Source organism: Acinetobacter nosocomialis NIPH 2119 (genome assembly GCF_000368085.1).
GTDB lineage: Bacteria > Pseudomonadota > Gammaproteobacteria > Pseudomonadales > Moraxellaceae > Acinetobacter > Acinetobacter nosocomialis.
This window is the reverse complement of sequence record NZ_KB849239.1, coordinates 784,926-842,596: the sequence shown is the minus strand read 5'-3', so window position 1 is coordinate 842,596 and position 57,671 is coordinate 784,926. Positions and strand designations below refer to the sequence as shown.

58 protein-coding genes and 1 riboswitch (2 of these 59 cut by a window edge) are annotated in these 57,671 nt (G+C 37.8%); of the genes, 25 read left to right on the top strand and 33 right to left on the bottom strand.

Features of this window, described 5'->3' with window-relative positions; genetic code table 11:
- The 3 genes from adeN to F984_RS08010 form a co-directional block, all read left to right on the top strand.
- A protein-coding gene (gene adeN / locus F984_RS08020; RefSeq protein ID WP_004708396.1) for a multidrug efflux transcriptional repressor AdeN crosses the window boundary here: on the top strand, positions 1–305 show its final stretch. Its footprint begins 349 nt before the window's first position; the window shows 305 of its 654 coding nt (coding positions 350–654); its start codon lies beyond the left edge, outside the window; the stop codon is at positions 303–305.
- A gap of 113 nt (positions 306–418) precedes the next feature.
- Positions 419–1,339, top strand: a complete 921-nt coding sequence (argF, locus tag F984_RS08015) for an ornithine carbamoyltransferase (RefSeq protein ID WP_004708394.1) — start codon at positions 419–421, stop codon at positions 1,337–1,339.
- Positions 1,340–1,532: 193 nt separating this feature from the next.
- On the top strand, positions 1,533–2,057 hold the full coding sequence (locus tag F984_RS08010; protein ID WP_004708393.1) for a protein tyrosine phosphatase family protein: 525 nt from the start codon (positions 1,533–1,535) through the stop codon (positions 2,055–2,057).
- On the opposite strand, the gene ispF is transcribed toward F984_RS08010, so the two are convergent.
- Positions 2,054–2,536, bottom strand: a complete 483-nt coding sequence (gene ispF, locus F984_RS08005; RefSeq protein ID WP_002049661.1) for a 2-C-methyl-D-erythritol 2,4-cyclodiphosphate synthase — start codon at positions 2,534–2,536, stop codon at positions 2,054–2,056. The two genes, F984_RS08010 and ispF, sit on opposite strands and share 4 nt — an antisense overlap.
- Before the next feature lie 103 nt (positions 2,537–2,639).
- On the opposite strand from ispF, the gene F984_RS08000 reads away from it, so the two are divergent.
- The gene (locus F984_RS08000) at positions 2,640–3,284 is read left to right on the top strand and encodes an A1S_1983 family putative colistin resistance protein (protein WP_004708391.1); all 645 of its coding nucleotides are present in this window, start codon (positions 2,640–2,642) and stop codon (positions 3,282–3,284) included.
- Positions 3,285–3,329: 45 nt separating this feature from the next.
- Here F984_RS08000 and F984_RS07995 read toward each other — a convergent pair whose 3' ends face one another.
- Positions 3,330–4,574, bottom strand: coding sequence for a D-amino acid dehydrogenase (locus tag F984_RS07995; RefSeq protein ID WP_002049660.1), 1,245 nt, complete (start codon positions 4,572–4,574; stop codon positions 3,330–3,332).
- A gap of 177 nt (positions 4,575–4,751) precedes the next feature.
- Positions 4,752–4,839, bottom strand: a riboswitch (glycine riboswitch).
- Between the two features lie 144 nt (positions 4,840–4,983).
- The gene (locus tag F984_RS07990) at positions 4,984–5,475 is read right to left on the bottom strand and encodes a hypothetical protein (RefSeq protein ID WP_004708388.1); all 492 of its coding nucleotides are present in this window, start codon (positions 5,473–5,475) and stop codon (positions 4,984–4,986) included.
- A gap of 311 nt (positions 5,476–5,786) precedes the next feature.
- Between F984_RS07990 and F984_RS07985 the strand changes: the two genes are divergently transcribed.
- On the top strand, positions 5,787–6,248 hold the full coding sequence (locus F984_RS07985; RefSeq protein WP_004708387.1) for a hypothetical protein: 462 nt from the start codon (positions 5,787–5,789) through the stop codon (positions 6,246–6,248).
- 182 nt (positions 6,249–6,430) lie between these two features.
- Positions 6,431–6,727: a hypothetical protein gene (locus tag F984_RS07980; protein WP_004708384.1), complete on the top strand. Its 297-nt coding sequence runs from the start codon at positions 6,431–6,433 to the stop codon at positions 6,725–6,727.
- 117 nt (positions 6,728–6,844) lie between these two features.
- On the opposite strand, the gene fumC is transcribed toward F984_RS07980, so the two are convergent.
- Positions 6,845–8,239, bottom strand: coding sequence for a class II fumarate hydratase (gene fumC / locus F984_RS07975; RefSeq protein WP_004708382.1), 1,395 nt, complete (start codon positions 8,237–8,239; stop codon positions 6,845–6,847).
- 114 nt (positions 8,240–8,353) lie between these two features.
- Positions 8,354–9,361: a UDP-glucose 4-epimerase GalE gene (galE, locus tag F984_RS07970; protein ID WP_004708380.1), complete on the bottom strand. Its 1,008-nt coding sequence runs from the start codon at positions 9,359–9,361 to the stop codon at positions 8,354–8,356.
- A gap of 65 nt (positions 9,362–9,426) precedes the next feature.
- Here galE and tusD point away from each other — a divergent pair, with 65 nt between their 5' ends.
- Genes tusD through F984_RS07950 form a run of 4 tightly spaced genes read left to right on the top strand, consistent with a single transcriptional unit; the run spans position 9,427 to position 10,823 of the window.
- The gene (tusD, locus tag F984_RS07965) at positions 9,427–9,795 is read left to right on the top strand and encodes a sulfurtransferase complex subunit TusD (RefSeq protein ID WP_000105718.1); all 369 of its coding nucleotides are present in this window, start codon (positions 9,427–9,429) and stop codon (positions 9,793–9,795) included.
- Positions 9,796–9,839: 44 nt separating this feature from the next.
- Positions 9,840–10,190, top strand: coding sequence for a hypothetical protein (locus F984_RS07960; protein WP_002049601.1), 351 nt, complete (start codon positions 9,840–9,842; stop codon positions 10,188–10,190).
- A gap of 17 nt (positions 10,191–10,207) precedes the next feature.
- Positions 10,208–10,492, top strand: coding sequence for a hypothetical protein (locus tag F984_RS07955; protein WP_004708378.1), 285 nt, complete (start codon positions 10,208–10,210; stop codon positions 10,490–10,492).
- A 19-nt stretch (positions 10,493–10,511) separates the two neighbouring features.
- On the top strand, positions 10,512–10,823 hold the full coding sequence (locus F984_RS07950) for a TusE/DsrC/DsvC family sulfur relay protein (protein ID WP_001047539.1): 312 nt from the start codon (positions 10,512–10,514) through the stop codon (positions 10,821–10,823).
- 4 nt (positions 10,824–10,827) lie between these two features.
- Here F984_RS07950 and F984_RS07945 read toward each other — a convergent pair whose 3' ends face one another.
- Positions 10,828–11,691: a DMT family transporter gene (locus tag F984_RS07945; protein ID WP_004708376.1), complete on the bottom strand. Its 864-nt coding sequence runs from the start codon at positions 11,689–11,691 to the stop codon at positions 10,828–10,830.
- A 121-nt stretch (positions 11,692–11,812) separates the two neighbouring features.
- On the opposite strand from F984_RS07945, the gene F984_RS07940 reads away from it, so the two are divergent.
- Entirely contained in the window at positions 11,813–13,216 is a 1,404-nt protein-coding gene (locus F984_RS07940; RefSeq protein ID WP_025469298.1) for an aminotransferase-like domain-containing protein, read from the top strand.
- Here the strand turns inward: F984_RS07940 and F984_RS07935 are convergent.
- The 12 genes from F984_RS07935 to F984_RS0103780 all read right to left on the bottom strand — a co-directional run bounded on the left by F984_RS07935 (position 13,213) and on the right by F984_RS0103780 (position 28,487).
- Complete coding sequence (locus F984_RS07935) at positions 13,213–13,695, bottom strand: winged helix-turn-helix transcriptional regulator (protein ID WP_002049640.1); 483 nt, start codon at positions 13,693–13,695, stop codon at positions 13,213–13,215. The two genes, F984_RS07940 and F984_RS07935, sit on opposite strands and share 4 nt — an antisense overlap.
- A 209-nt stretch (positions 13,696–13,904) precedes the next feature.
- Positions 13,905–15,140, bottom strand: a complete 1,236-nt coding sequence (locus F984_RS07930; RefSeq protein WP_004708370.1) for a molybdopterin molybdotransferase MoeA — start codon at positions 15,138–15,140, stop codon at positions 13,905–13,907.
- Positions 15,140–16,063 carry a bifunctional molybdenum cofactor biosynthesis protein MoaC/MoaB gene (moaCB, locus tag F984_RS07925; protein ID WP_004708369.1) on the bottom strand — a complete coding sequence of 308 codons (924 nt, stop codon included), beginning with the start codon at positions 16,061–16,063 and terminating at the stop codon, positions 15,140–15,142. Before moaCB ends, F984_RS07930 begins: the two co-directional genes overlap by 1 nt.
- 23 nt (positions 16,064–16,086) lie before the next feature.
- Entirely contained in the window at positions 16,087–16,575 is a 489-nt protein-coding gene (locus F984_RS07920) for a molybdenum cofactor biosynthesis protein MoaE (protein WP_000657202.1), read from the bottom strand.
- A 3-nt stretch (positions 16,576–16,578) separates the two neighbouring features.
- Positions 16,579–16,833, bottom strand: coding sequence for a MoaD/ThiS family protein (locus tag F984_RS07915; protein ID WP_004708367.1), 255 nt, complete (start codon positions 16,831–16,833; stop codon positions 16,579–16,581).
- Positions 16,834–17,874: a GTP 3',8-cyclase MoaA gene (gene moaA / locus F984_RS07910; protein WP_080631537.1), complete on the bottom strand. Its 1,041-nt coding sequence runs from the start codon at positions 17,872–17,874 to the stop codon at positions 16,834–16,836.
- A 229-nt stretch (positions 17,875–18,103) separates the two neighbouring features.
- Positions 18,104–20,377 carry a molybdopterin-dependent oxidoreductase gene (locus F984_RS07905; protein WP_004708362.1) on the bottom strand — a complete coding sequence of 758 codons (2,274 nt, stop codon included), beginning with the start codon at positions 20,375–20,377 and terminating at the stop codon, positions 18,104–18,106.
- 150 nt (positions 20,378–20,527) lie between these two features.
- Positions 20,528–21,157, bottom strand: a complete 630-nt coding sequence (mobA, locus tag F984_RS07900) for a molybdenum cofactor guanylyltransferase (RefSeq protein WP_004708359.1) — start codon at positions 21,155–21,157, stop codon at positions 20,528–20,530.
- Positions 21,154–23,934 carry a nitrate reductase gene (locus F984_RS07895; RefSeq protein ID WP_004708358.1) on the bottom strand — a complete coding sequence of 927 codons (2,781 nt, stop codon included), beginning with the start codon at positions 23,932–23,934 and terminating at the stop codon, positions 21,154–21,156. Before F984_RS07895 ends, mobA begins: the two co-directional genes overlap by 4 nt.
- Positions 23,935–23,952: 18 nt before the next feature.
- Positions 23,953–25,575 carry a nitrite reductase small subunit NirD gene (gene nirD / locus F984_RS07890; RefSeq protein ID WP_004708356.1) on the bottom strand — a complete coding sequence of 541 codons (1,623 nt, stop codon included), beginning with the start codon at positions 25,573–25,575 and terminating at the stop codon, positions 23,953–23,955.
- A gap of 12 nt (positions 25,576–25,587) precedes the next feature.
- Complete coding sequence (nirB, locus tag F984_RS07885) at positions 25,588–28,134, bottom strand: nitrite reductase large subunit NirB (RefSeq protein ID WP_004708354.1); 2,547 nt, start codon at positions 28,132–28,134, stop codon at positions 25,588–25,590.
- A gap of 11 nt (positions 28,135–28,145) precedes the next feature.
- Positions 28,146–28,487, bottom strand: coding sequence for a hypothetical protein (locus F984_RS0103780; protein WP_002049585.1), 342 nt, complete (start codon positions 28,485–28,487; stop codon positions 28,146–28,148).
- Between the two features lie 384 nt (positions 28,488–28,871).
- On the opposite strand from F984_RS0103780, the gene F984_RS07880 reads away from it, so the two are divergent.
- The 6 genes from F984_RS07880 to accC all read left to right on the top strand — a co-directional run bounded on the left by F984_RS07880 (position 28,872) and on the right by accC (position 34,650).
- The gene (locus F984_RS07880; protein ID WP_004708349.1) at positions 28,872–29,462 is read left to right on the top strand and encodes an ANTAR domain-containing response regulator; all 591 of its coding nucleotides are present in this window, start codon (positions 28,872–28,874) and stop codon (positions 29,460–29,462) included.
- Entirely contained in the window at positions 29,463–30,482 is a 1,020-nt protein-coding gene (locus tag F984_RS07875; protein ID WP_004708348.1) for an ABC transporter substrate-binding protein, read from the top strand.
- Between the two features lie 324 nt (positions 30,483–30,806).
- Positions 30,807–32,135 carry a Y-family DNA polymerase gene (locus F984_RS07870; protein WP_025467782.1) on the top strand — a complete coding sequence of 443 codons (1,329 nt, stop codon included), beginning with the start codon at positions 30,807–30,809 and terminating at the stop codon, positions 32,133–32,135.
- 235 nt (positions 32,136–32,370) lie between these two features.
- The gene (gene aroQ / locus F984_RS07865) at positions 32,371–32,826 is read left to right on the top strand and encodes a type II 3-dehydroquinate dehydratase (RefSeq protein WP_000099412.1); all 456 of its coding nucleotides are present in this window, start codon (positions 32,371–32,373) and stop codon (positions 32,824–32,826) included.
- A gap of 17 nt (positions 32,827–32,843) precedes the next feature.
- A complete protein-coding gene (gene accB, locus F984_RS07860; RefSeq protein WP_000354611.1) occupies positions 32,844–33,263 on the top strand; it encodes an acetyl-CoA carboxylase biotin carboxyl carrier protein in 420 nt (139 codons plus the stop codon).
- 16 nt (positions 33,264–33,279) lie between these two features.
- Positions 33,280–34,650 (top strand): acetyl-CoA carboxylase biotin carboxylase subunit, encoded by a 1,371-nt coding sequence (gene accC / locus F984_RS07855; RefSeq protein ID WP_002049609.1) that lies wholly within the window; start codon positions 33,280–33,282, stop codon positions 34,648–34,650.
- Between the two features lie 53 nt (positions 34,651–34,703).
- On the opposite strand, the gene F984_RS07850 is transcribed toward accC, so the two are convergent.
- Together F984_RS07850 and F984_RS07845 are read right to left on the bottom strand one after the other, a co-directional pair.
- A complete protein-coding gene (locus tag F984_RS07850; protein WP_002049607.1) occupies positions 34,704–35,207 on the bottom strand; it encodes a hypothetical protein in 504 nt (167 codons plus the stop codon).
- A 147-nt stretch (positions 35,208–35,354) separates the two neighbouring features.
- A complete protein-coding gene (locus F984_RS07845; protein WP_080631536.1) occupies positions 35,355–36,518 on the bottom strand; it encodes an MFS transporter in 1,164 nt (387 codons plus the stop codon).
- Positions 36,519–37,028: 510 nt separating this feature from the next.
- Here F984_RS07845 and F984_RS07840 point away from each other — a divergent pair.
- From F984_RS07840 to F984_RS07810, 7 genes are all read left to right on the top strand, one after another.
- Complete coding sequence (locus F984_RS07840; RefSeq protein WP_000698499.1) at positions 37,029–37,877, top strand: hypothetical protein; 849 nt, start codon at positions 37,029–37,031, stop codon at positions 37,875–37,877.
- Positions 37,878–37,893: 16 nt separating this feature from the next.
- Positions 37,894–38,529: an SOS response-associated peptidase family protein gene (locus F984_RS07835; RefSeq protein ID WP_000332602.1), complete on the top strand. Its 636-nt coding sequence runs from the start codon at positions 37,894–37,896 to the stop codon at positions 38,527–38,529.
- Positions 38,530–38,670: 141 nt separating this feature from the next.
- The gene (locus tag F984_RS07830; RefSeq protein WP_000022553.1) at positions 38,671–39,171 is read left to right on the top strand and encodes a LexA family protein; all 501 of its coding nucleotides are present in this window, start codon (positions 38,671–38,673) and stop codon (positions 39,169–39,171) included.
- A complete protein-coding gene (locus tag F984_RS07825) occupies positions 39,168–40,466 on the top strand; it encodes a Y-family DNA polymerase (RefSeq protein WP_001216087.1) in 1,299 nt (432 codons plus the stop codon). The genes F984_RS07830 and F984_RS07825 overlap by 4 nt, the downstream gene beginning before the upstream one ends.
- Positions 40,467–40,619: 153 nt before the next feature.
- Positions 40,620–41,318 (top strand): hypothetical protein, encoded by a 699-nt coding sequence (locus F984_RS07820; protein ID WP_001085100.1) that lies wholly within the window; start codon positions 40,620–40,622, stop codon positions 41,316–41,318.
- Between the two features lie 189 nt (positions 41,319–41,507).
- Complete coding sequence (locus F984_RS07815) at positions 41,508–42,350, top strand: PAAR domain-containing protein (protein ID WP_000235276.1); 843 nt, start codon at positions 41,508–41,510, stop codon at positions 42,348–42,350.
- Positions 42,347–42,988, top strand: a complete 642-nt coding sequence (locus F984_RS07810; RefSeq protein WP_001232738.1) for a hypothetical protein — start codon at positions 42,347–42,349, stop codon at positions 42,986–42,988. The genes F984_RS07815 and F984_RS07810 overlap by 4 nt, the downstream gene beginning before the upstream one ends.
- Before the next feature lie 127 nt (positions 42,989–43,115).
- Here F984_RS07810 and F984_RS07805 read toward each other — a convergent pair whose 3' ends face one another.
- The 11 genes from F984_RS07805 to F984_RS07760 form a co-directional block, all read right to left on the bottom strand.
- A complete protein-coding gene (locus F984_RS07805; protein WP_000766538.1) occupies positions 43,116–43,886 on the bottom strand; it encodes an NlpC/P60 family protein in 771 nt (256 codons plus the stop codon).
- Entirely contained in the window at positions 43,883–44,161 is a 279-nt protein-coding gene (locus F984_RS07800; RefSeq protein ID WP_001279706.1) for a phage holin family protein, read from the bottom strand. The genes F984_RS07805 and F984_RS07800 overlap by 4 nt, the downstream gene beginning before the upstream one ends.
- A gap of 122 nt (positions 44,162–44,283) precedes the next feature.
- A complete protein-coding gene (locus tag F984_RS0103775) occupies positions 44,284–44,502 on the bottom strand; it encodes a hypothetical protein (protein WP_000887468.1) in 219 nt (72 codons plus the stop codon).
- Positions 44,495–45,190 carry a hypothetical protein gene (locus F984_RS07795; protein ID WP_000627462.1) on the bottom strand — a complete coding sequence of 232 codons (696 nt, stop codon included), beginning with the start codon at positions 45,188–45,190 and terminating at the stop codon, positions 44,495–44,497. Before F984_RS07795 ends, F984_RS0103775 begins: the two co-directional genes overlap by 8 nt.
- Entirely contained in the window at positions 45,190–46,002 is an 813-nt protein-coding gene (locus F984_RS07790) for a hypothetical protein (RefSeq protein ID WP_000030333.1), read from the bottom strand. Before F984_RS07790 ends, F984_RS07795 begins: the two co-directional genes overlap by 1 nt.
- Positions 46,003–46,098: 96 nt before the next feature.
- Positions 46,099–46,536 (bottom strand): hypothetical protein, encoded by a 438-nt coding sequence (locus F984_RS07785; protein ID WP_004708341.1) that lies wholly within the window; start codon positions 46,534–46,536, stop codon positions 46,099–46,101.
- 123 nt (positions 46,537–46,659) lie between these two features.
- Positions 46,660–50,490 (bottom strand): DEAD/DEAH box helicase family protein, encoded by a 3,831-nt coding sequence (locus F984_RS07780; RefSeq protein ID WP_000025568.1) that lies wholly within the window; start codon positions 50,488–50,490, stop codon positions 46,660–46,662.
- A 75-nt stretch (positions 50,491–50,565) separates the two neighbouring features.
- A complete protein-coding gene (locus F984_RS07775) occupies positions 50,566–52,077 on the bottom strand; it encodes a hypothetical protein (RefSeq protein ID WP_000209679.1) in 1,512 nt (503 codons plus the stop codon).
- The gene (locus tag F984_RS07770; protein WP_002080875.1) at positions 52,077–54,029 is read right to left on the bottom strand and encodes a defense against restriction DarA-related protein; all 1,953 of its coding nucleotides are present in this window, start codon (positions 54,027–54,029) and stop codon (positions 52,077–52,079) included. The genes F984_RS07775 and F984_RS07770 overlap by 1 nt, the downstream gene beginning before the upstream one ends.
- Positions 54,030–54,102: 73 nt before the next feature.
- Complete coding sequence (locus tag F984_RS07765; RefSeq protein WP_004708335.1) at positions 54,103–54,756, bottom strand: hypothetical protein; 654 nt, start codon at positions 54,754–54,756, stop codon at positions 54,103–54,105.
- Positions 54,756–56,291 (bottom strand): hypothetical protein, encoded by a 1,536-nt coding sequence (locus F984_RS07760; protein WP_000098521.1) that lies wholly within the window; start codon positions 56,289–56,291, stop codon positions 54,756–54,758. Before F984_RS07760 ends, F984_RS07765 begins: the two co-directional genes overlap by 1 nt.
- A gap of 159 nt (positions 56,292–56,450) precedes the next feature.
- Between F984_RS07760 and F984_RS07755 the strand changes: the two genes are divergently transcribed.
- Entirely contained in the window at positions 56,451–56,645 is a 195-nt protein-coding gene (locus F984_RS07755) for a hypothetical protein (protein WP_000786041.1), read from the top strand.
- Between the two features lie 54 nt (positions 56,646–56,699).
- Here F984_RS07755 and F984_RS07750 read toward each other — a convergent pair whose 3' ends face one another.
- The gene (locus tag F984_RS07750; RefSeq protein WP_004708334.1) at positions 56,700–57,362 is read right to left on the bottom strand and encodes a hypothetical protein; all 663 of its coding nucleotides are present in this window, start codon (positions 57,360–57,362) and stop codon (positions 56,700–56,702) included.
- Positions 57,362–57,671: the 3' portion of a hypothetical protein gene (locus tag F984_RS07745; RefSeq protein WP_004708333.1), read on the bottom strand. Its footprint extends 11 nt past the window's final position; the window shows 310 of its 321 coding nt (coding positions 12–321); its start codon lies beyond the right edge, outside the window — the gene reads right to left on this strand; its stop codon occupies positions 57,362–57,364. The genes F984_RS07750 and F984_RS07745 overlap by 1 nt, the downstream gene beginning before the upstream one ends.

Here is a 57,671-nt window from a genome sequence, read left to right as displayed (position 1 = left end):
ATATTGCTTTTTTACGTTTGGTTATTGAACAAACCCAGTGTAATGCAACTTTGAGCCAATATTTATACGAAAAATGTGCTCAAGACGTACAAAATACCATTGCTCAAGCACTACTTATTTCTCATCAAGCAGGTGAAATTACTTGTACCTCTCCCGATCACTCATCTCTCATGTATTTTGGAATTTTACGTGATATTGAGTGGCGTATGATTATGGGCATGCCACTACCAACCAATGAATATGAAGTAATTGATTATATTCATTATTGTGTAGAAATTTTCTTAAAAGGCCACCATAAAGTCTAATTCTTTTGCATTTTGAAATGCTTATAGTATAGTAGACTTCTTTTTTCCCACATCCACCCAGCCAACAACAGATAATTGTTGTATTTCAAAGACAATTATTATGGAGTAGCTACATGGCTTTAAGACATTTCCTGACTTTACGTGATCTATCTACATTAGAACTCCATCGCGTTTTACAGCGCGCAAGCGAACTAAAAAAAATGCAACAAAGCAATAAGGTGTATCAACCTTTTGTTGGTAAAGTATTGGGAATGATTTTTGAAAAATCGAGTACACGTACGCGTATTTCTTTTGAAGCCGGTATTAATCAATTTGGTGGTAGCGCTATCTTTTTATCACCTCGCGATACACAGCTAGGTCGCGGTGAACCTATCGAAGATTCAGCACGCGTTATTTCAAGTATGCTTGATATTGTGATGATTCGTACGTTTGGCCATGACATTGTTGAACGTTTTGCATCTTATTCAAAGGTTCCTGTGATTAATGGCCTAACTGATGACCACCACCCTTGTCAGCTACTCGCAGATTTACAAACTTACATTGAACATCGCGGTAGTATCGAAGGTAAAACCGTAGCGTGGATTGGTGATGGTAATAATATGTGTAACTCATATATTGAAGCTGCACATTTAATGGGTTTTAAATTAAAAATTGCTTCACCCAAAGGTTTTGAACCTAAACCTGAATTTTTAGCAGAATTTGGTCATTGCGTTGAGCTTTTTGATAATGCTGAAGATGCAGCTGTAAATGCTGACCTTATCGTTACAGATGTTTGGGCAAGCATGGGGCAAGAAGAAGAACAAAAATTACGTAAGAACGCATTTGCGGCTTTTCAGGTAAATGAAAAACTGATGAGTCTTGCACACCCAGATTGTTTATTTATGCATTGTTTACCAGCCCATCGCGGTGAAGAAATTTCAGAAACAATGCTTGATCATAAAAACTCTGTTGTATGGGATGAAGCTGAAAATCGTCTACATGCACAAAAAGCTTTAATGGAATTTTTATTGAATGAAAATTTGAAAAAAGCTTAATCTTGATATAAAAACAGCACCTTTAAGGTGCTGTTTTTTTTTATTTCTATAAAATACTTATTTTTCTAGTTTATTTTTTTAAAATTTTTCATGATGTTGCTGAATATATAAACAGACTATATTTCAACTACACTCTAGAATCGTGTATAACATTCTACACAATAAGCCAAGCCTACTCTTGTAGAGTGCGATTATGACAACCCTTGAAGAATCACTATCTCAAATCCCTGCATTTTCAATTATTCATGAACATTTGTTTAGTTCAGCACAACCTTCTATTGAACAGCTTAAACTTATTAAAGAGTATGGTTGTAGTACCGTTATCAATTTAGCTTTGACAAACTCACCAGATTGTATAGAAAACGAAGATCGGGTTTGTCTTGAGCATGGTTTAAATTACATTCATATTCCAATTGACTGGGAAACACCATCTTCTGACCAATGCTTATTGGTTTTAGATTTAATTGATCATTTGGTTCAAAATGAAATTGTTTGGTTACATTGTGCCAAAAATAAACGCGTAAGTTGTCTTATGTATGTCTACAGACAATTTTATATGAATATGGACATGCCTACTTCCCAAGATTTACTGCACGAAATTTGGGAGCCAAATGAAACTTGGACAGGTCTTATCCATAGTATTACCTTACAGCTACAAGGCCGTAAGGCTACTTTAGAACTCCAGCAGTCTTTGCAACAAGCTGATAATTTAGTCTAATTAGAGATTAATACCGTCGCTGTTGCTAAAATTCCTTCTTGGCGACCAGTAAACCCGAGTTTTTCGGTAGTGGTCGCTTTGATGCTAATTTGATTTAAATCCACATTCAAAACATCCGCAATGCTTTGTCGCATCTCTAAATTATGTTTCGCTAATTTAGGACGTTCGCAGGCTACAGTAATATCAGCATTATTTAAACGATAACCACGGTCTAAGATTAGTTGATAAACGTGTTTTAGTAGTACACGACTATCTGCACCCTTAAACTCTGGATCGGTATCTGGAAAATGCTGACCAATATCTCCAAGCGCTAGTGCACCTAATAAAGCGTCACATAGTGCATGTAACACGACATCACCATCAGAATGTGCTTTCAGGCCATGCGTATGCGGAATCTGAATGCCAGCTAAAGTTACGAAGTTACCCTCTTCAAAGGCATGCACATCCATTCCTTGACCAATACGAATTTGAGCAACCATATAAACTCTTTCCTTCTATTATAAAAGCTTAAGAAATCTTGTATTCAACCGTTGTGTTTCGCTATAGTACACTTAGCAAAGTAGACTGAAAGTATAAGCGATCATGCCGTCGAATACTGATATGAATCAATTGAAAAGATTAAGTTTTGTCGTGACATTGAGTTGTTTATGCTCATCGCTTGTTTTTGCAGAATCCATTGACTGCTCCAACTCAAAATCAGAGCTCAAAATCTGTTCAAAAAACTTTAGCGAAGCACGAAAGCAACTCAACAACAAATATCTTTCTGCATACTTAGTTACAGATGCCCCTTTACAGCTTCTACAAGATACTCAAACATTGTGGTTTAAACATACGCAACAATGTAAAACCAATTCATGTATTCAACAACAGTTTGACGTACGTGGTGATGATTTAAATTTTTATGCTTCACTTAAGCAAACCCTAACACAGCATTACCTTAAATTTGAAAATGGGCATATTGCAGCCCAACCTGTTCATTTACAAATTCATCAACTTGCTAAAGATAAAATCAAGATCGAAGGGTTAGCTTACCGTAATCCGAATAACCGAAAAGAAGCCCAAACTATTTCATTAATGGCTTATAGCTCTCCTGAGCAAAAAAGTGAAATTTTAGATAACGAGCATAATTGCAAATACAAATTTGATTTCCAAAAGGCCTTACTTGTTGTAAAGACTCAACAAAAAGGCTGTGAGCGATTTACTGGCGTTTATCGGCTATATGATTAATTGATATAAAGTAAAAAGCCAGTGCATCTACACTGGCTTTTCTTTTTAAGCTGGATATTTTTGCAGGATATCCTGACTCACCAAAACAGCTGTTGCTGCTGACAAAGTCCAACCTAAATGGCCATGCCCGGTATTATAAAAAACCCGTGATTGCTTAGACTGTTTCACTACAGGCAACATATTAGGCATCATTGGCCTTAAACCCGCCCAAGGCACAACATGCTCAGTTGAAATGTCAAAATTGCGGTTCACCCAATTAACCAAAGGCTGAATACGATCTGCACGAATGTCTCGATTGTAACCATTAAACTCAGCTGTACCTGCTATACGTAAACGGTCTTGTCCTAAACGAGAGGTTACAATTTTGGCACTCTCATCAAGCAAACTTACCCACGGCGCATTTTTAATGCTTTTCTCATCTTTCAATTGGACAGTAATCGAATAGCCTTTTACAGGATAAACATTTACACGCTCACCAATCATGTCAGCCAATTGATAACTTCCAACACCACCACAAACCACCAGAACATCACCTTCTAATTGAAAGCTATCTGTTGGGGAAAGATGCGGATGCTCAGCACTTGGCTGACAATTCAGTACGACTTTATCTATATGACACTTAATATCAGTAACTTCTAAGCCAAACTTATACTGCACCCCATATTGTTTAGTCTTTTCAGCTAAAGTGGTTGAATATTTATGAATATCTCCAGTTGCATCGCTTGGTGTGTAATAACCACCAAAGTACTCACCCGTTAAAGAAGGTTCGATTGACTTCATTTCTTCAGGTGAAACTGAGTAGCGCTCCAAAGTTCCTTTATTCAAGACATCATTAACTCGCTTAGCAATATCATAGTCATCCTTAGTATGATACATATGAAGAATACCGCGTTTCTCCAAATCAAATTGAAGCTGCTCTTTTTCAGCGACTTCAAATAAGCGCTTACGAGCAAGCAATGCTAAACGAACAGTTTCTATCGTATTAGCCTCATAATTTTTAATATGAGATAAAAACTCAACTAACCAGCTATATTTGTGCAAACTAAAAGAAGGATTAAGTAATAGAGGAGCATCTTTTTGCCTCATCCATTTAAAACCTTTTATAACGGTCGCTTTCTGGTTCCAGACTTCTGCATTACAAGCAGATAATTGCCCTCCATTTGCAAATGATGTTTCCATAGCTGGATAAAGATGGCGATCAATCACTGTGACTTGGTAACCTAATTGAGATAATTCATAGGCTGAAGTAACCCCTGTGATTCCTGCACCAATCACAATAACATGTGGCATAACAGACTCCTCTGAAATGCAAAAACATTTCATCAGTACAGCCCATCTGTCATTTGTACCTGAGAGTTTCGACCTAAATACTACCTTTTAGTATTTCGATCTTCCCCTTCGGTGAGTTTATGACTTATAAGTTTTTATTCTTCATGCTTATAAATCTTAAGCTGCTCTCCAGATTTTTTAATTATTACAGTCCTTTTGCCTGAGAGTTTCCGGGCCTGTTGCTCCTTCGGCGGGTTCTTAAGAACCTCTCTCCCGCAATAATTTTGTATTTATATAAGCAATGTATCTGCCACTTTTAAAAAAACGCATTCTTTTCTTGTAAACTTTTGTACAGCAATTCAATTAAATATAAAAGTATTTGATTTAATTAAAAAAAGGTGAATTATTTAAATTCACCTTTTGCCATTTATTAAAGCTTTCCTTCAAGCACTTGGTCTGAAACATGACCTTTCCACTGCTCTCTCAAGGTTGGTAAATAAAACTTCTCACCAATTGTGACCAACTCAGCATCAATGAGTGCATGAATTTCGTGCATAAAAATGTAATCTAAGGCAACTAAAGAGAGTTGATGATTTTTTTGCGCTACTTTTTTTCGCTTCACTTGAGCTTGTTTAATTAACTCATTTGCAAAATTTTTATCTTTGTATGTGGTGATTGCATTTAAACGAAGCTCAATAACACCCCAACCGGCCAACAATTTTTTGAAAATTTCAAAGTCTTTCGTCGTTGATTCCCAAGTTACATTTTCCAGATTATTATCTTCAGGCAAAACAGGTAACAGCAAATCACCAGTACTTGGAAAAATCTTTTTAAGATTTAACAGAAATTTAACAGGCTGATCACTCGGGTAATCATTAAACTGCACATGTTGTTCGGTATCTGTTAAATAAATCGAGAGCATTCAAAAATCCTTAGCTAAACAACTGTTTATTATGTGTTTAATTTCCATATCGCAAAATAAATAAAAATTAAAAACAATAGAAAAACAGGATAAGGTGGGCATTTTAACAATTATGGCAGCTTATTCAACTCTAAGTTGGTTTGATAAAGCTTAATTAAGAAATAATTACAATCTAGAAACTTGCAAATAAATCTCATACAACTTCAAAAATTTAAAAATGCTATCTTTTAAATATATTATTTTTTAATCTACTGTTAAATTTAATGTTATAATACATTGATTTACTCAATTTCATCTGGGCTTCCAAAGAAATGAATAGATCAAAATTAATTTTATTATTTTTAAGTATTAGTACTTTTTCTTCTTCGGTGTTTTCTGAAACGATTACTTCTCCAATTAAACAAGAATTTTATGACCAAGAATCTAATCGCCATAGAAGTATGCTTGAGGTAAGTAACACTTCAAGTCATAAGTTTAGTGAATCACAACACAATTCTTTTCACTCCGATTCTAATAAGCAAAGAGTAGATTTTTTTGAAATTGCCAAACAATATCAAGATGAGAAATCACAAAATACCTACTCGCATTTTGCTGACCCGACAGTGAACATGAGCGATCATGATCGAAGTCTCTACTATATTAGAAATCATGATGATATAAGCCTTAAAAGGGATATTCGTATTCAACAATATAGATCATTAAAACAGCAATACGATAAAGGAGTCATTTCCAATGATGAATACAAAGAGAAAGTTTATAAAATTTTAAAATAAGCTTTTATATTTTCTGAAGCCTTCTTTCTGATGGAAGGCTTCTATAATAGTTTTGATATAGATTGTTAAAAAAACTTTAAATAACAAAGATCCATAGTAAATAAGCAATAAAAATTAAACAGTTTTAACTGCTAAAAGACGCCAGACTATACAAATCTTCTCTACAAATAAAGGAGAGATCAATGAAGATCCGCGCTTCACGTACCTATTCAACTTATTCAAACCATTACTTTATTTCGAAAGAATATGAATGTAGCGTTATACCAGTAAAAGGAATGTGCTTTACTGATCTTGGTTTAACCGAAAATGGTGTGATTGAACCTGTAGAAATTAGTGAGGTCACTATAGACCCAGCCTCTAATTCTTATCATATTCTTTTAGCTAAAGACTCACATGAATATACAAAAGAAGAACTAAAAAGAAAGTTTGAAGAAATGAAAGTAAATGGCTGGGAATATATAGAAGATCTTCTGATGTAGCTTTTATTTTCAATCTATAAGTTAAAGTTCTAGATTTAAGGTGTAAACATAATAGCCATCAGTAGTTTAACTGTACATTCTGTGCATAATTATACGACTGATGGCTATATAGATCGCTTATTTACTATTTGGCGAAACCATTTTTTCAGGTTTAACGACCTCATCAAATTGTTCTGCTGTAACTAAACCAAGCTCAACAGCCACTTGTTTTAAAGTTTTATTCTCTTTATAAGCAGTTTTCGCCACTTTTGCAGAGTTTTCATAACCAATAACCGGATTCAATGCAGTAACTAACATGAGAGAGTTATGCAAGAAGTGATCAATTTTGTCGCGATTAGGCTCAATTCCTACTGCACAGTGGTCATTAAAACTATTACATGCATCACCAAGCAACTGAATAGATTGCAGTAAGTTATAAGCGATTACTGGCATAAATACATTAAGTTCGAAGTTACCCGAAGCACCAGCGACATTAATAGTCGTATCATTACCAAGCACTTGTGCAACCACCATAGTCATTGCTTCACTTTGGGTCGGGTTCACTTTACCCGGCATAATGCTTGAGCCTGGCTCATTTTCAGGAATGCGAATTTCACCAAAACCACAACGTGGTCCGCTTGCTAACCAACGAATATCGTTAGCAATTTTATTTAAACTTACTGCTAAAGTTTTTAATGCACCTGATGCAAAAACAGCAGCATCGCGTCCTGCAAGAGCTTCAAATTTATTAGGAGCAGTAACAAATGGCAAACCTGTTAAAGCTGCAAGCTGAGCTGCGGCTTTAACAGCATAGTCAGGATGAGCATTTAAACCAGTTCCTACCGCTGTACCACCCAATGGCAACTCATACAAACCACTTAAAGCTTGTTGTAAGCGTACTAAACCATGCTCAAGCTGAGAAACATAACCGCTAAATTCTTGGCCCAGTGTTAGTGGCGTCGCATCTTGTAAGTGGGTACGGCCAATTTTGACAATCTCTTGAAATTCATCTGACTTCTTCTGCAAAGTCGCTTTAAGCTGCTCTACAGCTGGAATCAGTAATTCATTAATTTGCAAACTTGCTGCAACATGAATAGCCGTTGGAAATGAGTCATTAGTAGATTGTGCACGGTTAACATGATCATTTGGATGTACTGGCTTTTGTGCTCCAAGCGCTTGGCCTAGCTTTTGATTGGCAATATTTGCAATCACTTCATTACAGTTCATGTTACTTTGGGTACCAGAACCTGTTTGCCAAACTACGAGTGGAAACTGTGAGTCCCATTTCCCTGCAATCACCTCTTCGGCAGCACCTACAATGTACTGACTCAAATCTTGTGGTAACTGGCCCAACTCTGCATTGGTTATTGCCGCAGCTTTTTTTACCAAGCCCATCGCTCGAATCATGGCACGGGGTAAACGCTCCTGCCCGATTTTGAAGTTCTGTAAGCTACGTTGGGTTTGTGCTCCCCATAGCGCTTCATTTGGAACTTCAATCTCACCCATAGTGTCATGTTCAATTCGTGTTTGCATAGAAACCTCGGTTATGTGGCTAAAGAACTCACGGGCTGAAGCAATTTTTGCTTTGGCTAGTTAATTTTAATATCGTACTCAAGCATTCCATTATTGTAAATAAGAATCATTATCCTATCTTCCATTTAATGTATTTTGATAGAATCTCCACTCATCTTCAATCATTTGCTTTAAAGTTCGTTTCGGATTCCATTGTAATAAAGTTTTTGCTTTTCCTATATTTGCACCCAATTGGGCCAACTCTTCATGCTTATAAATTGCCGATTGCGTCTGAATTTCGGCTTGGGTAACCTGCGAAATTTCATCTAATAATTGACGAATCGAGTGCACTTGATCATGAGCAATATTAAAAGCTTCACAGCAATGGGTTTGATCACGTAACCAATGTAAAGTTGAGCTTACGGCTTCGCATACATCTAATACATGTAGAAAACTACGCTCTACAGTATGGTCATCGGTCGAAACCTGATCTTGTAATTCAATTAAATCACGCTGCATCGCTGCAACTTGTAATGCAAGCGGTACAATATTTTTAGGGAGCTGTGCAACATATTCACCTAATACACCATGCTCAAAAGCACCTACAATATTTGATAGGCGTAGAATTGCAATTTTCCATTCATGATCAATTTTATGAGTATCTCTAATGATTTCTTCAATCATCTGTTGAGATTTAATATATGGATTAGGATAAGCATAGTTGAAGTCTTCCGTTTCGCTTAACTGCAAACCAGATTTTCCATAGACTGCCAAGCTAGATAAATGGATAAAATGACGAACACCAGTACGCTGCATTGCACGTAACAGGCTCATAATGCAACTGACATTGTCATTGTAATATTCGAGCGGTTTTAAATTAGACTCTTCAATAGATTTAAAACCAGCTGTGTGAATAACTGCATCGATTGAGTACTGTTCAAATACTTTGTTCAATGCAGGTGTATTACGTACATCAAGTTTAACAAACGGAACGTACATACCAGAGATGTATTCTAACCGCTCAAGCGTTTGCAAGGTCGAGTTAGCCAAATTATCGACAATAACCACTTCTTGGCCTTGAGCCAGCAGACTCAATGCAATGTGTGAACCGATAAAGCCTAAACCACCTGTCACTAAAATCATTGTATACTTACCTTTCTCTTAATGTATCTACGCCCATTTAGACGTATGACCATAGTGAATTCTCAATGAGTACATTACTACTAATAACCTCTGCTCCTACTTCGATCCATGCTTGGCATGCGCTAGGCCTTGCTCAGGCACTCAAAAGTAAAAATGAAGACTTTCGTGTATTCTTTTACCAAGATGGCGTTCAAGTTGCGAATGATTTTCAATGGGTTCCTGACGACCAGCGTAATTTAACGCATGAATGGCAAAAGCTCGCGATCCGACTTCCTGTCTGTGTCAGCGCAGCTCTTGCACGTGGGATTACCGATGCAGAAAATGCGAGTCGTCATCAACTTAGTCATCACAACCTAGCGAACAACTTTGAGTTGGTTGGACTAGGTGAACTTGCTGATGCAGTACAGTCAGCCTCTCGTCTTCTTCAATTCTAAGTTACTTTATTAACTTAGATTGTTGCTTTTAAAAGGTATATTGTGTGAAAACTGTACTCGTTATTTTGACCCAAGCCAATTTAACCAGCCTACAAGTCAATGAAAGCCTCGCCGCTACTATGGTTTTAGCAACCTTTGGCTCACCAGTCAAAGTATTATTAAAAGATGCGGCTCTTAGTCTTTTACAAAATGAACGTAACTTTGACCAATTGCAGCATGCATTTAAAATTGCTTCAAATATGGTAGATAGCTTTGAGTTTTATGACTTAAGCCCAATTCTTATTGAAGACAAAAATAAACAGCATCCTTTTGTTCAAAAAAGTGAGCAGGAACTAGAATTTGTTCAGCTAGATACTGAACTCATCCAATCTTTCGATCATGTCTTATATTGGTAGATAAAGGTGTAATTTTAATGACGCAATCAACTCTTTATCTTGTGCAAGCTTCTTATCACCATACTCCTCGCATTATTGAAGAACTTGCAAAACTGTTCCATAAAGATGATCAACTTATTTTTATGGGTGACTCAACTGCTCAACTTTCGGTAAATATTTGTCAGCAGTTTGGCTCAGTTTCTTGTTTATCTCATGAAAAAGATTTAATTGATGCAGAAACCTTAGCTCACGTTAAGGTATTGAACTATGACCAGTTTGCGGATCTGGTTTTACAATTTAATCGATGCATTTCTTTGAAATAATATAGTTAGGCTCATTTTTATGAATTTAGAATTAGATCAAGATGGTCATTTAGTCGACTATACGATTTGGAATCCAGAAGTAGCACAGGAACTCGCCAAATCTCTCGATCTTGAATTAACAGATTGGCATTTTGAAGTTTTAGCTGCGGTTCGCCAATTTTATCAGCAATTTGGGCATTCTCCTGCAACCCGCCCTCTGATTAAGTTTTTAATGAAAACCGTCAGTCCAGATATTAATAATGCTGTTTTACAGCAAAAATTTAATACCGGTTTAGTTGCTCGCCATCTCAGTCGTTTGGCAGGTATTCCTAAACCGGCAAATTGTTTATAAATTTTTATGCGAATTTTTTAGCGGCAGCGACACATAAAATTGTTACTGCCGTTACCATTAACATCGACCAACTTACATGTTCATGTAATAAAAGTGCGGCAATCGCGAGTCCCATTAAAGGTTGTAAAAGTTGTAGCTGGCTAATTGCAGCTATACCGCCTTGAGCAAGACCTTTGTACCAGAAAAAGAACCCGATGAGCATACTAAATAAAGATACGTAAACCAGTCCTGCTACCGCCGATGTAGATACATCTTGAAAGGAAACGGGCATATAAAAAAGAGTAGCGAGCAGCATAATCGGTAAAGCTAAAATAAGCGACCAACAAATCACTTGCCATCCACCTATTTTTTTCGAAAGCACTCCACCTTCTGCATAGCCAAATCCACACAAAATAATTGCAATAAGCATGTATAAATCGCCAATGCCAAAAGATGCTTCACCGGACAAAAAGAACATATAGGTAAAAACAACCAGACTGCCTAAAATTGCAAATATCCAAAAAAATAAATTTGGTTTTTCTCCACCTCTCACTACTGCAAATATGGCAGTAGCGAGCGGTAGAAGGCTAACAAAGACAATCGAGTGGGCTGCGTTCATATACTGTAGAGCAAGCGCAGTAAATAAGGGAAACCCAACTACAACGCCTAAAGCCACAATAGCCAGCGACCACCAGTCTTGTTTAGCAGGCTTTTTTTCCTTAAGTAAAAAGATAAGAATTAAGCCCAAGACTCCTGCAATGACAGCTCGTGCTGCTGTTAGAAAACCAGGCTCAAAACCTGTTACCGCAACACGGGTAGCGGGTAACGAGCCTGCAAAAATTGCAACGCCAATAAAACCATTTACCCAACCGTTCATAAACTTTTGCATATTATTCTCCGCAACTATACGAAGAATTTAAGCTGTGATATGGTGTCAAAACCAGATACAAAGCAGTACAATTTTAAAAAACTGTTATGTATAAATAAGCAGTACAGTAGAGATGATTAACGTGAACCAGACAAAAACAAAAATCGAACTTGTTATTTCACAGATTGAACAACAAATTAAGAATCGCTCTTTGACTCCGGGAACTCGACTCCCCTCTGTGCGCAAGCTGGCCAAAGATTTAGGTTTTTCAGTTTCTACGGTTGTCGAAGCTTACGAGCGATTAATTGCCCTAGGTAAAATTGAATCACGTAGTGGATCGGGCTTTTATGTCGTGGCACCACTTGCTCCTTTAGACTTAAGTGAATTAGGACCCAAACTAGATCGCTCAATAGATCCGTTATGGATTTCACGTCAGTCTTTAGAGGCAGAACCTGATGCGTTTAAGCCCGGTTGTGGTTGGTTACCTAATGACTGGATGCCACTTGAAAGTATCCGCAAAGCATTAAGATCTATTACACGAAGTGAAGATGATAGTTTAATGGGTTATTCTTCACCGTTAGGGCTGCCCGTATTAAGAGATTTACTGGCTAGGCGAGCACAAAATAAAGGTATAGAGGCAAATCTCAATCAAGTTGTTCTAACCGATTCAGGCACTCAAGCTATTGATCTGGTTTGTCGTTTTTTACTTAAACCAGATGATGTAGTTCTAATTGATGACCCATGTTACTTTAATTTTCATGCTCTACTTAAAGTTCATCAAGTTAAAGTTATTGGTATTCCATACACTCCAAATGGCCCAGACTTAGAGGCATTTAAAGAAGCGATTGAGAGCTATAACCCTCGGCTTTATATTACAAATTCAGGAATACATAACCCCACTGGCGCAACGCTTTCACTCTCGACAGCTCATCAATTACTGAAGTTGATTGATCAATCTAATTTAATTGTGATTGAAGACGATATATTCTCGGATTTTGAATATACTCCAGCTCCACGACTTGCAGCCCTAGACAACCTTTCACGCGTGATTTTTATTGGAAGTTTCTCTAAAACGCTCTCTGCCTCTATTCGCTGCGGCTACATTATTGCGAAACCAGAATGGATTGATCAGATTACCGATTTAAAAATTGCTACCAGTTTTTCTCACAATGGACTCTCAGCCAAGATTTTACACACAGCTTTAACCGATGGTTCATACCGTAAGCATTTAGATTTATTAAAAGTTCGTTTAGCTCAAGCCATGCAAGAAACAATCACGAAGCTCAAATCGATTGGGATAGAACCGTGGATTGAACCCAAGGCTGGAATTTTTGTGTGGTGTCGTCTACCAGAAGGTGTAGATGCAGCGAAGATTGCCCAGTTTTGTCTGAATCGGCAAGTGATTCTCGCCCCGGGTAATGCCTTTAGCCAAGCACAATCGGCAGGTCAATTTATCCGTTTTAATATTACTCAATCAAATCATGATTATATTTATAAGACCCTTGCAGAAGCACTTCTACAAGAGTCGTTAGAGAACCGAGTTTAAGCCTGTTTTTGCTTCTGTTCCATATAAGCAAAATAACCCGGCCCAGCCGAAACCTGAACTTGCTTTGCATGTAATGGCTCACGACATACTGAACAGACCATAACAGGTTCAAACTTATGTCCACATGTTTTGTGGCGATATTCCAAAGGCTTGCCTAAACCTTGATCCATCCATTTATCTGCCCAGTTCGCCATAGATAAGATAATCGGATAAAGTTCAAATCCTTTATCAGTGAGACGATATTCAAAACGCTCCTGACGGTCAAAATAAGGAGCTTTGACTAAAATTTCGTATTCAACCAACCGTTTTAAGCGATCAGAAAGGACATGACGAGTGACACCTAATGATTTTTGAAAATCATCAAAACGGCGAATTCCCATAAAAGCATTACGTAATATTAGCATCGTCCATCGATCACCAATCACTGATAGCATGCGGGCAACAGAACAAGGCTGATCACCGATGTCATCCCATTTCATCTTTATGCTTTCCTCAATATAGAACTGGCCTATTTGCCTTATTATTTATACCCTAAACCACTTAATATGTTATATGCAATATAGAGCTTAGAAATAAGTTTTTAGTATATTTATAAAGCTTATTTTTTTAAAATAACAGTCACTAAAAATAGATATAAAATATAATTAATCCATCCGTATGGATTAATTATATTCAGCTTATTTATAAGTTAATTTGAAATAAAGATTCCCTTTAGCACAGTTCCTGATGCTAGTTTTGTATTCGCAGGAATACGGACTAGACAATTGGCTTGCATAAGATTACTCAGCATATGGGACTGCTGCTTGGCCAAACTTTTTACCCTCAGTTGTCCTGCATCAAAATAAGCATACATTCGTAAAAAACGCTCACGTGCATCTTCTTTTAAATTATGCTCTAAAATTGCGGTAAACCATTCTGGTCCCTGTCTATTGCCCTGCAATGCATCAAGCAAAGATTTTCCGTAAATTTGCATTGCGACATATACCGCAGCTGGATTGCCCGGTAAGCCTAACAAATAGCAAGAATGTTGGGTTTGTGAATTATGGTATTCGGCAAAGAATAAGGGTTTACCCGGTTTCTGTTTAACTTTCCAAAAGATTTGTTCAAACCCAACTTCGAAAGCACAGGGCCGTACAAAGTCGTAGTCTCCTACCGACACTCCGCCAGTCGTTATAACAACATCATGGCTGTCTTTTAGTTTATTAAAGTAATGGCTGACCTGCTCTGCTTCATCTGCTACATGAATCAGCTCGATATCTAAACCATAATCTTCAAACCAAGCTTTTAGTAATGGGCCATTTGCATCAAAAATTTTACCTTCAGCTAGATCTTCTGCTGTTTCGGCAACTTCATCACCCGTGATCAAAACAGCGACTTTCGGTGTACGATAGACTTCAACGATTTGCACACCCGCCATACTTAAAGCAGCCAAACTTCCAATATTTAGAAACTGTCCTGCTTGAGCAAGCAACTGCCCTCTCTGGATTTCCTCTCCGGTAAAGCGGATATCGGCTTGAGGGCGTATATGTTCCGTTAAACAAATTTCTTGAACCGAAATGACCGATACAATTTCTTGCCGTGCTACATGCGTTGTCCCTTCAGGAATTTTGCCGCCTGTAAATATACGAATTGCCTGACCTTCACTCAGTATGTCGTGACTCTCGCTTCCAGCACGAATCTCACCTGTAACTTGGAACTTTTGTTTATTTAAATCTTCTGCATGGCTACAAAGTGCATAACCGTCTACTGCACTTTGAGAAAAGCTAGGTAGATTAATTTCAGAGTAAATCTCTTTCGCAAGATAACTACTTAGGCTATTTGTTAGAGTCTTTTGAATAGAGCTTAAGTTTTTAGGCTTATTAATAACTAAATCTAGCGCTTCATCTATACTGATTAATCCACGCTCAGCACCACAACCTGACATTATTCATAGCCTCCTGGATGTGGTAAATCACGGCAAACATCAAAAATATGGACTAATGCGGGTAAAATAGCGGCCATTGATTCGCTTGCGCCACCACGGCTTCCCGGTAATGTCACTACTAACGAACGATCAATAAACCCTGCTACTCCGCGTGACATAGCAGCATATGGCGTGCGTTTTTGTCCAAATGAGCGAGCAGCTTCCATTAAGCCATCTAATTTACGTTCTAAAAGAGGCTCTAGCGTATCAACTGTAATGTCACGCTTACCAATTCCTGTTCCACCCACGGTCATAATACAAGCATACGATTTGGTGAGTTCTAAAACCAATTCTTTGAGATCATCTGCTTCATCGGGCAAAATTTGGTAATGGATCGGATCAAAGCCAGCTTCAGTTAAAGTTTCAACCACAGATTTTCCAGCAGTATCCGGCTTTCTACCCGCTGCTACGGTGTCTGACAAGACAATAACCGCAGCCGAAACAGGCTGACGCAATACCCGTTTAAAATGGGATTTTCCGCCTTTTTTCTTCAGTAGTTTACATTGATCCATCCAGAGTTCTTCTGGTTCACAATGAGGCTTTAACATGTCATAGATAGTTAAGCCTGCAAGGCTTGCCGCCGTTAAAGCTTCCATTTCTACGCCAGTTGGACCAATAGTTTCAACAACAGCAATAATTTTTACAAAGTCATTTTCCAATTCATATTCAACATCTGCCCTATAAATCGGTAGCGGATGACATAGTGGAATCAGCTCATCAGTTCGTTTGGCTGCCAAAATTCCTGCAACACGTGCTGTTTTTAGGGCATCACCTTTTTCCGTGTTTCCTTGTCTTAATAGTTCAATACAGTGCGGTGGTGCATATAAAATCGCTTGTGCTTCGGCAACACGATAACTTTCCGGCTTCATTCCTACGTTTTTCATTATTTATCCTAGTGTTACATATTTCAGTGTGAGTGCTCATGGCCGGCATGATGATGGTGATGTTTGTGGTCGTGCGGTGCATCCTTACGAATACAACAGCCCTCTACATAATGACTTGTGCCATCTGTAAAGAACTCTTCTTTAAAGACAGGCACTTCATGTTTTACCCGTTCGACTGCTTCCTCACATGCTTGAAAAGCTTCACGGCGATGGGCTGCATACGCAATCGCAATAATGGCTGTTTCACCAACATCCAGATATCCAATTCGATGAACCACTCGCACATAAGATACCTGATACTTTTTCTCAATTTCTAGTTCAATTTCACGTATCATTTTTTCTGCAAGCGGTTTATACGAGGTATATTTCAGCGCCTTTACCGCTTTACCTTCGTGGTGATTACGAACCGTACCCATAAAAATATCGATACCGCCACACTCAGGAAAAGATTGAATCGGATCAAAAGTATCTAGGCTTAAAGCCTGCTCTTGTATTCTTGCGAACTCTTTCATGATTCATCCTCCAGCAACGGGTGATAATAAAACCAAAGTGCATGGCTCACTTAAGACAGTTTGTCTAGTTATGACATTTTCACCAATTGCACATGCACATTTTTCCATGGCTTTTGTAGATTCCGGATGCAATAAAACAATTTGATTTAATACATCTTTAACCAAGCTATGATTCGGACAAACTAACAAAAGATTTTCAGGAAGCAATTTTTCAATTGCACCAAATGCTTCGACTTTAATTTGGATAGATTGTTGCATTTATCCCCCAAGCATATGCATGCTGATTTTACGGGTTTGTTGATGTTGTAAGGCATGGAAACCTTTTGCTTTATGCCAGATATAAGGATGAACCAAATTCTTTAAATTTTGGATATATATACCGTATTCTGGGCTATGTTGTTTGCTTACCAGTGCTTGAAGCTGAGGCTTAATATTTAAACCTTGCGGCGCAAATAAACAGTTATATAATTCGCCTTTTGCGGTAAGCCGTATACGGTCACATTGGTGGCAAAATGAATGCGTAATTGTGGAAATAATTCCTAAATGGTAGCTACCATTAATTAGATATTGACGCGCAGGCTCATGTTGCTGCTCGATCACTTGTACCGAATAATACGGTCGCAATACCTTTAAAATTTCAGCCTCGCTTACCACATCTTTATTTGACCAAAGTGCATCACCATCAAGCGGCATAAACTCGATAAAACGTAAAGGAATATGATTAGAAATTGACCACTTCACCATAGGTAAGATTTGATTATCATTTTTATCTTTCATTAATACGCAGTTAATTTTAAAAGGCAGTCCTGCATCTTTAGCAGCTTGAATACCCTCAAGAACCGGTTCTAACTTTTTCTTAGTGAGCTCTTTAAATTGAATTGAATCAAGACTATCTAAACTAATGTTTAAATCATCTAATCCAGCGTCTTTTAGTTGTTTAGCGTATTTAGCAAGGTAATGACCATTTGTAGTCATCGATATACGTTTTAAACCTAATGCTTTTAAAGCCTGCAAATCACGAATAAAATGAACAATGCCTTGACGCATTAATGGTTCACCCCCCGTAATGCGAATACTCTCGATACCTTGCTGCACCATAAAATGACAAAATTGAAAGAGCGCTTCAAAACTAAGCAAGTCTTGTTTATTTAACCATTCTGGATGCTCAGGCATGCAATATACACATTTAAAATTACAGCGATCAGTTACAGAAATTCGTAACTTACGCTTGATACGCCCATATTGATCTTGCAGAAGGCTTGGCGCATTTTCAGAGTGATATTGTTTCATCATTTGCACTCATATCGAGAACATTTCAAATCTTGCGAGCACCGATTATGAACAATCAAATACAAAAAATTGCATCTTAATAGTGCTTTGATCTTTAATAGCAAAATTTGTTCCAGCTCTACTTATTTTCCATAATATTTAAATTTTTTATAGACTTTTCACCGCACTACCTTAAGAACAATTAAAAAATAAATCTCAAGTTAGCACGGCAAAATCTATGTTTTACTTGATTCTATTTCTAACACTTTTCTAGACGGATGGGTACATATTTATGGTACGGCGTTTTCGACAATGGATCACAATGTTCAGCAGAAATAAGTAAGTTTAATTGTGGCCCAATCGGTGCTCCATTTTGAAAGCGCATACCGTAGCCGTGTGGCAGTGACACAACACCTCTTCTCATCCCATCATCTAACTCAATAGCCACCTGAATTTCTCCATGTTGTGAGATACATTTAAGCTGCCCTCCTGTATCTACATTTAAGTGCCTTGCATCTTCGGGATGAATACGTAGTGCACCTTCTGCATCTACTTTTCGCCAAGCAGGGTCACGGTAAATTTGGTTGGCGTTGTAACTACGGCGTTCACCTGACAAAAGGATGAAAGGAAACTCTTCAACATTAACGTTATGGCTTTTCAAGCTTGCGAGTTCACTTAACATCTCGGGAATTGCAAGACGTATTTTCTTATCTTTATAAGCCACCAGTTTCCAGACTTCGTCATATTCATGTTGCGATAAAACCATACCTGAACGTTGCTTTAATATCTGCTCAAATAGTTTGACACCTTGTGTTAACGGATTACCTTTATAACCTGCACGGCGTACCGCTTTGGTATGTAAAACAGCATATTGAATAGATAGCGGCAATAAAAAAGCAACTGAATCTGCAGAATTGCCAAGTCGTTTGCCAAGAGTTCGATAAATAATGGAGGCAGCAAAAGGGATATATTTTTTATGCCGTGCCAAGGTAAGTCCTAGCGCCGACAAATATGGTAAGTAGGCGGTTTTTTTCGAGTCGACCGCAGCTATTTTTTCTAAAACTGGGAAACTCTTCGGAATAGCATTCATAGCTTCCAGTAATCGAGTATAAATTTCGGCTTCCGGTAAAGTATTTGCTTGAGCAGCCAAAACGGGATGACGCAGATGAAAACCATTTTTAGGAAATTCCAAGTTAAAACCGGTAAATTCCCATTTTTCAAACTGAGTATGAGCAGGCAAAATATAGTCGGCGAGTCTCGCGGTTTCTGTCATCGCAACATCGACTACAACCAACAAATCTAATGCTTTAAAGGCTTCCTCAAAAGCTGGTGTATCAGGGTAAGTTAATAGTGGATTACAACTATCTACAAACACAGCACGAATTCGCTTTTCCCCTGCTTTTAAGATTTCATCGGGTAAAATATTAGGCGGGAAAAACCCGGAAATCGGGAACATTTTATGGTAAACGCTACGTCGATATTTTGGTTTTCTTTCATCCGTATCGGTCAAAATTGGAATAAACATGGTATGCAAATTATTGGTACCTTGTTTTCCAAAGTTCCCTGTCAGCAAGTATAAAAGCTTTTCTAAATAACCATTTAATGTTGTATTCAAAGTATGTTGAATACCTAAATCGATACGTACACAGCCTCTTTTTGCTTTGGCAAACTCTCGAACCACCTGATAAATCAAATCAATAGGTACATCAGCTTTAGCAATATAGTCTTCAATCGGGACATGGTTAAATGCAGCTTTTACTTCTTCAAACCCATGTGTATGCTGCTCAATAAACGCTGCATCATAAAGCTTTTCTTTAATAATGATCGCAATCATGGCCGACATTAAAAAAGCATCTGTTCCCGGTTTTAGCTGCATGTGAATGTCTGCTTGTTTTGCCGTTTCGGTAACACGCGGGTCGAACACCACCATGGTTCGGTTCGGATCTTTTTTAATATGTTTTAGCGTGTCTCGTGCGTTAGGAATACCATGTGCTTGAAACGGATTTGTTCCAATAAAAAGTACATAATCTGCATGTTCAACATCTTCTGTCGTATGGCAAGCCTGACTACCGAATAAACGTCCATTGAGCCAGAAATCACCTGTTTTTTCTTGGGCAAGTGAGTTATATGCATAATAACTTTTCATAGCCAATAAAAGTTGTCGGCCATAAGCTGCACCGAGGTGGTTACCCTGACCACCACCACCAACCGAAGCAAAAGCAGTACCGCCAAATTTATCTCTAATCTGAACCAATTGATCAGCAATTTCTTGTATCGCCACATCCCAACTAATTTCTTGAAATGAGCCATCTGGTTGTCGTTTTAAAGGTGCGGTTAAACGGTCTGCATGTTTCTGGTAATGCTGTAATCTTGCGGCTTTTTGGCAAATGTAACCTTGAGAAAATGGGTGCTCAGGATTACCTTTAATTTTGACAAATTGGTTATCTTTAATTTCTACGCTCAAACCGCAGTTTCTTGAACATAAAATACATGCGGTCACATCTGTTTTACTTTGCTGAGCTGCGTCCATCATTTTTCTGGCTCCGTTTATTTTTATACATCTGGCTAGAATGAAAATAACAAGTTCCAAAATAGAACTTAAATTCTAAACAGTCAATAACTCAAAATTTAAAAAATGATTTCAGATTATCAATGTAAATTTTAAATCGATATGATTGAGGTTCTAATTTGTCGAAAAAATCTCTTTAAATGCTTTAATTTGTTTGTATTGTTGAAGTTCATCTAAAGAATTAATGCTATGGAAAAATAAGTTTTGCTTTTGAAAAATGGCTACTTGTGCATGTAAAAGTTTAAAGCAATTTTTTAAACTCAATTGTTGCTTGTCAATTTGCTGCTCTAACACCTCTAGACTTTCACGTTTTAACAAACAAAATGGGTATAAGGCATCTCCATTAATTGAAACGTAAGCTGCCTGGGCCTGTTTATTTTTGCGAAGTGCGCTGTGTAATTTCGCAACGACTTGCGTAGGTATGTAGGTCACATCACAAGGGATAAACAAAACATAATCTGCTTTTACATGTGACCATGCACTTTTCATTCCCATAAGTGGGCCGAAAAAACCGGAAGCATCATCTTGAAAACATTTAATATCGGGCACAATACTTTGATAAATCGAATAATCACGGTGACTATTTACCCAAATTTCAGATACAGATGACTTTAATTTTTGATGAATTTTGAGTAGTTGCGTATCGCCATCGAATTGTTGCAACAGCTTATTTAAACCATTCATACGGCGGGCTTGTCCACCCGCCAAAATGACCAAATCAGTTACGGGATATTCCTTATTCACACTTCCACCTCTTGTTGGCAAGCTTTAATCAAGCCACGAATTTCAGGTAAACATGAACCACAGTTCCCACCTGCTTTTAGACATGCAGTGACCTGTTTTTCATGGGTAATGTTTTGTGTTTTTATCACATCGATAATTTTATTCTTACCTACTTTAAAACAACTACACACTAAAGGCCCATCATTATTGGTAGCCGACATTGGCATACCTGCTAGTAAAGCTTTACGGTGCAAGGCGCTCAAACGTTCTCGTTTAAACAGACTTGCTACCCAGTCACGGTCTGGCAATAAATCTGGCGGTGCAATATATAGACTTGCAATTACAATGCCATCTTTCAAAATAATACTATGGCTCAGTTGTGAAGAAATATCTTCTATGCTTAACCATTCAAAGGTTTCATCGGCAAATGGCAAAAAGCTTTTCAGATTCTTTTGAGTATCATGAAAAGTTTGGCGGTCTGCAAGTTCATAGCGGCTGGTTTTCACCATTTTGACTTTGGTCCACCATGCACAGTGATGTAGCGATTCTTGAATATGAGAATCGTATCCTTCACGAATATAGAGCACACCTTGCCAAGTGGTATAGAACGGTTGAATAGTTACAGGCGTATGTTTGAACTCGGGCTCACCTGAAATTGCATCAACTTCTGGATTAACGACTTTACCAATACGGGCATCGGATGCGGCCTGTTCAGTCCAGTGAATCGGTGCAAAAATTTGCCCACGACGGACACCAGATGAGAAGGTCGCGCGTAGTACACAACTGCCCCATTTCGACCGAACTTCTACCAAACCTTGATCACGTACACCAAACTTCAATGCATCACTTGGATGAATCTCACAGAATGGTTCAGCACGGTGACTGGTTAAATTTGGCGACAAACCAGTACGGGTCATGGTGTGCCATTGGTCACGAATACGCCCCGTGTTCAAAATGAGCGGATAATCTTCTGAAATTGCATGTACCGGATTAATTGCAACAGTCGGAATTAGTTTTGCCTTGGTGTTTTTGTGACTAAACTGGCCCTTACCAAACAGTTGTTGAACAGCTTTAGCGTCTTGTTTTTTATCCCATACTGGCCATTGCACTGGTTGCAGAACATCGTACTCAGCAGCACTTAGGCTCATTAAACCTTTTAAGTTGAAATAACGGAACGTATCAGTTTGCTCACGTGTTTCAATGTCCACATTATCTTGTGCTGACAAAGCTGCATGTTCATTGAAAATATCAACAGCACTCGTAAAGTCAAAACCTTTAAAGCCTAATTTTTTCGCAACTTGACTCACTGACCACCAATCCGCTTTTGCTTCACCCGGCGCAGGTAAAAAAGCACGTTGACGTGAAATACGACGCTCAGAGTTAGTAACGGTTCCATCTTTTTCACCCCAACCTAAAGCTGGAAGTAACACATCGGCGTAAGCCGTAGTATCGGTATCGGCACAGATATCTGACACAACGACCAATTCGCATTTCTCTAAAGCACGCTTCACCTGATCAGCATCTGGTAAACTTACTACCGGATTGGTTGCCATAATCCAGATGGCTTTAATTTTTCCAGCTTCAACAGCACGGAATAAATCAACTGCTTTTAAACCAGCTTGAGTTGCAATAAATGGGCTGTCCCAAAAGGTTTGCACTACTTTTTGGTGCAGGGGATTATCCAAATCCATATGGGCAGCCAGCATATTAGCTAAGCCACCCACTTCTCGGCCACCCATAGCATTCGGCTGGCCTGTCATTGAAAATGGTGCAGCGCCGAGCTTTCCAATTTTACCTGTTAGTAAGTGACAGTTAATAATGCTGTTGGCTTTATTCACGCCCTGACTTGATTGATTCACACCCATTGAAAATAGCGTGATTACCTTTTCAGTCTGCGCAAATTTCTCAAAGAACTGTTGCATCTTATCGAGTGCAATTCCTGTACGCTTTGCCATATATTCCACATTAGCTTCTGGCTCGCTGCTTGCCAAAACCTCTTGCAAACCTTCAGTATAGGCATTAACAAAAGCCTGATCGGCATGACCATTTTGATATAAATATTGGAATAGACCGTTAAACAATGCGACATCTTGGCCCGGTAAAATCGGTAAATGTAAATCCGCTTGTTCACAAGTACTGGTAAAACGTGGGTCAATCACCACAACAAACATATCGGGATTGTGGCTTTTAGCCTGCATAATCCGTTGATACAGTACAGGATGGCACCATGCGGTATTGGAACCAACCAAAACCACCATGTCGGCATGTTCAAAATCTTCATAACTTGCAGGGACAAGGTCTTCACCAAAGCTACGTTTATGACCTGCCACCGCAGATGACATACAAAGCCGTGAGTTGGTGTCGATATTTGCAGTGCCCAAATAGCCTTTTACAAACTTGTTCACCACATAATAGTCTTCAGTCAAAAGCTGACCTGAAACATAAAATGCAATGCTGTCACGACCATATTTGTCGATACAAGTCTGGAATTTATCGGCAATTTTATTGATTGCTGCATCCCATGTCGTTACCTCCCGATCAGCTTTTCGTCCCATCATTGGTTGTAAAACACGTGTTTCTAACCCCAAAGTATCCGCAAGTCGGCTACCTTTAATACATAAGCGCCCAAAGTTGGAAGGATGCTCAGCATCCCCCTCAACTTGCACCACAGGTCCTTGAGGTTTTTGTTGAACGTTTACACTAACACCACAACCTACACCGCAATATGGACATGTTGTTTTAGTTGTTTTTGCAACATGGTCGGAGCTATCGATTTCAACGCTTGGAATACTATTCATAACTGCTCCTTTCCCTATTTAGCCTGCATTTTTTAATGCAAAATCTCGACCAAATAGCAGCTTATTTCTAAATGAAGAAACAGGAGTTTGATCTGCAATTAACTCTGCATACCACATGCCATCTTCAGTATCTCCAAACAATACTGCACCGATTACCCGATCGCTTTGAATGATGATACGTTTATAAATCTGGCGTTTTTCATCGTTCAGGATAATGTCTTCATAATCATCTTTCGGTTCAAAATTGCCTGCCGAGAATACATCGACACCACTGACTTTTAACTGAGTCGGCACAGTTGGTGCTTTAAAAGTTAAGCTGCCGTGCTCTGCTAAATGGGTCGCGCAAATAAAAGCTTGGCCCCATAGTGGCTCAACTAAACCGAAAGTTTGACCACGGTGTTCGATACACTCACCCACGGCATAAATACTTGGGTCAAATGTTTGCATGGTGTCATTCACCAATACACCACGATTACAACGTAATCCTGCACTTTGCGCCAAAGCAATATTCGGACGGATACCTACAGCAAACACCACAAGGTCAGCATCTAACACTGTGCCATCTTTTAAACGGATTTGTTTGACATGACCGTTTTCATCACCAATTAACGCTTCGGTATTGGCTTCGGTAATGATTTGAATACCTTTTTGCTCAATACTATGACGAAGTAACTGACTTGCACGCCCATCAAGTTGGCGTTCCATAATACGGTCCATCAAATGCAATACCGTGACATTCATACCGCGTTGTTTTAACCCATACGCCGCTTCTAAACCCAGCAAACCGCCACCAATCACGACTGCATTAGTTTTTGAACCACAGTATTCAATCATGGTGTTAACGTCATAGATGTCACGGAAAGTTAACACGCCTTTTAGGTCAACACCTTGAACTGGCGGAATAAACGGTGTTGAACCTGTCGCCAAGATCAAACGGTCATAATCAACTGTCTGGCCTTTTTCGGTATAAACCACTTTACGCGGACGATCAATTTTTACGGCTTTATCACCAGCAATAAATTTAATGCCTTTATCGTCATACCACTTCGGTGGATGCAACATAATGTCTTCAATGTTTTTTTCACCCGATAAAACCGGAGATAGCATAATACGGTTATAGTTACCCCATGGCTCTTCACCAATCACCGTAACTTCATAACGGTCTGGTGCCATATCAAGTAAATCTTCCAGACAACGCATTCCTGCCAAACCATTTCCGATCAGCACCAGTCTAAGTTTGTCTTGTGATACACCTGTATTGGTAATATAAGTTTTTTGCGGCACCGCGTTGACCCAAACACGACTATCAACAATTTTGCTCGGATAAACCGCCAATTTTTGGTCTTTATCTTCTAAACAACGGCCCGTAGCTAAACTGAAATGTTGTTTATAGATTGGAGATGCAACGACGCGTTCGCCTTGTAAATCACCAATAATCCCGCGGCTCATCACATTCGCTTGGCTAAACGGATCTTTATTGCTCAGTACATAAACACGTTTTTCATGCCCCACACGGAAGATTGCAACCGCTTGACCGCCCACTAGCGCTCCTGCACCAGTGTTTGGAGTTAAATCATCGAGTGCACAAACGTCAATCCATTGATCATCAGGAAGCATATTTTTGTCTTGTACAATATTCATATAAGTTCTCCTTTATGCTTCAACCATTGGAATGCGGTCTTCTGAACGTTCAGCTTCGGTTAATGGACGGATTTGACCACGTTCAGTTGTAAATTGAATGTGCGGATCAGCTTGTTCATTCGCTCCTACATTGATATAGGTTTGGAAGCGTTTACGAACTTCAGGATTTTCAACCGCAGTACGCCATTCGTCTTGATATGTACCAATAATGTGTTCCATACGGTGCTCAAGCTCGGCAGCTAAACCAAGAGAGTCATCAACGATCACAGATTTAAGATAGTCTAGACCGCCTTCCATGTTGTCACGCCATACACTGGTACGTTGTAAACGGTCTGCCGTTTGAATGTAGAACATAAAGAAACGGTCGATATAACGAATCAGTGTTTCTTTATCGAGGTCAGATGCGAGTAATTCTGCATGACGCGGTTTCATACCACCGTTACCACATACATAAAGGTTCCAACCCTTTTCAGTGGCAATTACACCTACATCTTTACCTTGCGCCTCTGCACACTCACGTGTACAGCCAGACACTGCCATTTTCAATTTATGAGGTGAACGCAAACCTTTGTAGCGGTTTTCAAGTTCAATCGCTAAACCAACCGAGTTATCTACCCCGTAACGGCACCAAGTGCTACCCACACAAGATTTCACTGTACGTAACGACTTACCGTAGGCATGACCAGACTCGAAGCCCGCAGCATTTAACTCTTCCCAAATAAATGGAAGTTCATGAACTTGGGCACCAAACATATCAACACGTTGACCACCAGTAATTTTGGTGTACAAGTTATATTTCTTCGCAATTTGGCCAATCGCAATTAAGCCATCCGGAGTGACTTCCCCGCCTGCCATACGCGGTACAATTGAGTAAGAGCCATCTTTTTGAATGTTACCAAGGTAGTAGTCGTTACTGTCTTGCAGACCTGCATGACTTGGCTTAAGTACGAAATCATTCCAGCAAGATGCCAAAATATTTGCTGCCGCCGGTTTACAAATATCACAACCTAAACCATGACCATGTTGATGAATCAAATCATCAAATGTCTTAATTTCATGGACACGAACCAAGTGATATAGCTCTTGACGCGAGTACGGAAAGTGTTCGCAAATGTGATTGTTAACAGTCACACCTTGACGTTGTAACTCTGACTTCAATACTTGTGTCACTAATGGTGCACAACCACCACATGCTGTTGCTGCTTTGGTGCATTTCTTTAATGCACCTAAAGAGGTCGAACCATCGCTAATTGCTTGGCAGATGTCTGCTTTTGATACGTTGTTACATGAACAAATAGTCGCGCTGTCTGGCAGCAAATCAACTCCGCTACCACCAGATTTTGCTGCTGATTGCTCAAAACCCGGCATGATTAAACTTTCAGGCACTTCCGGTAAAGCCAGACCATTCAACATCATTTGTAAAAGATCGTTGTATTCTTTGGCATCGCCCACTAAAACCGCGCCAAGCAATTTGGTTTTGTCGGCATTTACAACAATCTTTTTATAAACCAGTGCATGTTCATCTGCATAGAAATAGCTTAATGCACCTGGGGTCATGGCATGTGCATCACCGACAGAAGCAACATCAACGCCCATCAACTTCAACTTGGTGCTCATGTCTGCGCCAGCGAAGCAATGACACTCTTCATCTAAAATGTGTTTTGCTGCAATACGCGCCATGTCATAGCCCGGCGCAACCAAGCCATAAATTTTGTTTTGCCAAAGCGCACATTCACCAATCGCATAAATGTTTTGATCTGATGTTTGGCAATAATCATTAATTACAATACCGCCACGCTCACCAATCGCAAGTCCGCTATTACGCGCTAATTCATCACGTGGGCGGATTCCCGCAGAGAATAAAATCACATCAGTTTCGAGTTCACTACCATCGGCAAACTTCATCACATGAGTGGTATTTACACCAGACTCAATAGACTGAGTCGCTTTTTGTGTATGAACTTTTACACCTAAATCTTCAATTTTACGGCGTAAAACTTTGCCCCCTAAGTCATCAATTTGAACTGCCATCAAACGTGGTGCAAACTCAACAACGTGCGTTTCTAAATCTAAATCACGTAAAGCTTTGGCTGCCTCAAGTCCAAGTAAACCACCGCCAATTACTACACCTGTTTTTGCATTGAGACTCGCTGCACGAATCGCGTCTAAGTCTTCAATAGTACGGTAAACAAAACAGTTTTCACGGTCATTACCCGGAATTGGCGGAACAAATGCATATGAACCAGTCGCCAGCACCAACTTGTCATAGCTAATCACATCACCATGATTGGTTGTTACGGTTTGTGCAGTTGTATCAATCGCCACTGCTTTAGTATTTAAACGTAGGTCGATGCCATACGCATCGGCAAAATCAAAACGTGCTAAAGATAAATCTTTTGCCGATTTCCCTGAGAAGTATTCAGTCAAATGTACGCGGTCATATGCGATACGAGGTTCTTCTGCAAGAATCGTGATTTCCAGTTCATCATCTGCTTTTTCTAAAATGGCTTCGATGAATTTGTGGCCCACCATACCATGACCAATCATTAGCAATTTCATAGTGTTTCTCCTCAAATCACGTTGCTTTTAAGCTGCGTTCTTACGTTCTCAAATAGACATTGTTGTTTTGCCTTGTGCTCTACCGAGAAACGTATCAACATCACAAAGCGTATAGCTGCTTGGAATCCATTTTTTCCACTCGTTGACGACACCCAATGCATAGCAAAGTCATAAAAACAAATAAAAAAAGCGAGCCCCCTCATAGAGAAGGCTCGCATCGCTGGAACTGAAAAATGAGTTAATTCAGATGTAACTTTTTTATGCAATAAAAATAAAGACATAACCTTCACTCCGACTGAACGTAAATTCTTTATGTGTGCAGTTGCACTCACAAATTCGATCAGAACGGACATCGTTGGCCGTCTTTAAAACTTATGGTCGTCTTCGACCTGCAATTAACTAAGCATTTTGCATGCCAATTCTTTTTAAGATTAATATTAATAATTTTTTATTATTATTTTCAAATATTTAAACTAAAACATCTTTTCACCCATAAAGAATATTTAATTTTTTCTGCACTATTGGTGCTCCTCTATATGGTTTAAACAAAAATAAGTTTTGCCACAAAATGAATCGTATTTTTGCACCAATATCGATCAAAACAATGCTTTAACATAGTAAAGGACTACTCATGCCTGATTTTTTGTTTAAATTTGGATGGCACTAATCTTGCTTAAAATTTAATAACAAAAAACGCGTCGAATTGGCGCATTTTCTTAGCCTGATTTGCTGAACTTATGCCAAAACTCAAAATAGCTCTTATCGATGATGATCATGCACGGGCCGATTATATAAAAAACAGTCTGCTTGAAAATAACTTTGAAGTGGTGGCCTGCCTTACTTTGGACCACTTAAATATTTTTCGTCTTGAAGATTTACAAGCCGATGTCATCTTGCTCGACATGGATCATCCTCATCGTGACATTATTGAAAGTTGTGTGAGTAGCTATGACCTACCAACTGTTCTATTCACTAAAAATTCAGATAAAGACACCATCAAACAAGCAATAGATGCAGGCGTAACGGCTTATATTGTAGACGGAATAGACCCTGCCCGCCTACATACCATTTTAGAGATTTCAATTGAGCAATATAAAAAACATAAAAAGCTCGAAGGTGACTTAAAAGAAGCTCAAACCAAACTGGCAGATCGTAAGGATGTTGAAAAGGCTAAAGTGCTACTCATGCAATTGCATGGCTTACCTGAAGATACGGCTTTTCAATTACTCAGAAAAAATGCCATGAGCCACCGTATAACGATTGGAGAAATGGCACGGCGTTTACTTGACGCTCAAAAATTACTAAATGATCAACTAAAGGATGAATAAATGAGCAAATTAGAAAAGACTCAATTGCAACTCGGCTATATTCCTTTACTTGATTGCATCGCTTTACTGTGGGCAAAGCAACAAGGTTTCTTCGAAGAAGTCGGTTTAGATGTTACCCTAGTCAAAGAAGCATCATGGGCAAGTCTACGCGACCGTTTAGCTTTTGGTTTATTAGATGCTGCACATTGTTTATCTGCCATGCTACCCGCTGCAACTGTGGGTGCAGACCAAATTGGTATTGCACTGCAGACCCCTCTTATTTTAAGTAAAAATCGTGCCTTTATTAGCTTAAGCCAAAAATTAATTCATCAATTGGCTATTCAAGAAAACGATAATGCACAAGCTACCGCCCAAAAAGTGACGAGCTACATTAAAGAAGATAATGCTCTATCCTTAGCCCATGTATTTAAACATTCAATCCATCATTATTGTTTAAGAGAATGGCTTGCGTTGGCAGATTCTAAAATAGCTCAAACGCTCAAACTCAAGGCACTTCCGCCACCGTATATGGTCGAAGCTTTAGATAACCATGTGATTGATGGTTTTTGTGTGGGAGAGCCGTGGAATACACAAGGAGAACTTTTAGGCTTAAGTAAAATGGTTTGCTCAAGTCAGGACATTATTCCCAATGTGGCAGATAAAGTTCTCGCAGTAACTCAAGAATGGGCCGAACAACACCCTCAAACCTTAGTTGCACTTACGGCGGCAATTATGAAAGCCCAAAAAGAATTGAGTAATTTAAAAGATTTTACACCTGTCTTAAAGTTATTGGTCGAGTTCGGGATTGTCCGATTTCATTGTTCGGAAGAAGTACATGTCGATAAATACTATATGATTCAAAATATTGTTAAGTATTTGGTTAAAGAAAATGCTGCCCCGCAACCAGAAGACTTTTATTGGTTATTTGAACAAATGCAAAAATGGGAAAAACTTCAATTAGCCCCTGCTCAAATCATAGAACTGAGTGCGCAATGCATTCAGCCCGATTGCTACAATCAAGCTAAGCTAAGAAATACTTAAATCATTATAAAAAAAAGCTGTCTTTTTAACAAAGACAGCTTGAAAGACCCATAAGACAAATGCGTTTTACGCATTACTATATTTAAAGGACTCAACTCATCCATTAAATATAGTTCTTATACTTCCGATCATAACCAACTAAAACTTATCATTTTCAGACATTTCCATATCAATAACTGACAATTCAGCAGTCTTGCATCCTTTTTATAATTTCGACGAACAACCTGAACTCCCCTAGATATTAGTCTGTAATTTTGTTAACTTGATTATGTTACAAATTCAAAATATATATTTTGGATCAATAAATTGGGGGGCAAAGAAATGATGAGAGAAATCTCACACCGCGAAGTTTACGCACTGGTTGATATTAACAATTGCTATGTCAGCTGTGAGCGACTTTTCAACCCTAAACTCAATGATAAACCTGTAGTTGTTTTATCTAACAACGATGGCTGTGTTGTTTCACGTAGCGAAGAAGCAAAACTTTTAGGTATCAAGATGGGAGTACCTTGGTTTCAAATTGAAAAAGATGCTTTAAAAGCTGGTGTTCAAGTTTATTCAAGCAACTACACTTTATATGCCGAGATGTCTCGTCGCTTTTTTGCTGTCCTCGGTGACTTTTTCTCTCCAGATGACTTAGAAGCTTACTCTATAGATGAATGCTTTATTCATCTCACCCCTTACCTTCAGTCTATTGATATATCAGATTACTGCAGTGAGGTGAGAAACACCCTCCTAAAATGGTTAGGCTTACCTTGTTGTATTGGTATTGGATATTCAAAGACACAAGCAAAACTTGCCAATCACTATGCTAAGAAAATTAAAAGTTTTAGGGGAATTTGTAATTTTATCACCTTAGATCCATTAATTATGGAAGATCTCATGCAGCACACATCAGTCAAAGAAGTGTGGGGAATTGGCTATCAATTGGTCAAACAACTACAAAGTTATGAAGTGTACTCCTGCCTAGACTTAACTTTTGCCAATGAACACCATATGGCAAAAGCGTTTTCTGTGGTCATGGCACGTACCATTCGTGAGCTAAAAGGCCAATCCTGTATTCAACTTGACGATCCCGCCATTCCGACTAAACGGATTTTAGCATCACGAAGTTTTGCTCAAGCTTTATCCAGTATTGAGATTATTAAACAAGCACTTATTTTTCATCTTAACCGGGCACATCGCCGTTTAATGAAACAGGAACAACTTTGTTCCTGCATTCAGGTCATGCTTTATGAAAAAATCGATAAGCCACCTTATAAAAAAGCCATTTCTCAGGCTATCGGTCTTCACTATGCAACAGATGATTTATGTATACTAACAAAAGCCGCAATGCAGCAAATAGATGTTTTATATAAAGAAAATAAAAGCTACATAAAAATTGGCGTGTTATTTTGTGGTCTACATGCACGTCAGCAACATATTGATGATTTATGGCAGCCTTTAGAACTTATTCATCAAAGACAACAATTGATGGAAACTTTAGGTACAGTCCGTAAGCGTTTTGGTAGTCATTACTTACAAGTCGGCTATCACTCACGTAACCCATCTTGGCAAATGAAACAATGCCATCGCTCAAAAAATTACCTAACTCGCTGGAATGAAATGTTAACGATTGAAGATGCTCACGACCTCGTTACACAAAATACATGAACTGTTTTTGTCAATTCGGTTTAAAATAAGCTCCGTTAAATTACTTGAAATTTTGTCATTTTTTAACATTGCTAATTCGTCGCAAAATTTACAATATATAAGCCGAATTTGGTGTACCCTTTCTGCGACAATTAAAAGAAATTATAAAAAACTTGTAGAAACATATGCCATAATAAGCAAACTTTGCAGACATCTTGCAAAGATTATTTGCAACTTTAGAGCTGGAGCAATCTGAATGAGTTCGACCATTTTGGTAATTCATGGACCGAATTTGAATTTGCTGGGAAAACGCGAACCAGAAGTATATGGTCATCTTACCCTAGACAATATCAACCAACAACTTATTGCTCAAGCTGAACAAGCCTCAATTACACTAGATACTTTTCAAAGCAACTGGGAAGGTGCCATTGTTGACCGTATTCATCAGGCACAAACAGAAGGCGTAAAACTAATTATTATTAACCCTGCTGCCCTCACTCATACTTCAGTTGCTTTACGCGATGCCTTACTGGGCGTTGCTATTCCCTTTATAGAAGTACATCTATCAAATGTTCACGCACGTGAAGCTTTCAGACATCATTCTTATTTATCAGACAAAGCAATTGGCGTGATTTGTGGTCTAGGCGCAAAAGGTTACAGCTTTGCTCTCGATTACGCTATTGAAAAAATTCAACCATCTAACCCAAACTAGTTCAGGAATAGTCGCCCATGGATATCCGCAAAATTAAGAAACTCATCGATTTAATGATTGAGTCTGACTTGCAAGCGATTGAAGTTAAAGAAGGTGATCAATCGATCGCTTTAACTCGTCGCAATCCTGTCGTTGCTGCAGCTGGTGTAGCACTTCCGGCAGCTCCTGTTGCTGAAGCACCTGTTGCAAAAACACCACGTGGAGCAGTTGAAACTTCTCCTATGGTTGGTGTGTTCTATGCTGCTCCAAGCCCAGGCGAAGCACCATTTGTTAAAGTAGGTCAAACAGTATCTGCTGGTGAGACTTTGGGTATTATCGAAGCAATGAAAATCATGAACCCGATTGAAGCAACTCAAAGCGGCGTGATTGAAGAAATTTTAGTGAAAAATGGTGAAGTGATCCAATTCGGTCAACCTTTATTCCGTTATCGCGCGTAATACCTCGGGGACAACTATGTTGCAAAAAGTTTTAATTGCAAACCGTGGTGAAATCGCTTTACGAATTACCCGGGCTTGCAAAACATTAGGAATCAAAACTGTCGGTATCTATTCAGATGCTGATAAAGATTTGATGCATTTACGTTTCGTTGATGAAGCAGTATGTATTGGTCCGGGTGCAAGTAGTGACAGCTATTTAAATATCCCGGCAATTATTACTGCTGCAGAAATTACTGGTGCTGATGCAATTCACCCAGGCTATGGCTTTCTTTCAGAAAATGCCGAGTTTGCTGAAATTGTAGAAAGCTCAGGTTTCACATTCATTGGCCCTCGCCCAGAACATATTCGTTTAATGGGTAACAAGGTTTCTGCAATTGTTGCAATGAAAAAAGCTGGTGTACCGACAGTACCTGGTTGTGACCATGCAGTAACTATCCACAATGCTTTAGCTGAAGCGAAAGAAATCGGTTTCCCGCTTATTGTTAAAGCGGCAGCTGGTGGTGGTGGTCGTGGTATGCGTATTGTTGAACGCGTAGATACATTACTTGAGTCAGTTCAAGCAGCTCAACGTGATGCAGAAATGTGGTTCGGCGATGATACCGTGTACATGGAACGCTTCTTACAAAAACCTCGCCATGTCGAAGTTCAAGTTTTAGGTGATGGTAACGGCCATGCGATTCATTTATATGATCGCGACTGCTCATTACAACGTCGTCACCAAAAGGTGTTAGAAGAAGCTCCTGCTCCAAATCTACCAGAACAAGCACGCGCTGATATTTTACAAGCTTGTGTTAATGCCTGTCAGTTAATGCAATATCGTGGTGCTGGTACATTTGAATTCTTGTTCGAAGACGGTGAGTTCTTCTTTATTGAAATGAACACTCGTGTTCAGGTTGAGCACCCTGTAACTGAAATGGTGACTGGTGTTGACATTATTGAACAACAATTACGTATTGCAGCTGGTTTAGGCTTAGAGCTTCAACAAGAAGATATTGAAGTTCGTGGTCATGCCATTGAATGTCGTATCAATGCCGAAGATCCAACCACTTTCTTACCTTCACCAGGCAAAATTGAAAGTTTCTATGCGCCAGGCGGTGCAGGTATTCGTTTAGATTCTCATATCTATCCTGGATATAGCATTCCCCCTTATTACGATTCAATGATTGCAAAATTGATCTCTCATGGTAAAAATCGTGAAACTTCGCTTGCCCGTATGCGTCAAGCGTTAGACGAAATGATTCTTACAGGAATTAAAACCAATATTCCTTTACATAAAGATCTTATTTTGCAGGATAAAAACTTCTGTGAACAAGCAATGGACATCCATTACCTTGAAAAACACTTGTTGAAAAAAGTGGAAGAAGAAAAGAAAGCTGAAACTGCATAATATGCATAATAAAAAAAGCCTCTTACATAAGAGGCTTTTTTATTAATTCAAATTTATGGCAACATGCGACGTAGTGTTGCAAAGCATTGCTCGCCTTTAGCAGTTGAGCAGAAATTGATGGTATGGTCATTTTTCCATTGCACAAAATACTGGGAAACATCACCAGTCTGATCTTGCTGCTGACCAGAACAATCAACTTTATTATTATCAAACTTAATCTGCATCACTAGAGCTGATAACTGCTCTTTAGGGTCATCAGATGGTTGATATTCATAAATACCATATGACCATTCTTCACCGCTTTTAATCACCACATCATTACTACTACGGAAATTATAGTACTCTACACATTTTTTATTATTTGGAATCTCCATTCCCCACAATCCCATAATTTCAGGACGCGTAACAATACGTATAGCGTTAGGATTACTAGCAGTGCGTACGGGCTGTTCCGTTGGCTGTTGAGTCACTGTCTCAGCCATAGCAAAACCAGAACAAGCCAATAATAATCCCATAATATAAATATTTTTCATAGATTTATTAATCATTAAACGCATGGGTTTAAGTTAGCACATTTTTTTAGAAAAACATTGTTTCATAACCATATAAAAACAATATTTTTCAACCGTAACGAACCGATACTTCTCATCAAACAATTTTTATCTTTAACTACTCATCCCTAACAATTTTTAGCAACATTTGATTTAAGAAGCTGGCTTTTCAATCTGTTTAGGTAGCCAAAATACAAAGCACAAACCTAGAAGCACTACTAATGCAGCAATCATAAAAATATGCTCACCAGTAAGAATTTTCCAATAATGACCAGCCAGAATACTTCCAAAGGCAACCCCAAGTCCCCACATGGTGCTATAAAAAGCCTGACCTCGACCTTGCTGCCCTATTGAAAAGTTCTGAAAAATGAGACGCATTGCAATAAGATGAAACAAGCCAAAACTAAAAGCATGTAAGCACTGTGCAAATAACTGACCTATAAAATAATGAGAGAAGAGAGCCACCAACAACCAGCGTATGCTTGTTAAAACTAAGCACATGGCAACAAGACTACGCCACGAAAAATATTTAAAAAACGTAGCGGCATATGCAAACATCACAATTTCAGCAATCACTCCCATTGCCCATAAAAAGCCAATTTCAGTGGTACTGTAATTTAAAGATTTTAGAAAATTGCTATAAAAACTATAAAAAGGGGCATGTGAAAAAAGAAGAATAAATTCAATAGTAAAAAAAGCAGCAACTTCTGGACGCTTTAACACAGGCAATAAAGGTTCTAAATGCTTTTGTGAAGTAGGAGCCCCTTCTGGTTCACGAATCGTAAAAGCCCAAATAAATGCAAGCGATGCTATTATGAGTAATAAAATAGGCAACATAGAGATTGGAATAATTTCTAAAATTGCACCTATGGTAAACACCCCTACAATAAAACCGACCGATCCCCATTTTCGAATTTTTCCATAAAGTTTTGCCCTTTGGTCGCCCAACCAAAATAAGGTTACCCCTTCAAACTGAGCCAAAATTGCATTTTGGAAAAAGCTAAAAATAAGCATAAGTAAAGCGACAGATTGAAATGTATTGGGAACTATAAAGATAGCCAACCATATACAAGCTTCCATCCAAGTTGCGAGCCTCACCAAAAGCATTCTTTTACCAGATTTATCTGCGATCCAACCCCAAACTAAAGGCGCAAAGAATCGCGTTACAATAGCAATAGATGATAAGATACCTATCTGCTGATAATTAAACCCTTGATCTTGAAGATATAAATTCCAATACGGCATGAATGTGCCAACGATGGAATAGTAAAAAAAGTAGAATCCTGACAGTCTAGCTGTAATTGTTAATGGTTGCATTCGGTTGCTTTATCTTGCATTTTCAAATAGTTAAACATAATTAAAGTTGCATCCGCTTGTACCACAATGCTGTATTTTGCATTTCATTAGTCTACAAATCAGTCTACAAATTTATTTTTCAATTAATTTAAAAAAATTTGTAGACTGCATGCTTTTTAAGCAAAACACACCCAACTTTCAAACCTAAGTAATTCTATCATTTTGAATAGGATAGAAATGAATTATTATCAGTCCATGGTTGAGTTTGGCTTCTTAACAGGAATATTGAGTAAAGTAAGGTTATGAAAGACTGGGTCTATTTTTACATAGAGCACACAATCAAATATGGTGAGCCATTCTATAAAGAGATCGGCTGGTCATTAGGCTTGCAGAATAATTATATAGTAATGAGTATAGTTAAAAGTTAAAAATAGATGATGTAATGGTGGGCAGATCATGTAGATAGTTGGGCCAAACTGATTTAAATATTAGCTTTTACCAAATTGATTTTTATACAGTGAAATTAGCTTAATGAAAATATTAAACTTTTTAAAAAATAAAATTACGTCAAATGAACTAGCTGAAACAATTGCACTTAGTTTGATTTTCTATATAGTCTTGGTCTGCTTCGCTTTATGTATTGGCTTAGCACTTACAACGTTTTGTGAAACAGATAAAAAAGAGATACCTAGTGTTGTTTCAAATATGTTTGTTTGGTCCGCTACACTGATTGCACCTATTATAGCAATCCTGTTATTAAATTCATGGAGATACCAAAAAAACTTTGAAGCTGATTCAACATTGTTGAACTCTTGTGAGGAAAATTTAATTAGATTTAAAAATAAAATTTATCCAATTTGTCAAGCAGTAATAAAAATTCATGAGGTAGGTAGTCAAGATCATACATATTATCTTGCTCACTCTTTATTCCGCCGTCCCCTTAAAATTTCAGATGAATGTCTTAATGACTTTTATTTACACATGGAAAGGTATCTAAATTACAATGAAGATACTGAGTTAAAGAAACTTTTTAATGAATATTATGGAATTGCAAATGATTTTCTATATATAAATAAGCAAATTATTAGTGATTGCTACTCTCTTATCTATTATCAATTAAAAGAGCAGCCTTTAGGTAACGGATGGGTTGACTCTAATTTTACTATAATCTTTCCAGAAGGATCTCCACAAAAAAGGCAAATTGAAAGCCAATATTCTAATTTTAATTATCATTATGATAATACTGGTATTAATATGGAAATGGATAAGGAATCAGGAGAAATGATATCTGTACGTAAAACATACAAAGAATATTACGATTTAATGGATAGTTATTATAAGCAATTAAGCGCTAAGATTAGTGAAATTAATAGAGCATAAATAGTGAGTAAATACTATGTGCGCTAATTACGAACCAATATCAAAAGACCGAGTACATCTACTAGATCTCTTCGAACCTACGTTCGACTATAAAGCCGATGTTTATCCTGGTTACGACTGCCCTCTTATATTTTCCAAAGATGGCCATATCGAATGGCGGCAAGTAAAGTTCGGTATGATTCCGCCTTGGAACCATGACTTAAAATTCTCAAAGTATACATATAACGCTAGAACTGAGACGGTAGATAAAAAGCCGAGTTTCCGACATGCTTGGGCTAAAAGCCAATTCGCGTTAATACCTGTAGAAAAAATTTATGAGCCTAGGTATGTGAATGGTAAAGCGGAAAGATGGGGGATTTTTCGAGAGGATGGCTTACCTTTTACAGTAGCTGCTATTTACGATTCTACTGTCATTGATGGGCGGCAAGTTAGATCAATGTCTATGCTGACTATCAATGCAGACGACCACCCATTTATGTCACAGTTTCATAAGCCAGAAGATGAAAAGAGATCTATCATCGTAATTCCTGAAGAGTATCGAGAAGACTGGTTGAACTGCAAAAAAGAAGATGCTGATCAATTTTTCTTTGAAATGCCCTTAGGTGAATTTACTGCAGACTACTTCCCAAAACCAAAAAAAAGTGCAAATTAGCACCGTTGAATTTCCGACCAAATGCACTAACTAACGCGACAAGTAATGACTAGTCATTATTTATGCACAATTTTTTTAATTTGAATTTAAACCAAGCTCTAGCATATCATCTTGATTATGTAACGAAATCAAGGAGTAACTATGAGCATTATCCCCAATTCCATTATCGAAATTAAACCACATCTCAATGCTGGCAAGGTATTGAGTGAGGTTGAATCCATAAAATTAGTTTCACCTACTACTTTTTTTTCAATACCTTTAGCTATAGAAAAAGTTTCAGCTGGTTTTCCCTCTCCTGCTCAAGATTATGTTGATCGAACTCTCGACATGAATGAGCACCTAATTAAAAATGAAGAAGCAACATTTATTGTTAGAGTGGCATCACTTTCGATGCTTAACGCTGGCATTGATATTGATGATGAGTTGATTGTTGATCGTAGTCTTGATGCTAAACACAACGATATTGTTGTTGCACTTATAGATAATGATTTTACTGTTAAACGCTTAATGATTGATGAAAATGAGCGTTGGTTAAAAGCTGAAAACCCAGATTATGATGATATTCATCTTCATGACGGGCAAGAACTAATAATTTGGGGCGTGGTTACCTATATTCTAAAAAATGCAAGAAAAAAATCATGAGGCACAAAGATAAAGTCTTTTTTCTCATAGATGTAAATAACATGTATGTCTCATGTGAAAGAGTCTTTAATCCAAGCTTAAACAATAAGCCGGTCATCGTTTTATCAAATAATGACGGCTGCGCCGTTGCGCGCAGTAATGAAGCAAAAATCTTAAATATAAAAATGGGTGTGCCATTATTCCAAATCAGAGAAATCGTACAAAAGCACAATGTAATTGTTCTCTCTAGTAATTATGAACTTTACGCTGAAATGTCGCGCAGATTTCATAAAATTCTTGCATCGTATGTAACTGACGAAGATGTTGAGAAATATTCAATAGATGAGTGTTTTGTTGATTTTTCAGCTTATGAAAAAAATTTTGACCTAGAAAAGGTCGCTCAAGATATGCGCTTAAAAATATGGAAATGGCTTGGATTACCTGTGTGCGTTGGAATCGGTAGAAGCAAAACAGAATCGAAGATTGCTAACCATATAGCTAAGAAAAATCAATCGTTTAATGGCGTTTGCGATTTGGTAAACATGGACCCTTGCAATAAAGAATATTACTTCGCGCAGATTGATGTTTCTGAGGTTTGGGGTGTTGGCCGTAAGCACGCTAAAAAGCTTCAATCAATGGGAATTAACACTGTATTTGATCTCGCATGTAGTGAACCCAGGGAGATGCAAAGAAGATTTTCTATTGTGATGGCTCGTACAATTAATGAGCTGCAAGGCATCTCTTGCCTTGAAATTGAAGACACCCCACCCTCTAAAAAGCAAATTATTAAGTCATGTTCTTTTGGTGCAAAAGTTACAGAACTCATTGACCTTCAAGAAGCGATAGCGATGCATGCTCAAGAAGCTTGTAAGAGATTGAGAGATGATGAGTCATTATGCGGGTGTCTTATTGTTTTTGTTCAATCTAGTCCTTTTGATGAAAATGTACCTTTCTATAGCAAGTCAATAACCGGCTCATTTTCACAGCCAACAGATTGTGCGTTAGATTTCGTAAAAGCCGCTACAAAAATGGTATCTCACATTTATAAAGAAGATATTAAGTATAAAAAATGTGGTGTCATATTAACTGGGCTAGAACCCAAGGCTGGCCATACATATGACTTGCTCACAGATTTTGATGCAATAGAAAAGAAAGAACAGTTGATGAAAACACTAGATAGCGTGCACACTAAATTCGGAAAGAAAAAACTCGGTATAAGTTCGTGTTATGTACCAGGTCGCAACTGGTCAATGTCACGAGACAAATTAACTAGGAATCCATTTAAATGGGATGAACTACCACTCATAACTAAATGAGCAATTTTTTGCTCACTTTCGTCGGATTTTAAAATTTTTGAGCAAATTTCTGCTCGTTTCACTATCAAAAACTTAAAAGAATTTTCCATTTATTCGACTAGATTAATATTTATGATTATCTAAAATAAGCTAATCTCAGAAGTACTCAAAGTTATGAATTCAAAAATTAAAGTTTTATTAATAGATACCATTGGTTGGATTACTTCGATTTGTATCATATTTTTCTTTTTCACTCTTTGGCTATATTCCTATAATCAAATTGATAACCCATTAAAAGAAGCTTGGTCTCTAACAGTAAGTATACTTTCAGCTTTAGCTACTATTGGGGCAGCAATAATTGCAGCTAATTTATTTAATGATTGGAGAGAATCTCAAACTGGCATAAATAGATCTGAACTTGCTAAAAATACACAAACATCTTTATATAAACTTGTAAGTTACCTTGATTATTATCATCAGTATGTAATGACACAAAAACATATATTTATCGCAAAAAGCTTCCCTGAAATTAGTCAGAATTTCATCGATCAGGCAGAAAAAATAGCTAACGAATGTGAAGAAAGAAGAAGTATTTTTCGCAATGAATGCGAAGAGCTCTATAAACAATTTCTAATCGATTTAAAGATTTATGAAAAGACTTTTGACACTGATCTTAATCTAGATTTATCTCGAATCCGATATTACAGAGGATCTATTGGAGGAATGCTAAGAGACTTATCACAATCAAAATCAGTTTTTGAATTAAATAGAATGACAAATCATATGAAGACTTCTAAAAAATTATTTAATAAAGAAATACTTGATATCGTAAATTCTGAAATGTCTCAATATATTAATTTAAAAGTAAAATAGTATTTTTATAAATACTGAGCTTTAAAAATCCTCAATTGAGGATTTTTTTATATTACTTTCACTCAAATACATAGATTCACATTACTCTTGATCGTATGAGCTGAGCATCCAGATAAATAAAACTATACAGCACTGTCTATCCCTCTTTGTTAACATTGCTCTGCTTCATGAAAATAAGAAGGTATAGATTTGGCTACCCCATACATAACTATAGGCTGTCCAACTACAGGAGGCGGTCAAGTAATCTCAGGGAACAGTTTGTTTCTAATTGATGGCATTGCCGTTGCTTGTGTCGGTGATAAAGCAACCTGCCCAACACATAAAATTGTCGCAACAATTGTATCTGGCGATCCGAATATGCAAATTTTCGGTAAAGCTGCTGCTCGTGTTAATGACTCTCTTTCATGTGGTTGTAAACTTCTACCAAAACAAAATTTGGTCGTTCAAGACAACGGCGGTGGAGCCGCATCTTCTGCTGCTAAATCATCACCAGCCCCTATGTCTCAAAAACAACCAGCAACAGACACCTTTGTAAAAGATGAGTACGAGAATTACTACATAGAGAATACTAAAACCACAATGGTTCCTTTTAAACCTTGGCTATATCCATACGATCAAGATAAAGCAACATTATTCGGTTTAGCTATGCAAGCTATGTCCGGTGCTTGTACATTTGAAGTCTCATATAAATTTGAAAAACAAAATCTATTCGTGACTGCAACTTTACTACCTCCTGCTTTAAAAGGGGATGCAACAATTTACCCTCAAGCAGCATTGCGTCTGTTTAAAGACAAAAAGCAGATAGGTGATGTTGTGAGATTGAAAGTGGAAAAGGGATATTGGAATACGGAAAATGATAGGCAACCTGTCGGTAGTTGCGAAATTAAACTACCTCCCCCAGACTTATCAGTAATCACAGTTCAATTGACAATGAAATATGATGCCAAGTTTGATGGTGGAACAGTTGTTACAAATCCACCTCATGTAGTGCATGAATTTACAATTACATCAGCAGCAAGACGGAAGAAATGAGAAAGACACTTACCTTAATTATTCTTGGCACAGCACTTCTGGGTGGGTGTAGTAAAGCTTCTGAAAGCACAAATCAGTCGGCGGCAAAAACTGAAACTCCAGCGCCTAAAAAACTATCTGCTAGAGATCAGCAGATTTTGGAAAAACATAATGAGTATGTGCAGAAGTATTCTCTTGAGAGCCCAGACGTTCTAAAAAAACGAATGCAAGAGTTACTGCCTGAAATCAACACAATGGAAGATCAGGGCAAGCGAGAAATGCTTCAAATGAATGTGTACTTAGCTGCACAGATGTATGATGAAGCATTGGCTTTAAATGAGAAACAAATTGCAAGAAAGCCTGAAAATCCTGCTTTGTATCTAGCTAAATGCCAAATCTTTACTATGCAACAAAAAGACAAGCAAACAATTAATCAATGCTTTGATACAGCAGCAACTGTTCTGAAAACAGCACTAGATAAACCAGAAAACAAGACAGATCCTGACTATAAACAAGGCGAGTTTTCATACTTACTTGCTAAGTACAAAGCTGGTCATCTGGAATACAAAGAGAAAATGCAAAAGTTCATCGCGGATACGCAAGATGAAAAACTGAAGAACGCATTCAAAACAATTTATGATGCAGAAGTTCAAAACTGAATTCAAAAAGCCCTGATCATTCAGGGCTTTTTTTAAATCGCTTTAACGCAAATTGTGACATTTACATTGCTATTAATTGTATGTGCCGTACAACCACATAAAAGAAAGCTCAGTAATAGTAACTTCATTAGGCTTCAGAAACCCTAGTAGCTGTTACGCCCTTTAATTGCGGTAAAGAATAACGCTTACTTGCTGGTTGAGGTGTACGTCCATACCAACGGAACTCTTGGAAATCTGAGTCATTATATAGGGCGTAACAAACTTTATTGGATTGGTTACCACCAAGGCAAACAAGTTTTCCAGTAGACTTATCACGTCCTACAACAAAACAAACATGGCCTCCTCCCTTACGGGTTTTAATAGCTACACAACCGTAAGCTGGTTTAGCTAATTTGGTACCATAATTCACATAATCCAATGCACGGTACCAATGCTTAGGATAAGCAATTCCAGCTGATTTCAAGCAATGAGCAACGAAAGTACCGCACCATGCTGTTTCATCATCCGCCCACCAAGCTTTAAGCTCCTTTAACCATTTCAAAATAGTTGGATTGTGCTGTTTACCTGGTATTTCTTGCAGACCAATGTGTTTTTTTGCTTCAGCCATCCAAGCTAATTCGTCAAACTTTGTCGTTGTAGGAATATTCATTAAAGTGTTGATTCCTACTAACTGGCCTGTTAATTGCGGGCCGTTGAGTCGTGGTTGAGAAATTTTCTTACCAATCCATGACAGAACAAGCATTAAAGTACCAGTAACAAATGCATGATATTTTTCAGGAATAACTTCATAATCAACACCCCATTGTAGTGCTGGCAATAAAATTAGCATGATGAATGCACCTACGGCGGGTAACTTAACAGATAGATACTGCCAAGCATTATTTTCAATTAACTTCATTCATCCTTCCTCTCTCGTTCAGTATCTTGCTCTAAAGCTTTAATACGTAGCTTGCTTTCTTTTTCACGCAATTCGCTCTCTCTACGTTCACGGCGATCACGTCTAAACTGAAAAATAAAGCTTATGAATAGGCCCGCTACAGCTACAATTGCACCCGAATAGCTCAACCAATTAAAAGATGCTAAAGACGCTAAAGCACTTGTTACACCACTAAGAATTGTTGTTTTATTTGCAAAACTAGTGATTGTTATTTCAAGTGTCTGATGATCAGACATGACCTATTCCCCACGTTTCATTTGTGGTTATTTTTGCAAGTGTTGTTGTTCTAATTGGTGTATGGTTCCAAATACAAAGAGCGAAAAAAAGCCCGAATTACTCAGACTTTTCTATATGAAAACTATCGGCCTCTACTTGCTAGGGCATTTAATCCTTTAATGACTTCTTGACCTAATTTTAAGAATACGTTGTGACGTTCAATTTCGTTTTCTAAATACTTCTTGCGGTTTTCCCATGCAGATGAATTGAAGTAAGTACTTTCAAAACTCAAAGGCATTTTTAATGCATCCGATAAAGGCATTGGGCAGTTTTCAGAAATACTACTTGCTGTATCAAGCAAAAGATCGGTCCAACTCTTTGATGATTCCTGTAAAGACGGAAGCGGTGCGAAATCGTGCAGGCGCGTCATCTGCACCTCTTTCCACTAAAATACCGTAGTTATCAACGCTTAACCGTAAATGAGTAAATAACTCATTGTTTAAATTATTAAAGTCTTGATAGCACAAATCAAAATCACTAGCTGGCATTTTCTTAATGAAATCTAGCCGCTGCTTAAATTGTTCTTCAAATAATTGAGGATTTGTTCTATCCGGCAATAAAGCTAAGTGCTCATGATTAGAATAACTCAACTGAAAAGCCATCATGCAGGCAATCCATTCAGCGACATTCTTACAATTTGCCTCTAAGAACTCCACTTCCATTCCAATAAGCTGTCTAACTGTAATTCCATTTTGAGTAATTTCAGTTTTCCAATTATTTTCTGATTGAAGGAAAACTTTAGACCAGTCTGTGTTCACCTCCAACATAGTATTACTTTGTTTTTCAAGATATTTAAGCAGCAATAAATACCGTTCCTGAACTGATAAAAGTAAAGGATCAACATTGTCTAATGCTGATTTCAGAAAAGCTGAAAGTCTTTTTTCATTAAAATTTGGAGCAATGATAGATATTTTGAGACATTGCTCAAAACTAAGCTCTTGCATTTGGTAGGTATTTTCACCAACGTACACAGGGTCAAAAGTAATCATTAGTTGCCTCCATATAATGAGTAAATATCCTTTGAGTCCCATGCAGTTCGACTCATTAAACTAATATTGACAGCTAAACTTAACCGGTTACCTTTTTCATCAATTGGCGCGACTATTGGTGCTGAAACACTTTCAAGAATAAAGGGTTTATAAGTTTTGCCATGAGTAGTGAGAGATACGAAAGGTGGGATAACCCCTGAAAACAAGCCTTCTAAGGTTGTATTTGAATTATTAATGACATTTTGCAGCGTAGAATCAGACGATAATGATACTGGTACGCTCCAAGCCTCCAACTGCATGATCTTGTCTTCAACTTCGGATTTTGCATCACTAAAGGCCAAGAAAAAGATTGATAAATTAAGACGTACTGATGATGTTGAAAGGAATACTTGAGTTGTATTTACTTTGGTTAAATTAGTTCGCCCTTCAACGCTCTTAAGCGCATTTTCAGCCGTTGCTAAAGGTCCTGATGCCATATCGCTTAAAGCAGAAATAAAGGGTGAGTTTTCTCCTAGAGTAGCTGCAGCTTGAAGCATTTGCCCGGTTTGCAAGTTAGCCATCAACATAGGCATCTTTAGTTCTGGATTGCTATTTTCAAATGGAGTTTGCCATTGGCTCTCAATACTTTTGTCGCCGTCTGTCAACAAAGCACGAATTACTGGTGAAGCTATAGGGTTACCATCCTTATCACAAAGAGAAAATTCAGCATATTTATGCTTTGAAATTGAGCCATAAAAAGGATCTGATTCAGTACTGGGCAACTTTGTTTTAGCTGTATTAACAGCTGGTGCATAAGCTAAAGCTTTGGACATAAAAAAGCCCTACCGTTAAAGTTAGGACTATTATTGAAGATAAGTTTATTAGCAGAACTCTACAGTTCCAATTAGGAGTAATTGAATAAACCGGAATTAATCATCTGTGCATCGAATAATTAAATTCAATGCATACTTATCATTTAAAGCATGTATTAAAGCTTTACTAAACATATCAATCTCTGTCTTATCATCATTAATGCTAGGATGGACTGTAAAATAAACAGAGATAGGCTTCATAGAACCATGGCGGTGCACATGACCTGAGAACTTATATAATTTAAAATTCTCAAGTTTTACTGAGTTGTATTCAAATGCACTGCTCATCTCCTCAATTTTAGTGATTTGAGCAAGTTGGGATAAATAACCATCAAAAGAATGTAAATTTTTAGGTAAATTAAAGTATTCAATTACGGTTTCTTCACCTAACCAAAAACTTAAATAAACGTCATCTTTAGAAATATATCGACGCTCCCCGTTAACTTGATGCCAGTCATTTTTTTCACGCAAAGATTTAATATTTTCAAAGTTCATAGATGTACCATTGTCTAAGAAATCAATTTAGTTTTATAAGATTAAGGCATAACTCTACACTTTCAAGTCCTTTAAATAATTAAAAAAATACGCTCTTTGTGAGCGTATTTTTTTATACTAATCTTATGCAGCTAAATTAATATTGTTTTCTTGCTCAAATTCATCAATCTTCTTAATGATTTCAGCAGACTTGTTATATGGCATAACAATCTCATCAAACTCATTTACTTCTGACCCCCAGAATTTGAGCATGATATTCTTGATCTGAGGTTTATCAACGCCGTCGCCATTGAATACATACTTGCTACGTTCAGTTCTGACATAAAGATCGTACTTAGCAAGCTGCTCATCAATACGTAGTTTTCTAGGAGGCATTGCGATATCACGAATTTCTGAAAATAGATCCTCTACACTTGTAAGGTGCGTAAAGTCTAATTCTCGTGTTATTGGAACATCATTAGAGCCTGCATGTTTTTCAATAATGATGATACGAGTTGAAACGGCGGTACCAGCATTTTTAAAGGTTGATTGAGGCAACCAGATTTCAGCTGTCAAAATTGCACCAGGTGTACTATCAATAAATTCGTCCACTTTAGAATCCATAGAACCACGTGGTACTAAGGCCACAATCCGACCACCATCATAAAGATGACCAAAAGCTTTCTTGATATGTTGAATTGCCAAAGTGCCAGCATGACCAAATGGCGGATTCATCACAATTGCATGGTACTTATTCAATGATTCTAAAGATTCGAATGTATCAACAATTACTTTTGCACCTGTATTTGCCATTTGAGCACGACTAGCTAAAGACTCAGTGGGTTCAATCATTGTCAGCTCTATATCTTGCGGAACAAAACGACCAATAGCTCCATCACCAGCACTAGGCTCAAGCACAGAATCGCCAGTGTGTACCCCTGCCCATTCAATCATTTTGAATCCTAGAGGTTCAGGCGTTGCATACCATTCCTTACCTTCGCGGTTATCACGACTTTCAGAACGTTTGCCTTTGGCATAGTAGAATGTTAGTGCTTGATCAAATGGGGTTAACTTAGCAATACGGGCATTTTCTTCATCATATGCTTTACCACCAATACCATCATTTAGACTTGGCTCTTCATATTTAGCTTCTTCATAAGCCTGAATTAACGCTTCTTTGATACTTACTACAGCATCAGCACCTTTTGCAAAGTTATCTACTGTTTCTGCGCGTCCAGCAATCGTGTCTGCAAATGCAGCCCGTTCCCATGCAGTACCAGTAGTCAAGTATCTCTGAATAGCATTTGAAGCTTGTCCGGTTCGATAGATACGCCCTTCCGTCTGTCTCAACTTTGCTGGCTTTGTTGGTTGACCAATATTAATGAGTACTCGCTGGTGTTTACCAGTTGTATCATGCAAGCTAATCCCAGTAGAACCAGCATCTGACTGCAGAATGAGAATATCGTGCCCGCTATCATCAGTATTAAATAACGCTACATTAGTTTCACGTTGTTGCTTTGAAAGACGGCCATTAAATAAAAGAGCACTAGGAAATGCATTCTTTAAAGTTTCAACAGGTGAATCATAATCAAGATTGAGATTTACTAGATCCGGTCTATTTTCTTTGAATGCATTATATTCAAGCTCAATATCTTCTCTAAGTGGGCTTTCATATTTTTCGATATCAAGCTTACTAATCAAGAAAGGTGCAAAACCACCGCCCTCGTTATAGTCATGAAAAATTACTACTTTACGACCTAATGCTAAGTGCTTTTTCACCATATCAACACAAGCTTCAGCTTTAATAGCTTCTAACAAACGGCGTCTTGCTAAGTAATCAAAGCGTTTTGCAATAATTTCGTATATGTTTTTAAATCGGTTGCCAGTGAATAGCCGATCATATTCTTGCATAGAGGCATGACGTCCCCAGCCTGTTGTTGGTTTACCAGTTTGAGCAGCCCATTCTTCAAAAGTTCGTGTTTTGTGCCCTTCTATTTCTTTATAACCATTGCGAAGATAAGTTAAACCTTCATCAATAAGTTCACCAACACGAGAGCCAATTAGAATGAATTTACGATCATAGTCAAAATTTACTTCTAAATCCCGCCCAGACATAGCACCAGTGTTTTTAAGATTTTCGGCGAACTGTCTTTCAAGTACACCTGTATCCACCTTAGCTTCTGGTCGCGTCAACTTACCATATCGCTTTCGATATCCAAGATTTCCCATATAGAAGTGCTCTCGAGCCTTACTAAAGCCTTCAGCTAAATTACCTTGGTCATCAACAGATACTGAAGGAGACATATAATCAAATAAATAGCCTTCCGCCCAATCAAGTGAAAAGTGATAACTAAATGGCGTAGCAGATAAGAAAACAACTTTGACCTTACTTTTCTGGTGTTTCCAATTCAAATTCCAGATCTTTCGTTGTTCATTTCGAAGGATCTGCATTTTGTTATAAGCACTTAGGTATTGTTCTGTTTCTTTACCATCTTCATCGAGCTCTTCAATTGGCATCTGATCAGCAAATTTATCTTCAAACCATTCACTAAAACCATGCAAATGCCCGGTTAATGCTCTTAGTTTGTTTAATGCTGCAGTTGCTTTACCATCGGATGATTGCGATAGAGTATGTGCCTCATCAATTAATATCAGGTCCCAATGTTTGTGAACTAAACTTTTATTTTGTCCAAAATTAGCAAAGGTTGTGACCACGACTGTGTGTTCATCACCGCCGTTATCTTTAATACTTTTTAATTTGTAAGCTTTGATATTCAACGGACTTGAGCTTTTTACAAAGTCATTTGCAATCTTATCATTCAAGGTAACAATCAAAATATTCTTGAGACCAGCATTAATAAAACGCTTTGCCACTCCAAGCCCAGTAAAGGTTTTACCTGTACCAGTGCCGTTAGTAAAAAGAATACCCTTCTTATTTTCCTCAATTAACCGCTTTTCAGTTTTTAAAACATCACCACGTTGTGCCAGTTGCAGATATGGCAAAGCTGCGTCAATATTTGAAGCATCGCTCCAAATTGTTTCTACATTATCTGCTTTTAATTGAGCTTCTAGCTTTTCATCTATGGCAGCTCTAACTGATTTAGCAGATTGTACAATTGATCGATCTCTTGCTCGTTTAAGAGATGATCTCTTACCAGATAGTTCACCGCCTCCGCTGCTGTTAATCCGGTTAGTACTGGCTCTACTATTTCCATCTGAAGATTCATTTCTTGGATTTCGGACGCTAGATAAACTTGCATCATTACTTTTTGATAAGCCAGAATTACTGTCTCGGAGTACCCCAATTTCTCCATCATTTCTGATTGCTTCTGAAGCCTCAAATTCATCATTTCCTGATCCAGTTGTAGAAACAATTGGTCCTCTGGATCTGAGACGAAATTCGCCAACTGATTCCACATCTGAATTGGTATTTGATACATGTAAGAATAATCCTTTTACAAGTTGCTGATCTTCTGAAAGAAGAGAGTCTGGAATAGCTTTAAGATGTTTTGAGCGTACAAGAATTTCACCCTGATAATAAAAGGCATAGGGGTCAAACTCTTTAGCTTTGGTTAATTTGATGCCTTTAAGACCAATAACCTGTAATGTTTTATTCTTTTTAGTGGTGTAAGCCTTTAGCTCTTTATCGCAAGCAAAAAGACTGACAATAGTCTCTAGCTGTTCAATAACATTTCTGGAACTATTATTAAGGTGTTGGATAACTGATTCATCAATGTTTTTGATAGCCTCGTTATATAAGACTTCAATAACTTCATCCAATTTTGGAAAGTCACTTTCTTGACGGGCAAAAGCTAAAGCTTGCTTTGCTACAGACAAGTTAAGTTCTATTTGCTTATGGATTATAAGAAGGAAAAATCGAGCAATATTGCTCTGATAATGCATGAAATCAATCATGTAATAAATCGCAACCAATACTGTGTCTTTAGTGATTGGTTTGAGCTTTAAAATGGACATATATCCCTCAACATAGGAACTTTACATTCCTATGTTGAATGATCGTAAGTATCTAATTTTTAGTAGGTTCCAGATCTAAACATCTAATTCTTCGAAAAGAATGTCATTAATTTTGTTCCCTTCATGATTTTCTTTGTCATTACTTTGATCAATTTTAGCTTTCAAAGCACTGTGGAAACGTTCAGCTCCCTCTTTCGTTAATCGAATTATTTTAGGGCTACTTGAACTGCTGGAATCAACCAATGAATCGTACATTTGCACACTAATGAAATCATCACCAAGCACTTGTTGTGCATATTGGATAGCATCTTTTACACTTACTGGTTCAGGTTCACCAAACAATCCTACATTGCTGCTATCTAAAGCTTGTTTCTCTGCAAATTCAGCTAAAGCTTTAAATAACATACTCATTTTTTTTGAACTGCGGCTATTCTTGGCGAGAAATACGGCGAGCTCAGCAACACCTTCTCCTAGATCCTCAAAAAGCCCTTGCTGCTTTACAAACTCAACAATATCTTGATCATTTTGCTTTGCAGATAAAATTGTATTTGCTGCATCAATAATTGCATTAGCAACACGTTGATCAATGGCTTGCTCCATTCCATCAACGATTTGATCTGATATATCTTGAACATTTCCACGACTTATGGCTTGCGCTTCAATAAATTTAGGGGCAGCAACACCAAGCGCATTAAGCATATTTTGAAGATCTGGTTTTGTATGATCAGCCATCATTTCTAGCAAACGATCATCATTGTACGCTTTACTAAAAATTGCGGCCTTGATTCTGTTTATCAGTGCTTGTGTTGGTTTTTTATCTTTCGTTGTGTACTGGGCAGCTTCTGTATCACCTAATTTACTTAAAAAACCTTGAATAAACTTTTGATTACTTACTGCTAATAAATCGCCATCTTCACTCGGATTAAAAAGTGCCAGTAAATTCTCATCTAAACGTTTAGCATCAGCTTTAGCACGTTCAGTTGCTGTAAAAGACAACTTATCATCTTGGTTAGCATCTATTGCAAATTGAGCTCTATCAATCTCGGTTGTACGAATACGTATCAAAATCGGTTGAGCTATTGCTTGGACCTGCTCACTACTAAAGCCAAAGTAATCGGCTTCATCAATCAACCATTGTTTATACTCATCTGCGGTACCGCGCTCATAGGCAAGCTTGATAGCCATTGTTCGACCATTTCCTGATTCTACAACTAAATCATCACCAGTTATCGGTGCTCCCGTGTCTGCCCGACCTGAGCGGCCTAGGCTTTCGGGGTCTAAATCATTAGCAGTTTTCTGTACCCATGCTTGTGAGGATTCACGACTACGATCTCGTGGCTGCAATTCTTGCGGATAATTAGGGTTTTCCGCACCAGTTGCTGTATGAGATGCAATTACTTGATCAATATCAACTAAAGCGAATACAGTAGAAATCTTTTGTCCTTTGGCTGTTTTCACATTATTAGTTCTACCCTTCAAAAGCCCAGTAAAGGGCTGTTTAGGTTTAAAGAAACTAATCATTTGATCAATTACAACTAATGGATTCTTAGCAATATCTTGAGTAGAAATTAGATTTAAAGTTGTCATTAGATATTCTCCGCTTCCATTTTTTGCACTTGATTCAAGAGTTCTGTCACCGCTGGAATAAGAAGTGGATCATTTAAGTCTTTTTCTGCTTCATCTCGAATTTGCTCTAATAACTCAAGATTAACTTTAACCTGCCCTTCAATTACTGAACGGTAAAGTTGATTACCTTCATCATTTGTCGTACTAGGCTGAAGATCTTCAACTTCTGTCGGAGCATTTAGTTCTTTAGATTCATCATTATCTGAATTTTGGGCTGGCTCTTTATTACTGAGGCGATCCGCTAAATGTTCATCTGCCCATGCTCTTGAATATTCATAAAATGCTGTTAAATATTCTGGTGAACCTTCGGCCCCATTCCAGTTTTTTAAGAATTCACCACGGCGATCTGAAACCCAAGCCATAAAGTCTATGTTGTTAGAATCTTCAGGATTTTCCAAAGTGTCTAACCATGCTTGCATCATTTTGTTTTCAGCTATACCAGCTGCACGTGCAGCTAAAACTTCTTCATCTCTTTTTTGTTTAGCTTCATTTTCGGCATCAATAAGTTTTTTTGCTTCTAATTCTGCTTGCTGTTGAGCCAAAGCCTGGTCATCTAGTTCAGAAATCCATTCACGTGCCCAAACTACCGCATCAGAGTCCCCCTCTAGAGCCTTATTGATACGTTCAAAGAATGCTTGGTAACGTAAACCATCTTCACCTGCCCATTCAGGATCAGCATTTAAACGCTTTAAGTCGGCTTTTAAACGTTCGGCTTCTTCATCAGAAATACTATCTGGTAACTCATTATCGAGACTATTCTCTTTAATGATTACTTCATTTTCTTCAGATTGCTTGGTTAACAATGTATTTTGCAACTGATCCAATTCATTTAATAAATTGGAAATTTCTGCACTTAAAGAATTTAATTGACTTTGTTTTTGCTCGAGACGTAGTTCAGCATCTGCTAAAGCCTTGGCCTTTTCTGCTTTTTTAGATTGTAACCGCTTAAAACGATTACTATTTTGGTTAATCAACTTCATAATTCGACCAGCGAGAACTGGAATTGATATTCCTTCTCCCTGATTAGGCTGAATTGCAGCCGTAATATCCCGATTGTTCATTAAAATCTTCCATGAAATTAATGAATCTGCTGGACTAATTTTTTTTGATAATCGATCTGGCTTATGAAAAAGGATTGTGAAGTTTTGGCCGTCATCAAAATCATAAGTAAGAGCAATTTGAAGGACTTTTTTATGCTTAAAGGGCTTACTTTCCGTAACGTTAACGATTTTGACGCCAGTTTTTGAAAACTGATCCATAGAGTGATGCAAAATTGCAGACAGCTGCTCTAAATGCTGGTAATCAACGATAATAGAGTCGTAAAGCGCTTCTTCTACGCCTAGACTAGATAAAAGTGTAGGTAACCCATCAAATTTACTCAATAATTGGCTGTGATCATCATTTCGTTGCATATCTAATAACAACTTAGAAGTATCACCCTCATGAGAAATTAAATTGATTCCATCCCATTCAGGTTTTTCAGCTGCTACAACATTTTGTAATTGTTCTAGTTGCCATCTTTGAATCGGTTTTGAACCCGTCAAATTAAATTGTTGTGATGATAAATGGCGCTTAAGTCCAAATTGATTTGTTTCAATAACATCTGTAACACTAGCATCAAACATTCGGCCAAATTGCAGTATCGCTAAATCAGCTGCATGCTGGTCATCGATAGCGCCTAATACCGCAACAGAATCAAACGCATCTATCCCACCCTTTTTACCTTTTAAATTTACAACACGCCAGAAATCATTTTCCGTGTAATCTTCAGTGACTAAAGCATTAATTTGACGGTAATCACCCTTAATAAACCCAATTGAACAAGCACCACTATTCACCATGGAGTCAAAACCATGTACTAATCGGCTTTGATGTGGTGCGTGTGTTTGAAAGAAAATTGATTTAACACTCACGGAGTTATCCTCATTTTAATTTGAGGATATTTTCTCAAGTAGGTGAATCTATAAAGGCAATGAGTTCCATAGCTTATTTTAAGTTGGGAAACATTTTGATGAAATTTAAAGTAACAATGGCATGTGCTTTATTAGAGGCATCAAGGGGCAAATTGCCTGCTTGAAGTGAAACTAGATGCTCAATTTCAAATTGGTTTTGATTTCTTGCAGCTTTATCAAAAGCATATATTTTTAATCTCATTAAGTATTCAATTGGTGGCGGCTGAGTACCATCCTTATTAAACATTATTTCTTTTATAGCTTTAGCACTATTCGCAATAGCTGCTTCTTTAGTCTCAATAAATGAAATGCTCAACTCATTTGAAGCATTACCAGTTACATGGTTGAGTTGAAAATGCCCCACATGCACTGCATCGGTTTGGGCATCTAGTAGTGATACATCTACATTATTGGCTAACCAAGCAACTTTGTTTGAAGGATCAAAAATTGGAATATTTGCTTGAGCAATTTTACTGTTTGCACGGTACGGGCGAATTTCAATTCCAAAATGGGCCGCTGAAAGTGTCCCTAATGCGTAAAGTTCCTGATAATGTGAAACAGCTCGATCAACAGTTAGACCAGACCACAAGACAGGATTCTTAGCAAAACGTTCTTTAAACGGATTTAAAACGTTTCCCAAACTGTTATTTATAGTTTTATTCTGTGTTTCGTATTCAAAAAAAGCCATTATTCTTCATCCTCTGGAAATTTACGGCTTTTAGCAATACTTTCAGCTAACGTTAATGCTTCCTCATATTTCATACCTGTATCGCGCTCAAGAATGTACGCCATAATATCTACATCTAAATTTGATTCTTTCAATGACGCGATTACTTGTGTTTTAAGTAATGTTGTATTCATTCTTGATTGAGCATTGTTGATTTCTTCTGTAGCTGCTGCAGTTTGGTTTGAATAATATTCAACTTGCCAAGGGTAATCTTCAGGCTCAAATTGTTCGTTGTAAGCAAAACCCCAATCCAAATGAAGAATTTGATTAATCCCTTCGGAAGCTGCTGTTCGAATGTCTTGTGACCTACGCATGATTTGTGCAGAAGTATGGAATGCTCCACCTTCTCCAATACCGCCAGTTAACATATCAGCCCAACCAACCATGCTTGGATCTAGACCAATTCCGCCCATCAGCAAACGGACATTAATCATGAATTGTTCAATATTAATAGGTGAGCTTCGTTGATTCTTGATATCACCTACTGGATTTAGAACTTGTTTTTCATCAAATACCGGAAGCATGTGAAAAGCAGTATTCCAGACTGCTTCACCACCTGATAAAGCATCACGGACATAAGCCTCATGATTTTTCAGTAAACCTTCTAAACCACGGATATAGGCTTGACGTTGGGCTGGCGGCATTCCTGACATATTTACTGTCAAGAACATCTGATTTACGGTATCTGCGATTTGCTGGCTATTCATAGATGCCAAAGCGAGGATTACATCATCATAAATATCTTCAATCTCATAAAGAAATGAGCCGCCTAAATGCGCGGGTAAGATTGGTAGCTCATCTGGATCATCACCCTCCAACATTTTCGTGACAAGTCCAGTTTCAACAAGCTCATATTGAGCAATATTGCTCATACGGGGCATTTTGAAACGTACCATTTGAATAGTATTCAGCTTGGTAATAGTTTTTTGCCAATTGCGAGGATCTAAACAAAAAAAGGCGACAGTCTTACTGCCTTGTTCGAAAGGCTGTATTAATGGCGGATATGTATACTCATTACATACGAGGTCAATTACACCTTTATCTTTTTTCCCATAAATACGTGCATAGGAATCACCGAAAGAAATAGCATCTCGGGCAAGTTTGCTTAAATACTTATTGATAAGCTTTTCCATCTTTACACGGCGCTCATCTAGTTGTTTTTTTAGTTTTTCAGCTGCTGGTCCACTGGCCTTTTTCAAGCGTTCGGCAGGTGTAATAAAGACTTGTTGGCCGCTATAAGAATCTCCGCCTAATGCGGCAGAAACATGAATCCCCATACCCTCTGCGATAGGTGCAAAGCGTAACATTCTCTCCCATTTTGTAAGAATTTCTTTTCTAGTACGTTTTTTATTGGCTTTGGTTTGGTTAGTCCCAAGTGAAAACGGAGCCATAGTTTCATATAGCTGTGCTGTTGCATCCTGATTAGACGTATCGAATTGCTGATCATATGAATTAACATTTTCACCGAGTAACAACGATAAGAACCGAGAAGACATAACGAAGCCAAAATACCTAAATAATTATGTATTTTGAAGGCTGCTATTTTTTTACTTTTAGATGGGTTCCAAAGTGAATTGGAACCAAACAGATTTAATAAAAATCCAGCATGCAATTCTATCTGAACAAACTTACTTTACTGTTTAGAGGATTCGCTAATGGCTGATGTAAAAGTATTCACTGATATGGATATTGAATTAGCTCAAAAGACAAAAGATATTGTAAATAGTCAGCGTTACAATAATCGTCCAGCTTTCAAAACCTTAACCCTAGGCTGGGACCTTGAAACTGGTTCTATTGCAGTTAACTACACTTTTGTAGAAGAACCACAAAGTACTGATCAACCTGCATAACATGCTTTAATAAGTAAGCCCCCCAAAAAGGGGCTTTCTTATTATCTAGTAATCTTATGATGCAAAAGAGGTAATATGAACAGGAAGAGTGCCATTAGGCCCTAAATTTTCAATAATCCTTGAAGAGATATCATTTAATTTAGCAGCAGCCGCAAACTTTAGTTGTAACTGGCCATTAGAGTACCTACCAAACAAGCCCCCTCTATTTAAGTTATTCATAGGTCCCGGTCTAAACCACGAAGGTAAAGTATTTAATAAGATACCCACATTAGAACCAATGCTCAGTGTAATACCGTTTAATAAGTTCTCTGCTGTTAATTGATATGTTTGCACAATCCTTGGAACATTTTTAGCAGATATAGCAGACCAGATTAAATTACCTTGCTCATCATATACATCTAAATAACCTGAGATTTTAGTGTAGTCATAACTTAAAAATGAAATATTATTGTTATGCACACTATGCCAATATTTCCCACAAAACTCTGTACCTTCAGATAGGCTTAAAATATAAAGAGTCTTTTTTGGTAAATCATTACGAAAAGAAGGATATACCAAACTAGGGGTTTGAATAAAACCAGGTGCCCACCCAGAAGATGCACCTATTGAACTAGGTGTACCACCATCTAACACTTGTACAGAATTTACACCTAAATGTCTGTAAGTGTCGCTAACAATAATTTCACCTTTATCATTACTTACTTCAAAGCCAGACATTATCCATACCTATAAATATCAACAGTAAGAAGGGCCAAACCAGATAATGCACTCACTCTTACTACATTAGGTGTATAAATAGACGCAAAAGGCCCACCATGGTAAGCAAGTGTAGGGTATTGCTGAGTCATATTACCTAAGCAGTCTTCTCTAACAATTGCTATATGAGTTTCAGATGTAATACCGTCATAAACATAATCCTTATAATACTCATTAGAACCTAAAGAGATTTCAAAAGTATGTATTAAGTGCATTTGACGATCTGTAACATCAACAACAATCTTCCCAGTTTCATCAAAACATTGTAAG

Bases quoted from the DNA above. Each gene is read 5' to 3' on its own strand.
- argF (WP_004708394.1), top strand. From the start codon at position 419: ATGGCTTTAAGACATTTCCTGACTTTACGTGATCTATCTACATTAGAA.
- F984_RS08010 (WP_004708393.1), top strand. From the start codon at position 1,533: ATGACAACCCTTGAAGAATCACTATCTCAAATCCCTGCATTTTCAATT.
- ispF (WP_002049661.1), bottom strand. From the start codon at position 2,536: ATGGTTGCTCAAATTCGTATTGGTCAAGGAATGGATGTGCATGCCTTT.
- F984_RS08000 (WP_004708391.1), top strand. From the start codon at position 2,640: ATGCCGTCGAATACTGATATGAATCAATTGAAAAGATTAAGTTTTGTC.
- F984_RS07995 (WP_002049660.1), bottom strand. From the start codon at position 4,574: ATGCCACATGTTATTGTGATTGGTGCAGGAATCACAGGGGTTACTTCA.
- F984_RS07990 (WP_004708388.1), bottom strand. From the start codon at position 5,475: ATGCTCTCGATTTATTTAACAGATACCGAACAACATGTGCAGTTTAAT.
- F984_RS07985 (WP_004708387.1), top strand. From the start codon at position 5,787: ATGAATAGATCAAAATTAATTTTATTATTTTTAAGTATTAGTACTTTT.
- F984_RS07980 (WP_004708384.1), top strand. From the start codon at position 6,431: ATGAAGATCCGCGCTTCACGTACCTATTCAACTTATTCAAACCATTAC.
- fumC (WP_004708382.1), bottom strand. From the start codon at position 8,239: ATGCAAACACGAATTGAACATGACACTATGGGTGAGATTGAAGTTCCA.
- galE (WP_004708380.1), bottom strand. From the start codon at position 9,361: ATGATTTTAGTGACAGGTGGTTTAGGCTTTATCGGTTCACACATTGCA.
- tusD (WP_000105718.1), top strand. From the start codon at position 9,427: ATGAGTACATTACTACTAATAACCTCTGCTCCTACTTCGATCCATGCT.
- F984_RS07955 (WP_004708378.1), top strand. From the start codon at position 10,208: ATGACGCAATCAACTCTTTATCTTGTGCAAGCTTCTTATCACCATACT.
- F984_RS07950 (WP_001047539.1), top strand. From the start codon at position 10,512: ATGAATTTAGAATTAGATCAAGATGGTCATTTAGTCGACTATACGATT.
- F984_RS07945 (WP_004708376.1), bottom strand. From the start codon at position 11,691: ATGCAAAAGTTTATGAACGGTTGGGTAAATGGTTTTATTGGCGTTGCA.
- F984_RS07935 (WP_002049640.1), bottom strand. From the start codon at position 13,695: ATGAAATGGGATGACATCGGTGATCAGCCTTGTTCTGTTGCCCGCATG.
- F984_RS07930 (WP_004708370.1), bottom strand. From the start codon at position 15,140: ATGTCAGGTTGTGGTGCTGAGCGTGGATTAATCAGTATAGATGAAGCG.
- moaCB (WP_004708369.1), bottom strand. From the start codon at position 16,063: ATGAAAAACGTAGGAATGAAGCCGGAAAGTTATCGTGTTGCCGAAGCA.
- F984_RS07920 (WP_000657202.1), bottom strand. From the start codon at position 16,575: ATGAAAGAGTTCGCAAGAATACAAGAGCAGGCTTTAAGCCTAGATACT.
- F984_RS07915 (WP_004708367.1), bottom strand. From the start codon at position 16,833: ATGCAACAATCTATCCAAATTAAAGTCGAAGCATTTGGTGCAATTGAA.
- F984_RS07905 (WP_004708362.1), bottom strand. From the start codon at position 20,377: ATGATGGACGCAGCTCAGCAAAGTAAAACAGATGTGACCGCATGTATT.
- F984_RS07895 (WP_004708358.1), bottom strand. From the start codon at position 23,934: ATGAATAGTATTCCAAGCGTTGAAATCGATAGCTCCGACCATGTTGCA.
- nirD (WP_004708356.1), bottom strand. From the start codon at position 25,575: ATGAATATTGTACAAGACAAAAATATGCTTCCTGATGATCAATGGATT.
- nirB (WP_004708354.1), bottom strand. From the start codon at position 28,134: ATGAAATTGCTAATGATTGGTCATGGTATGGTGGGCCACAAATTCATC.
- F984_RS0103780 (WP_002049585.1), bottom strand. From the start codon at position 28,487: ATGTCCGTTCTGATCGAATTTGTGAGTGCAACTGCACACATAAAGAAT.
- F984_RS07880 (WP_004708349.1), top strand. From the start codon at position 28,872: ATGCCAAAACTCAAAATAGCTCTTATCGATGATGATCATGCACGGGCC.
- F984_RS07875 (WP_004708348.1), top strand. From the start codon at position 29,463: ATGAGCAAATTAGAAAAGACTCAATTGCAACTCGGCTATATTCCTTTA.
- F984_RS07870 (WP_025467782.1), top strand. From the start codon at position 30,807: ATGAGAGAAATCTCACACCGCGAAGTTTACGCACTGGTTGATATTAAC.
- aroQ (WP_000099412.1), top strand. From the start codon at position 32,371: ATGAGTTCGACCATTTTGGTAATTCATGGACCGAATTTGAATTTGCTG.
- accB (WP_000354611.1), top strand. From the start codon at position 32,844: ATGGATATCCGCAAAATTAAGAAACTCATCGATTTAATGATTGAGTCT.
- accC (WP_002049609.1), top strand. From the start codon at position 33,280: ATGTTGCAAAAAGTTTTAATTGCAAACCGTGGTGAAATCGCTTTACGA.
- F984_RS07850 (WP_002049607.1), bottom strand. From the start codon at position 35,207: ATGCGTTTAATGATTAATAAATCTATGAAAAATATTTATATTATGGGA.
- F984_RS07845 (WP_080631536.1), bottom strand. From the start codon at position 36,518: ATGCAACCATTAACAATTACAGCTAGACTGTCAGGATTCTACTTTTTT.
- F984_RS07840 (WP_000698499.1), top strand. From the start codon at position 37,029: ATGAAAATATTAAACTTTTTAAAAAATAAAATTACGTCAAATGAACTA.
- F984_RS07835 (WP_000332602.1), top strand. From the start codon at position 37,894: ATGTGCGCTAATTACGAACCAATATCAAAAGACCGAGTACATCTACTA.
- F984_RS07830 (WP_000022553.1), top strand. From the start codon at position 38,671: ATGAGCATTATCCCCAATTCCATTATCGAAATTAAACCACATCTCAAT.
- F984_RS07825 (WP_001216087.1), top strand. From the start codon at position 39,168: ATGAGGCACAAAGATAAAGTCTTTTTTCTCATAGATGTAAATAACATG.
- F984_RS07820 (WP_001085100.1), top strand. From the start codon at position 40,620: ATGAATTCAAAAATTAAAGTTTTATTAATAGATACCATTGGTTGGATT.
- F984_RS07810 (WP_001232738.1), top strand. From the start codon at position 42,347: ATGAGAAAGACACTTACCTTAATTATTCTTGGCACAGCACTTCTGGGT.
- F984_RS07805 (WP_000766538.1), bottom strand. From the start codon at position 43,886: ATGAAGTTAATTGAAAATAATGCTTGGCAGTATCTATCTGTTAAGTTA.
- F984_RS07800 (WP_001279706.1), bottom strand. From the start codon at position 44,161: ATGTCTGATCATCAGACACTTGAAATAACAATCACTAGTTTTGCAAAT.
- F984_RS07795 (WP_000627462.1), bottom strand. From the start codon at position 45,190: ATGATTACTTTTGACCCTGTGTACGTTGGTGAAAATACCTACCAAATG.
- F984_RS07790 (WP_000030333.1), bottom strand. From the start codon at position 46,002: ATGTCCAAAGCTTTAGCTTATGCACCAGCTGTTAATACAGCTAAAACA.
- F984_RS07785 (WP_004708341.1), bottom strand. From the start codon at position 46,536: ATGAACTTTGAAAATATTAAATCTTTGCGTGAAAAAAATGACTGGCAT.
- F984_RS07780 (WP_000025568.1), bottom strand. From the start codon at position 50,490: ATGTCCATTTTAAAGCTCAAACCAATCACTAAAGACACAGTATTGGTT.
- F984_RS07775 (WP_000209679.1), bottom strand. From the start codon at position 52,077: ATGACAACTTTAAATCTAATTTCTACTCAAGATATTGCTAAGAATCCA.
- F984_RS07765 (WP_004708335.1), bottom strand. From the start codon at position 54,756: ATGGCTTTTTTTGAATACGAAACACAGAATAAAACTATAAATAACAGT.
- F984_RS07760 (WP_000098521.1), bottom strand. From the start codon at position 56,291: ATGTCTTCTCGGTTCTTATCGTTGTTACTCGGTGAAAATGTTAATTCA.
- F984_RS07755 (WP_000786041.1), top strand. From the start codon at position 56,451: ATGGCTGATGTAAAAGTATTCACTGATATGGATATTGAATTAGCTCAA.
- F984_RS07750 (WP_004708334.1), bottom strand. From the start codon at position 57,362: ATGTCTGGCTTTGAAGTAAGTAATGATAAAGGTGAAATTATTGTTAGC.